Origin of the sequence: Agromyces chromiiresistens (genome assembly GCF_029167465.1) — a bacterium.
Lineage (GTDB): Bacteria > Actinomycetota > Actinomycetes > Actinomycetales > Microbacteriaceae > Agromyces > Agromyces chromiiresistens.
Window position 1 is genome coordinate 858,688 of record NZ_JARFNL010000001.1, and the last position, 57,255, is coordinate 915,942.

Here is a 57,255-nt window from a genome sequence, read left to right on the forward strand (position 1 = left end):
TGAGCCGCACCTCGTCGCGACGCTCGTGCACCGGCGCCTGGTGCCAGGCCGCGATGTACGGCGTCGGCGTCTCGTAGAGCCGGTCGACGCCGCGCAGGAGCCGCCGGTAGAGCACCGCGAGCTCGTCCCGCTCGTCGAGGTTCGTCGCCGCGAGGTCGGGCACGTGACGGTGGGGGAGCAGGTGCACCTCGATCGGCCAGCGGGCCGCGAACGGCACGAACGCGCTCCAGTGCTCGCCCTCGAGCACGATGCGCGGGCCGCCGCGTTCCCGCTCGAGCAGGTCGGCGAAGAGTCCGGGGCCGTAGCCGTCGATCGAGGCGAGCAGTCGCTCGGTGCGCGGCGTCACATAGGGGTAGGCGTAGATCTGACCGTGCGGATGCCCGAGCGTCACGCCGATCTCGCGGCCGCGATTCTCGAACGGGAAGACCTGCTGCACCCCGGGCAGCCCCGAGAGCTCGGCCGTGCGGTGCGCCCACGCCTCGATCACGGTTCGGGCGCGAGAGACCGGCTGCGTGCCGAACGAGCCCTCGTGCTCGGGGCTGAAGCAGACCACCTCGCACCGGCCGACCGAGGGCAGGCGGCGCTCGAGGCCGACGCGGCGGAGCCCGGCGAGCCCGCCTTCGGCGCCCTGAGCCGGCCGAATGGCGGGCCCGAACGACGGCGACCGGTTCTCGAACACCGCGACGTCGTACCGGCTCGGGATCTCGGACGGGTTGCCCGGCGACTGCGGCGCGAGCGGGTCGAGCTCGGCGGGCGGGAGCACGACCCGGTTCTGTCGGGCCGCGGCGATCGAGATCCACTCGCCGGTGAGCACGTCCTGCCGCATCTCGGCCGTCGCCGGGCGAGGGCCGAGCTCGCGCTCGTCGATCGACCGCTCGTCGGGCAGCGTCGTGTCGACGTCGTCGAAGTAGATCAGCTCGCGACCGTCGGCGAGTGTCGTGCGTCGTACGGCGATGCGGGGGTCGACGGCGTGCTGGTCGACGATGCGCGGGGCGCCGGTGGGCGTCGAGGATGCCTCGGCGGGGTCACGGGTCTCGGTCACGCCGCACACCCTACGCGACTTTCGTTTCGCAAACAAACCACTTTCGTATTGCAAAGTCAGGTGGGAAGCCGCATGATTCCCCTATGAGCGACCAACCACGGCTCGACGCCCAGGTCGACGCGCCCCGCCGCCGTGAGCTCGCGCGAGCCCTCGTCGCCGAGCGCGGGTTCGTGCGCGTCGCCGAGCTGAGCCGCGCCTTCGGCGTGACGACCGTCACCGCCCGTGCCGACCTCGACGCGCTCGAACGCCAGGGCATGATCCGCCGGGTGCACGGCGGCGCCGTGCCCGCCGGCGCTCCCGGCGTCGACCGGCCCGAACGCGAGCCGAGCTTCGAGGAGGCGCTCGAGGCGTCCGTCGAACCGAAGCGCCGCATCGGAGCGCACGTGGCCGGTCTCGTGCGCAGCGGGCAGAGCCTCATCCTCGACGTCGGCACCACGACCCTGCAGGTCGCGCGCGCGCTGAAGCAGCGCAGCGACCTCGACGACGTCGTCGTGTTCACGAACGGCCTCTCGATCGCCCTCGAGCTCGAGTCCGAGATCCCGAGGTTCCAGGTCGTCGTCACGGGAGGCACGCTGCGTCCGCGCCAGCACTCGCTCGTCGACCCGCTCGCCGGCTCGATGCTGCGCGACGTGCACGTCGACCTCGCCGTCATCGGCTGCAACGGGGTCGATCCGGTGCACGGCGTCACCAATGCGAACCTGCCCGAGGCGCAGGTGAAGGCGCTCATGCTGCAGCGGGCGGCGCGAGCCGTCGTCGTCGCCGACGGGTCGAAGGTCGGCGAGGTGCACCTCGGTCGCGTCGGCCCCGTCGACGCGTTCGACGAGCTCGTCACGGATGCCTCGGCGCCGCACCCGGTCGTCGCCGAACTGGAGGAGGCCGGACTCGCGGTCGTCACCGCGCACGCACCCGATGCAGACCATAGAGTTGGTCCATGACCCTTCCCACGGGCGAGCAGTTCGAGCTCGAGACGACGACGTCGAGCGGTGAGATCCGGGCCACCGTCACGGCCGTCGCCGCCGGGCTCCGCACCCTCAGCATCAACGGCATCGACCTCGTTCCCGCCTACGGCGAAGACCAGTCGCCGCCGATGGGCGCCGGCATCGTGCTCGCGCCGTGGCCGAACCGCATCCGCGACGGCCGGTGGAGCCACGACGGCGTCGACCACCAGCTCGCGATCACGGAGCCGGCCCGCGGCAACGCGATCCACGGGCTGCTGCGCTACACCGAGTACAGCGCCGTCGACCGAGAGCGCGACTCGGTGACGCTCGCCGCGCGCATCTACCCGCAGCTCGGCTACCCGTTCCTGCTCGGCACCGCCGTGCACTACGAGCTCGTCGCCGACGGCCTGCGCGTCACGCACTTCGTCGAGAACCTCGGCGCCGACACGGCCCCCGTCGCGCTCGGCACCCATCCGTACCTCAAGATCGGCGGCGTCCGCACCGAAGACCTGGTCCTGCGTCTCGACGCCGCGAGCCACATCGAGGTCGACGAGCGCCTGCTGCCGACCGGCGAGGTCCCGGTCGACGGCACCGAGTGGGACTTCCGCGAAGGACGTCGGGTCGGCGACGTGCAGCTCGACGACGCGTTCGGCGAGCTCGCGAGCGACGACGGCCAGGTGCTGCACACGCTCACCGCACCCGACGGGCGCAGCGTGTCGGTGTGGGCCGACGACGAGTTCGGCTACGTGCAGGTCTACACCTCGCGGGAGTACCCGGGCGAGGGCGGCGACGTCGCGATCGCGATCGAGCCGATGACCGCGCCGGCCGAGGCGTTCAACTCCGGCCGCGGCCTGCGGTGGCTCGGCCCGGGCGAGGAATGGCAGCTCAGCTGGGGCATCCGCTTCGAGGGCTTCTCAGCCGACTGACCTCACGCGGCGCACGCCCCCGAATCGACCGGGTCGTCGAGGGCGGATGCCTCCGCCGCGAGCGGCGCGAGCGTCGACACGGGAACCGCGAACCCCACCGTCGCGACGGTCTCGGACCGGGCGAACACGACGCCGGCGACCTCGCCGTCGACGTCGAGCACCGGCCCGCCCGAGTTGCCGGGATCGACGTCGGCCGACAGCGTCATGACGTCGCGCGTCGACGTCGCGCCGTCGGTCGAGATCGTGAGCGGTCCGCTCGCCGCGACGCGCGCCGGTCGGAGTTCCAGCGGCCCGCCGAACGGGTACCCCGCGACGGCGACCTCGTCGCCGAGGGCGGGTTCGTCGATGGGCAGCGCCGGGGCGTCGAGCCCGTCGACCGCGATGACCGCGAGATCGTGCTCGGGGTCGAACGCGACGACCCGGCCGGCGACGGCGGGGAGCCCCGGCGCTTCGACGATCGGTTCGTCGACGCCCGCGACGACGTGCGCGTTCGTCACGATGCGGTCGTCGGCGACGACGAACCCCGACCCCGACACGTTGCTGCCGCACCGGAACGCCGTGCCCGTGATGCGCACGACCGACCGCGACGCCTCGGCGATCGCGGGCGAGTCGACGCCGCCCTGCGGCGGCGGCTCGGTCGGCAGCGGCGTGTCGAGCACGTCGACGAGCCACGGCAGCCCCTCGCCGAGCGCCGCGGCACGGAGCTCGGCCATGGCCGACCTCGCCGGCGGCGGCGTCACCTGGTCGAGCGCCCGGACGACGGTCGATCCGGCCACGGCGGGCGAGAGCACCGGAACGCCCATCGCCGCGACGCCCGATGCGACGAGGGCGACGACGAACGCGGTCACGATGAGGTTGCCGACCAGACCCAGCGCCCGGTCGAGCACGCCGAGCTTCACCCGGTGCGCGCCGCGGCGGAGCGCACGGCCCACGATCGCGCCGAGCCAGGCGCCGAGCGACAGCAGCACGAGCGCCACGGCGATCGCGACCGGCGCGCGCAGCTCGGGCAGGGGCACGAGCCCGGCGAGCCAGGGCATCGCGAACCAGGCGGCGATGCCGCCCGCGATGAGCCCGATGAGGCCCGCGGCGGTGCGCAGCAGCCCCGCACGCCAGCCGTTCACGGCGGCTCCGATGAAGACGAGCACGAGCAGGATGTCGAGCACGAGGCTCCAGCTCACGGATCCTCCTCCCGTCGGGGCATGCTGGCGGTCGTTTGGAGTCCAGCCTGCGGCATCCGACTCGGAGCAACCTGAGGGTCGTCGGAACCCCACAACCGGCGCGGCGGGTGCCCGAGCCGTTCGGTAGCCTCTGATGGGCCCGTGCCGACGGCCGGGCACACCACGACCCCACACGACGAGGAGTGACGGATGCGCGTCGGCATGTTCCTGAACTACGCGGGCGGCTTCCGCGAAGCGGCCGACGAGGTCGCCGAGCTCGAGGCATCCGGCGTCGATCTCATCGCGGTGCCCGAGGCGTACTCGTTCGACGCGGTCAGCCAGCTCGGCTTCCTCGCCGCCCGCACCGAGCGGCTCACGCTCATGAGCGGCATCCTGCAGCTGTACACCCGCACGCCCACGCTCACCGCGATGACGGCCGCAGGGCTCGACTACGTGTCGGGCGGCCGGTTCGAGCTCGGCATCGGCGCCTCGGGACCGCAGGTCATCGAGGGCTTCCACGGCGTCAAGTACGACGCCCCGCTCGGGCGCACCCGCGAGATCATCGACGTCTGCCGCATGACGTGGCGGCGCGAGCCCGTCGTGCACGAGGGACGCAACTACACGATCCCGCTGCCCGCGGGCGAGGGGACCGGGCTCGGCAAGCCGCTGAAGCTCATCAACCACCCGGTGCGCGAGCGCATCCCGATCACCGTCGCCTCCCTCGGGCAGAAGTCGGTCGAGCAGACCGCCGAGATCGCCGACGGCTGGCTGCCGATGTTCTACCACCCCGAGCGCGCGGGCGACGTGTGGGGTGCCGCGCTCGCCGCGGGCACCGCGAAGCGCGATGCCGCGCTCGGCCAGCTCGACGTGTTCGCGAGCCCCGCGCTCGCCATCACGGAGGACCCCGAGCTCGAGGCCATGGCGCTCGCCGCGGCGAAGCCGCAGCTCGCCCTCTACGTCGGCGGCATGGGCGCCCGCGGCAAGAACTTCTACAACGACCTCGTCGCGAGCTACGGGTTCGAGGCGGAGGCCGCGCACATCCAGGACCTCTACCTCGACGGGCGCAAGCAGGAGGCGGTCCAGGCGGTGCCCGACGAACTCGTGCGGGCGATCTCGCTCATCGGCCCGGCCTCGGTCGTCGCCGAGCGCGTCGCGGCATTCGCCGCGAGCGGGGTCACGACCCTCGCCGTGACCCCGCTCGCGCGCACCTCCGCCGAGCGCGTGGCGCTCATGGCCGGGTTCAGGCGACTGGTCGGCTGAGCTCGCGGCGCCACGCCGCGTAGGCCCAGACGGCGAGGGCGAGCATCGGCCCCCAGAACCAGAACGGCAGCAGCAGGTCGAACACGATGGCCTCGCCGAGCGTCGGGCTTCCCGCCGCCACGATGAGCATCGGCACGGCCGAGATCGTGACGACGGTCGCCGCGGCGAGCCCCGGCACGACGGCGAGGCGCGCCGGAACCGTCCGGCCGCCGACCCGCGGCATCCACGCCGGGAAGACGAGCCCCCACGGCAGGATCAGGCCGAGGGTGAGCACCACCGCGGCGACGGCGCCCGCCCCGAGCATGAGCCCGGTCGTGAGCATCGCCGGCGAGAGCTCGTCGGCGGCGGGCGCGAAGAGCGGCCACGGCGTGAGCCAGCTCGCGCGGACCACGGCGTAGGGCAGCGGCCCGAGCGCGGCGAGCACCGTGAGCACTCGGCGGTGTCGCACGAGCCATCCCTCGAAGCGGCGCACCTCGCGCGTCGTGCGTCCGACCGAGACCGCGATCGCGACCCACGCCAGCACCGCGACGACCGAGATCGCCGAGACGGCGATGAGGCCAGCGTTCGCGACGAGCGCGGCGCCGAACTTGCCGAGGAACGTCGTGACGCCCTGCCAGGTGAGGCCGGCCCACGACACCGCGACGACGACGAGCGCGACGAGCAGCACGAGCAGGGGCACGCCGAGGCGCGGGGCGCGGACGACGAGGACGCACGTCGTCACGACGCCGGCGACGACCGAGCAGAAGCCGAAGACGTAGCCGGCGAAGGTGATCGTCCCGGCGTCTCCCAGCACGAGGGTCGCGGCGAGGGCGAGCAGTGCGGCGGCGACCGCGGCGACGAACGGGGCGCGCGGCTCGCGTGCGCCCCGGGCGAGCAGGGCGACGGCCACGACGATGCCGACGAGCCCGGTCGCGATCACGACGGCGGCGAACTGGGTCGGGTCGAGCACGGCGCTCGCGAGACTGCGCGACGACGCCGTGACGAACGGATCGGAATCGGGGACGAGCCACCATGCGGTGCCGAGCGCGGCGATCGCAGCCGATGCGAGCAACGCCGTCGCGGCGAGCCATCGCCTCGGGCGCGTTCGTGGGGGCACCGCGGTGGCGCCGGTGGATTCGCGGACGGAGGTCATCGTGTGCTCCTGTGCATCGTCGGAGGGGCGCCGCCGGGGCGCCCGCCGGGCGGATCCGCCGCCCCGGCTCCGCCAGCCTCGCGGCGGTCGCGGGCGGTTCGCCTCACCCGGTCGGGTGAGATGCGCCAGCAGCACGGCCGGTAGCGTGGGGCCGGTGATGGATGCCTCGGGGGAGTCGCGCGCACCGGGATACGCCGATCGGGTGACGGCGGCCGTGGCGGCCGGCGCGCTGCTGCCGTTCACGGTCGTCGAAGTGCTCGACGAGGCGGGCGGTCGCCACGCGGCCTGGGCGGCGGCCGTGCTCGGATGCTACGGGCTGCTGCATCTCCTCGTCGTCGTGCGGCGCCGGCTGCCGCGCACGGCGATCGCCGCGGCATCCGCACTCATGCTCGTGCTCGCCGCGCTGAGCGTGCCGGGCATGCCCGGGCTCGCGGTGCTGCAGGCGAGTTCGCTCGTCTACCTCGTCTTCGTCTTCGCCGCGGCCGCCGGCGACGACCTCGTCGCCGGCTGGGCGGCGCTCGGCTGCGGCCTCGCCGGCGCGGGCATCATGACCGGGCTCGTGATCGTCTCCGAGCGACCGAACGATGCGGCGATCGTCGCGAGCCCGGGCGCCGCGTTCGCGCTCGCCGGATCGCTCGCGGGCGGCATCGGCGTCGCGTGGGCGCTCGGCCGGTACCGGCGCGAGACCCTGCGCAAGCGGGCGGCCGAGCGCGTCGCCGTCGCGCGGGCCGCCGAGCTGCGGATCGAGACGGAGCTCCGGGCCGTCGCCGACGAGCGGCGTCGCATCGGCCGCGAGCTGCACGATGTCATCGCCCACTCGCTCGCGGTGATGGTCGCCCAGGCCGAGGCGACGAGGGTGCTCGTCGGGCGCGACGACGACCGGGCGAGGGTCGCCGTCGGGCACGTCGTCTCGACCGGCCGCGCGGCGATGCGGGACATGCGCGGGCTGCTCGGGGCGCTCGTCGAGCCCGGCGTTCGCGCCGGCATCCGTGACGAGGGCGGCGGGGGCGGCGAGTCGGCGCTCCGCGAGCCGAGCCCGGGGCTCGACGGCATCGCCGAGCTCGTCGAGCGCGCGCAATCACCCGGCCGCGCGGTCGAGCTCGTCGTGACCGGCACCGCGCGCGAGGTGCCGCCCGGACTCGCGCTGACCGCCTACCGGGTGGTGCAGGAGGCGCTCACGAACGTGCTGCGCCACGCATCGCCGCCGACGACGACCCGCGTCGGACTCGAGTGGGGGCGCGACCTCGTCGTGACCGTCGACGACGACGGGCAGCCGATCGGGCTGCCCATCCGCACGGGAGCGTCCGATGCGGGCGCCGGAGGTTCCGCCGCCGCGCGTGCGGCGAGCGGTCGAGGCATCCCGGGCATGCGCGAACGCGTCGCCCAGTTGGGCGGCAGCCTCGACGCCGGCCCCCGCCCCGACGGGCCGGGGTGGCGCGTCGTCGCCCGGCTTCCGCTCGTCGCGGCGCCCGTTCGAGCGGAGGGCGAGGAGTGACGGACGATCCGGCGGCCGCGCGCATCCGCGTGGCGCTCGCCGACGACCAGGAGCTCATCCGCTCGGCGCTCGCCGTCATGCTCGAGTCGCACGACGACCTCGAGCTCGTCGTCGAGGCCGCCGACGGTGCCGAACTCGTCGAGCACCTGCGCGCGCACCGTGCCGACGTCGTCGTGATGGACGTGCGGATGCCTCGGATGGACGGCATCGAGGCGACGCGGCGCGTGCGGGCGGAGCATTCCGCCGCGAGGGTGCTCGTGCTCACCACGTTCGACCTCGACGAGGTCGTGTTCGCCGCGATCCGGGCGGGCGCGAGCGGCTTCCTCACCAAGGACGCCTCGGCCGACGAGCTGGCGGCGGCGATCCGCGCCGTGCATGCGGGCGACGCGACCCTCGCGCCGCGCGCGACGGCGAGCCTCGTCGACTTCGTGGCGCGCGCGCCCGAGCCGGTCGACGCCGAGACGCTGCTGGAGCCGTTCACGGGGCGCGAGCGCGATGTGCTCGCGCTCCTCGTCACGGGCGCCTCGAACGACGAGATCGCCGAGCGGCTCTTCCTCACGGGCAACACCGTGAAGACGCACGTCAAGGCGATCCTCGCGAAGCTCGACCTGCCCGACCGCGTGCACGTCGTCATCTGGGCGTACGAGCGGGGGCTCGTGCCGCGGTGAGCGGCCTCCATTTCGGTGGTCGAAGATATGTTCGAAGCATGAAGCGCTCAACCGGCGAGCATCTCCCACCGCGATCGGCCCTCGATGGTGCCCCCGGGGAATTCCGACATCCCGACCCGCGGATTAAAAGTCCGCTGCTCTGCCTCTGAGCTACGGGGGCGACGCCGATGACGCAGGAGCGCTGCTCGGCTTGCCGACAGTCTAAGCCAATCGCCGATTTCAATCGGTTGCGATCGGCCCGCGATGGACTCCAGCCCATCTGCCGCGAGTGCAACACGCAGAAGGCTCGCGACTACGACGCGAGACACCGTGAGGCCCGCATTCGAGTGATCATGGCGCGCAAGGCAGTTCAGCGCCAGATCGCGCTCGCAGCGGTGGGCGACCACCTCCTCGACCACCCGTGCATCGATTGCGGTGAGGCCGACGTCCGGGTACTCGACTTCGATCACCGGGAGAACTGCGACGAGACCGCTGAGGTGATGAAGCTCGTTCAAGACGGGCACGGCCTGCTGCGCATCATGGCCGAGATCGACAAATGCGATGTCCGTTGCCGGAACTGTCATGCGAAGGTCACCTGCGAGCGCATGGGCGACGACTGGAGGTCAGGGCTCATGCGTCGTGCCGGAGACGACGGCCTGGCCTCGTAGCGCCGCGCACGGCGATGCGACCGGCCGCCGGCGCTCCCGGCGACCGGCCGCTCGCCATCTCGGCGACGGGGGTCGCGTCCGCCCGAACGGCCGAACGCTCGCCCTCGAGCGGCATCACGGTCAGCTCGCCGCCCGCCCGAGAATGCTTCGGGTGTGCATGACCCGCAGGCTAGTCCCGATCGCGACGGCATCGAAGCCCCCAGTGCGAGCGGCCCCCGCACAGGGGAGCACGGGGGAGCGCAGGGCACCCGGCCGGGGATGGCCGCACCCGACCGGAGTATCCTGTACCGAATGGCCGCCGACTTCCACCGCCCGACGAAACTCCCACCCGGAATGTTCGACGACTTCATCGGCGGGGCCGACCCGGCCCACCTCAACCGGGCGGCCCACGACACCGCGCAGGCCCTGCTCGCCCGGGTTCGCGCCGACCCCGACCCCGAGATCGTCGCCCGTCTCATCGCGTACACCGACCGCCACGGCATCGACGCGATCGCGGAGCTGTGGTCGGGTGCGTCGGCGAAGAGCCTGCCTGGCGCGCTCTGGCGCATCTACCTCCTGCGCACGCTCATCGGGCAGGACGCCGAGACGCTGAGCCTCGCCTACCGGCGCAGCACCGAGATGTCGCACACCATCGACCAGGTCGTCGCCGGTGCGGCGTCCCCGGCCGGCCCCGCCGAGATCCGCGAGCTGGCCGACCGGGTGCTGCACGGCGTGTTCACGGGCGACTTCGCGGTCGCGCTCGAGCGGGCGGCCGCGTTCGCGCGGGTCACGGCGACCGGTTTCACGAGCCTCGCCGACGACGCGGACGCCTCCGACTCGGTGCACCACGACCGCTCGGCCGCGCTCACGAGGCGGGCGCTGCGCCTCACCGAGCTCGGCGACGAGCTCACTGCCTGCGCGAAGCTCTGGCGGCGTGACGCACTCGACTGATTCGCCGGATGTGACCGTTCCGACCGAGCGTGGCCCCGCGAAGGGGCGCAGCCGGTCGGAACGGCCACGTCCGCGCTCCGCACATCGCATGGGGCGACCGGTGGCTCGCGTCGGGAATGAACCGCCCCTCGGTGTCGTTTAGACTGTCTGAGGCCGGCCGCAGTAACCCCGGGCTCCAAAATTCGCCGCTCCGAGCGGCCTCGCGCCGAGAGGCGTTCTGCGGCCGGCCTTTCACGTCTCCGCGGTCGCCCAAACGGTCGTGCGGGCCTCGAGATCGACGGTGCCGAACCCGCCGGCCGGCGAGAAGGTCGTCACCGTGCGCCCGGGCCGGACCCGCTCGTCCGTGCGCCAGAGCGCGGCGAGTTCCGCTTCGGCCGAGGCATCCCCGCCGTCGGCTGCGACGGTGAGCCGAGCGACGCGGTCGGCGAGGTCGAGGGCGTCGGCGGCGATCGGCGCGTCGGGGGCGTCCATCACGCCCCAGCCGTCCCAGAGCAACAGCTCGGTGCGCATGCGGTGGGCGAGGTCGCCGAGCACGTAGCCGTGCACGATCCAGGGCCCCGAGATCGGATGCCCCGGCGCCACCCCGTACCCGGCGAGGTCGATCTCGCCGGCGCGGTAGCCGAGCCAGGCCTCCGCGGCGGTCTCGAACGGCGAACCCGGTCCGGTCGGCAGGTCGTGCACGTCGAATCCGTGCGCCGCCGGGTCGAGCTCGGGATCGAAGCGCACCCAGCGGCCGTCGTGCCCGGCCTCGACGACGACGTGGTCGTGGCGGAACCCCGGCGTGAAGTAGCCCGCGAATCCGAGGCGGGTGCGTGCCGGGCGCCCGTGCTCGCGCAGGATCGACACCGCGAGCAGCGAATGGTCGCGGCAGCAGCCGCCGACTCGCCGGTCGGGCGCGCGCTCGGCGTCGAGCGGGCCGTCGGCGCGCTCCGTCGCGGCATCGAGGATCGACGCGATCCAGCGGCGGTCGATGTCGGCGAACTGTTCGGAGGTCACCGCGGGGTCGGCGCGGTAGTGGGTGATCGCGGCGGTCACCGCGCGGTGGATCGCGCCGGGCTCGGCGGCGACCCCCGCGACGAGCGCGCGATGGGCGCCCGGGTCGGAGAACGGCGAATGGCGGGCGTACTCGGCAGGGTTGGGGTGTCCGGTCATACCGGCATCGTCGAGTCGGTCCCAGGGGCCGGGTCAAGCCGGACACCGGGCCGCAGCGGCATCGCGACGCGCATCGCGATCTCGTCGGGGTCCTCGGGCCACGGCCCCGGGTACCACTCGCGCGGCGCCGCGGGCGCCGAGGCGTCCCGGCCGGCCGATGCCTCGGACGCGCCGGCGCCCGCCGCACCGCGCACCGCGTCGTAGAAGCGCAGCAGCTGCGGATAGACGACCTCGCGGGCGGTGACGTCGATGACCGCGTAGCGGGCTCCGGGCTCCATCCGCAGGGCGATGGTCCGCGTCGGGGCGGCCCGGCCGGTGAAGGGCACGGCGGTCTCGATGCGCCCGGGGAGGGCGTCGCCGACGGGGGAGTGGAAGAGCACCCAATGGCCGGGTCCCGCCGTGGCGCCCTCGCGCTCGAGGTGGCGCCCGATCTCGATCACGTCGGCGACGAAGCTCGGCACCAGTCGCGACTGCACGACCGTGCGGACGATGGTCGCGATCGACGTGTCGGGCATCGTCTCGAAGCGCACCCGTCCGCGCAACCCGTCGTCCGCCGTGCCGGCCCCCGCCACGGGGCCCGCGTCCGATGCGGCGAGCCGATCGACCGCCTGGCTGCGTTCCGCGAAGTCCTCGCGCTGCGCCGCCCACCAGCCGAGGAGCCGCTCGCGCGCCTCCGCGGGTGCCGCATCGAGCAGTCCGCCGATCTCGGCGAGCGGCAGGTCGATGCGGCGCAGCATCGCGATCGTGCGCGCGCGAGCCACCTGCTCGGGCGCGTATCGTCGGTAGCCCGTCCGCGGGTCGACGTCGGCCGGCACGAGCAGTCCGCTCGCGTCGTAGATCCTCAGCGCCTTGAGTGACAGCCCGGACGCCCGGCTCATCTCCCCGGTGCCGAGCGCGCGCATGCACCGTACGGTAGCGCATGGCGGCGAGGCATCCACGCCTACGATTGGTGCATGCCCGAGACCGTGACGTTCCTCATCGCGCCCCTCACCGCGGACGCACCCGCCGTCGACCTCGACTCGACGTTCCATGCGGTGGATGCCTCGGAGCCCGCATTGCGCGTCGGCGAACTGTCCACGCAGCGCGGCGACGGCATTTTCGAGACCCTCGCCGTCGTCGACGGTCATGCGCAGGAGGCGGAGGCGCACCTCGAGCGACTGCGCAACTCGGCGCAGATCTGCGAGCTCCCGGAGCCCAACCTCGCGCAATGGCGGGCGGCGATCGCCGCGGCGGTCTCGCAGCTGCCCGCGTCGGGCGAGTTCGCGCTGAAGCTCGTGCTCAGCCGGGGCGTCGAGCACGGCCCCGCGCCCACCGCGTGGCTTGCGGCCTCCCGCGCGGCCGATCGCACCGCCGAGCGCGAGCACGGGATCCGCATCGTCTCGCTCGACCGTGGCCTCGCGCACGACGCCGCGGCGAAGGCGCCGTGGCTGCTGCTCGGTGCGAAGACGCTGAGCTACGCGACGAACATGGCGGCGATCCGCGAGGCGAAGCGGCGGGGTGCCGACGACGCGCTCTTCGTCGCGAGCGACGGGTACGTCATGGAGGGGCCGACGTCGAGCGTCATCCTGCGCCACGGCGACGTCTACTCGACCCCAGAGCCGAGCGGCGCGATCCTGCGGGGCACGACGCAGCAGAGCCTCTTCGAGTTCCTCGAGCGCGACGGTCACGCGACGGAGTACCGGGACATCCCGGTCGCCGAGCTCGCGACCGCCGACGCGATCTGGCTGGTGTCGAGCGTGCGCCTCGCGGCGGGCGTGACCGCACTCGACGGAACGGCCGTGCCGTTCGACGCCGCCGAGACGCGACGGTTCAACGACTACCTGCTGAGCCCGCGCGACTGACGCCGGCCCGCCCCTCGAACGGGGAGTTGCGCTGCCGGCATCGGCCCTCGCGACCACTTTGTAAATGTTGCTAACATAACCCCACGCGACCGTGAAGCGAGCGGAGGGGCCGATGCCTGACACACCCGAGCACCCCCGGCCGCCCGCGCGGCACCGCTCGCCCGTCGACGCCTTCGAAGACACCCGCGCCGTCGTCGAACTGCTCGCCCGGCACCGGCTCGTCGCGGCTCCGCACGTCGCGGCTCGCCTCGGCCTCGCGCTCGGCGGCGACGCCGACGCGATCATCGAGGTCGCCGGGCTCCTGCGCGTCGCGCAGCGCCTCGGCCATGCCGTGCTGCCCGACCCGCTGCCGTCGGTGCCGGCCATCGAGGTCGCGATGGCACCGAGCGGGGCGCGGCTCGCAGCGTGGGAGCGGGAGCTGCTCGTCGTCGCGTCGGTGTGCGTCGACGACCGCATCGACGTGCTGCTCGCCGCATCGAACCGCCCCATGGCCGACCTCATCGACGGCGAGGTCAGCCGGCACCTGCTCCTCGTGGCCGGGCACTTCGCCTTCGCCGACCCGCGCATGCGCGTCTGGGTGCACGGTTCCGCGACGCTCGCCGAGCGGACGACCGCGCATGCGTCGCTCGCCCGGGCGTGCGCCCGGCTCGGCGATGCGCGACAGGCGACCTGGCATCGCTCGCTCGCGACGCTCGAGGGCTCGCGCGACCTCGTCGCGCCGCTCATCGAGATCGCGGAGTCCGCGGATGCGTCGGGCGAATCCGAGTGGGCCCATGCGGTCGCGCGAGAGGCCGCGAGCCACGCCTGCGGTGCCGAATCCGTGACCGCGTGGAGCATCGCGGGCCGCGCCGCACTGCACGGCGGGCACGTCGACGACGCGCGCGGCTGGCTCGACCGCGTCATCGAGCACGGCGACGAGCCCGCCCGCACGTCCGTGCTCGCCGACTACCTGACGGCCCGCGCGATCCTCGAGGGCGACGTCCCCGAGGTCGAGCTCGACCGCCGGCTCGCGGGGCTCGGCAACGAGATCGGGTCGGCGCTCGACGAGGCCGGCGGTGCGCTCGAACCGGGGGCGACGCCGACGGGACGCTCGACGGTCGATGCCGCGGCGCTCGACCCCGCGACGCGTCCGATGCGCCTGCAGCTCGCCCGGGCCGTCGCGACCGCCGCGGGGCTGCTCGCCGAGCGGGGGATGCTGCCGGCCGCCCGACGCCGACTCGCACAGGCTCGGGTCATCACCGAACGGTACGGCCTCGATCGGGCGCCGCTCGAGGCCGGCAGCGCCTGGTGCGCCCTCTTCGGCCTCGACGTCACCGGCGCTGCAGGCTCGACCGAGTCCGCCGACTCCGACGACGCCGTCGCGGTCTCGACCGGCGGCATCGCCCTCGTCGGGGGCGCGCGGGCGGTCGCAGCGGCCCTCGAGCGCGGTCTCGCCGGCGACCCGGCGGCCGCGGTGCGCTGGCTCGGCGCCGTGCGCGAGACGGCGGCGGACCCGGCGATCGCACGCGGTGACCGGTCGCCGCTCATGCGCGCCGCACGGGCGGTCGCGACGAGCCTGCTCGAACTCTGGGCGGGCGACGTGCGACGGGCCGCGCAGGTGCTCGCCCGCGGCGCGGCCGACCTGCCGATCGCGTCGCCGCTCGGCGGCATCGGCGCGGCCGTCGCACGGCGCATCGACATCATCACGACGGGCGAGGTCTCCGCGTTCGCCCGCGCGATCGAGGCCGCCCAACCCCCGTCGGCGGGAGCGGTGCGGTACGAGGAACTGATCGACCGCGCCGTCGCGGCCCACCTCGGCGGTGCGCGCACGGAGGCGGCCACGCTCGTCGCGCTCGCGACGGAGTTCGAGCGCGGCGGCGGACTGCACGTGCCCGGGCTCGACGCGGGCATCGACTGGTGCTCGACCGATGCCGGGCGGGCGGCGGGCGACCCGGCGGTGCGTCGGCCGCCCGACGCACTGCTCGCGAGCGCGCTGCGCCGGCGGATGCGCAGCACCGACCGCACGCGGTTCGAATCCGACTACCTCGCCGCGGTCGAGGGCGGGCGGGCGATCGCATCGGCCTACGAGCGGGCGCGCACCGAGCTCATGCTCGCGCGGGCCTGCGGCGAGGCGGGCGTGCCCGAGCGCGCCGAACGGCACCTGCTGGCGGCCGAGCACCTCTTCGGCGAGGCCGGCGCCGACGCCTGGCTCACGGCCGTCGCCCACGAACGTCGGGCGCTCGCTGCCGACGGGAGCCTCTCCCGCGCCGAGGGGCCCGTGCCGGCGGAGTCCGCGCCCGCGCTCACGACGAACCCGACGGGCGAACCCGCCGCGCGCGCGCGTCGCCCTCCAGAGGCATCCGCCGGCGTCCGCGACCGTGGCGCCACCTCTGGCGTCGTGGACGTGCCGGGCGATCCGCTCGCGGCGTGCCGGGCCGTGTGGACCGACGTGCTCACCGAGCGCGAACTCGAAGTCGCGATGCTCGTCGTGGAGGGTGCTTCGAACCGCGACGCGGCCGCCCGGCTCTACGTCTCGGTGCGCACCGTCGAGGTGCACGTCGGCCGGGTGTTCCAGAAGCTCGATGTGCACTCGCGGGTCGAGCTCGCGGTGCTCGCCCACCGCATGGCCCATGCGGCGCACGCCCTGCGCTGATCTCCGGCCGTCCGCGCCGCGAGCCGGTGCCGAATGCGACCCGCCGCTCGCCGCCGGCGACGTCTACGCAGTCCTACGTATGCGGGGTCGTACGGACGCGCTCGCGCCTCCGGCTCGAATAGCGTCGAGCCGCCGGGCGGCCTCCGCCGCGGCATCCCCAGTCAGTGAGGACTCGAATGCGCACACTCTCTTCTCGTGCCCGCTTCCGTGCGGGCGCGATCGTCTCGGGCCTGGCGCTCATCGGCACCCTCGGGTTCGCCGGCGCCACGGCCGCGACCGCCGCCACGACCGAGTGCGAACCCGCCTGGTCGTCGTCGGCGACGTACACGGGCGGCCAGCTCGTCTCGTACCAGAGCGTCAACTACAAGGCCAAGTGGTGGACGCAGAACAACGTCCCCGGTGCCGAGCAGTGGGGCCCGTGGGAGTCGCTGGGCGCGTGCGGCACGGTGAACCCGACGCCGACGCCGACGCCGACGCCGACGCCCACGCCGACGTCGACGCCCACGCCGACGCCCACGCCGACGCCGACGCCCACGCCGACCCCGACGCCCACGCCGACGCCGACCCCGGACCCCGGCGGCACCCCGTGGACGACGAACCCCGACGAGAAGTGCCGCCCCGACGGCCTCTACCAGACGCCCGGCGTCAACGTGCCCTACTGCACGATCTACGACGAGGCCGGCCGCGAGAAGCTGCCGAACGGCCTCGAGCATCGCGTCATCGGCTACTTCACGAACTGGCGCACGGGCCAGAACGGCCAGCCGCGCTACCTCGCGAGCGACATCCCGTGGAAGAAGCTCAGCCACATCAACTACGCCTTCGCCCACATCGACGGACAGGGCAAGGTCTCGGTCAACCAGGATGTCGCGGGCAACGCCTCGACGAAGATGACCTGGCCCGGCGTCGCCGGTGCCGAGATGGACCCGACGCTGCCGTACCAGGGGCACTTCAACCTGCTCACGAAGTACAAGCAGCAGAATCCGGGCGTGAAGGCGCTCGTCTCGGTCGGCGGCTGGGCCGAGACCGGCGGCCACTTCGACGCCGACGGCAACAGGGTCGCCGACGGCGGCTTCTACACGCTGACCGACTCGCAGGCGAAGATCGACGCGTTCGCCGACTCGGCGGTGCAGTTCATCCGCACCTACGGCTTCGACGGCGTCGACATCGACTACGAGTACGCCAACTCCAACGGCAAGGCCGGCAGCCCCGACGACTTCTCGTTCTCCGAGCCGCGTCGGGCGAAGCTCTGGGCCGGCTACGAGTCGCTCATGAAGACCCTCCGCGAGAAGCTCGACCGCGCCGGCGCCGCCGACGGCAAGCACTACCTGCTCACCGTTGCCGCACCCGCCTCGGGCTGGCTGCTGCGCGGCGCCGAGGTCTACCAGGTCACCCCGTACCTCGACTACGTCAACATCATGAGCTACGACCTGCACGGCTCGTGGAACGACTACGTCGGCGGCAACGGCCCGCTCTTCGACGACGGCAAGGACCCCGAGCTCGCCGCGGGCGGCGTGTACGGGGCGTACAACGGCATCGGCTACCTCAACACCGACTGGGCCTACCACTACTTCCGCGGTGCGATGCCGCCCGGCCGCATCAACGTCGGCGTGCCGTTCTACACCCGCGGCTGGGACGGCGTGCAGGGCGGGACGAACGGCCTCTACGGCAAGGCGCCGCTGCCCGACCAGACGAAGTGCCCCGCGGGCACCGGTCCGTCGCTCGGTGGCACGTCGAAGTGCGGCAACGGCGCGGTCGGCATCAACAACCTGTGGCACGACCTCGACAAGACCGGGGCCGAGGTGGGTGCCGGCGCCAATCCGATCTGGCACGTGCTCAACCTGCAGAAGGGCGTCGTGGGCGACTACACGGCGAGCTACGGCGCACCGACGTCGATCAGCGGTTCGTACACGCATCACTTCGACTCGGTCACGAAGACCGAGTGGTGGTGGAACGACACGACGAAGACCTTCCTCTCGGGCGACGCCGACCAGGCGATCGGCGCGAAGGCCGACTACATCGCGCAGCAGGGCATCGGCGGCGCGATGATCTGGGAGCTCGCGGGCGACTACTCGTACAACGCCCAGAAGGGCCAGTACGAGATGGGCTCGACCCTCGTGTCGCTGCTGCATGACCGGCTCGCGGCCTCGCAGCCGTACGACGCGGCGAAGGCCAACGTCGCGATGCCCGCGAAGTCGATCGACCTGCAGGTGAGGTTCTCCGAGTTCGCGCTCGGCGACAACAACTACCCGATCAACCCCAAGGTGACGTTCACGAACAACTCGACGACCGCGATCCCCGCCGGATCGAAGATCACGTTCGACACCGCGACGAGCGACACGGGCGCGATGGGCGAGCAGAACGGATGGGGCATCACGAAGGTCTCGAGCGATCACACCGGATCGAACGTCGGCGGCCTCAAGGGCGACTTCCACACGTACACGATCACGGTGCCATCGGGCGGCATCGCGGCGGGCGGCAGCGTCTCCACGAAGCTGAGCTGGCGCCTGCCGATGGCCGAGCTCTCGAACCTGCGGGTGAAGATCGGAACCGAGACCTACGCGGCGCTCTACGACCTGCCCCGCGGGGCGATGGTCGTCCAGCCGGGCGGCGGCTCGGGCTCCGGCGGCGGCACCGGCGGTACGTGCGACGCGTCCGCGTGGAGCGCGTCCGCGGTCTACACGGGCGGCCAGCAGGTCAGCTACGGGGGTGCCGAGTACACCGCGAAGTGGTGGACGCAGGGCGAGACGCCCGGCAGTGCGGCCGTCTGGGGCGACGCCGCCGCCTGCTGATCGAACAGGATGCCTCGGGCGGGGGTTCCGGCGACCGGAGCCCCCGCTCCGGCGTCCCGGCGCGCCCGGCGGCCCGCTGCGGGGGCTGTAGGTAGTTCCACGTACCCGTGGCCCCGCACGGCGCGGATCATGTGGATCGTGCGGACGCCGGGGCGAGGCATGCGTCCCTAGCGTGAGAGCGTCCAGGGGCGTGCACGATGCGCGTCCGGTTCCCCACACGACGAAGGACATCATGGAGAATCAGCAACGCACGCGACGGGGCCTGCGCACTGCGCTCGCCGCCGTCGCCACCGGCGCGATGGTCGCCGGCCTCGCCGCGTTCGGCGCGGCCGCACCGGCCGTCGCCGCAGAGCAGGCGCCGAGCGCCGTGAACGGCTACCGCAACGTCGGCTACTTCGCCCAGTGGGGCGTGTACGGCCGCGCGTTCCAGGCGAAGCAGCTCGAGGTGTCGGGCGCCGCCGACGATCTCACCCACATCAACTACGCGTTCGGCAACATCCACTACCAGGACCTCACCTGCTTCATCGCGAACAAGGCGCAGGGCACCGGGCCGACGGGATCCGACGGCGCGGGCGACGCGTGGGCCGACTTCGGCATGGGCTACACCGCGGCCAACTCGGTCGCCGGCGTCGCCGACACCTGGGACCAGAAGCTCGCGGGCTCCTTCAACCAGCTCAAGCAGCTGAAGCAGAAGCACCCGAAGCTCAAGGTCATGCTGTCGATCGGCGGCTGGACCTGGTCGAAGAACTTCTCCAAGGCGGCGGCCACCGACGCCTCGCGCAAGAAGTTCGTGAAGAGCTGCGTCGACCTCTACCTGCGCGGCAACCTGCCTGTCATCGACGGGCGCGGCGGCACCGGCGCGGCCGCGGGGGTGTTCGACGGCATCGACATCGACTGGGAGTGGCCCGGCTCGCAGAACGGCGAGGTCGGCAACTACGTCGACGAGGTCAACGACAAGGCGAACTTCACGCTGCTCCTCAAGGAGTTCCGCACCCAGATGGACGCCCTGACCGCGGAGAACGGGCACCCGTACCAGCTCTCCGCATTCCTGCCGGCGAACCCGGCCGACATCGCGGCGGGCGGCTGGAACAACCCCGAGAACTTCCGCTACCTCGACTACGGCAACATCCAGGGCTACGACCTGCACGGCGCTTGGGACCCGGCACTCACCGGCCACCAGGCGAACCTCTTCGACGATCCGGCCGACACCCGGCCGGCCTCGAAGAGGTTCAGCGTCGACAAGGCCGTGAAGGAGTACCTGAAGACGGGCATCTCGCCCAAGCAGCTCGGCATCGGCCTCGCCGCCTACGGCCGCGGCTGGCAGGGCGCGAGCTCGGCGAACGCATGGGGGCCGGCGACCGGTGCCGCCCCGGGCACCTGGGAGAAGGGCAACGAGGACTACGACAAGCTGAAGACCCTCGGCACCGACCACTACGACGCCGCGATCGGCGCGGCCTGGCGCTACGACGGCAACCAGTGGTGGAGCTACGACAACGCGCAGTCGACCGCGCGCAAGTCGCAGTACATCGTCGACCAGGGCCTCGGCGGGGGCATGTGGTGGGAGCTCGACGGCGACCGCCGGGGCGAACTGATCGGCACGCTCGCCGACCGGCTGCGCGCGGCGAAGTCCGGTCCGGCCACCGACCCGGTCGACACCACCGACCCGACGGATCCGACCGACCCGACGGATCCGACCGACCCGACCGACCCGACGGACCCGGGCGACTGCGCGTCGCCGGCCTGGAGCTCGACCGCGGTCTACACGGGCGGCCAGAAGGTCTCGTTCGGCGGCAAGGAGTACTCGGCCAAGTGGTGGACGCAGGGCGAGCAGCCCGGTACGTCCGCGGTCTGGGCGGAGGTCGGCTCGTGCACGACGGACCCGACGGATCCGACCGACCCGACGGATCCGACCGACCCGACCGACCCGACCGACCCCGGCACCTGTGCGGCCGCGGCGTGGAGCGCCTCGACCGCCTACACCGGCGGGCAGGTCGTGAGCTACCAGGGCAGCGAGTACCGGGCGAAGTGGTGGACGCAGAACAACGTCCCCGGCGCCGAGCAGTGGGGCCCCTGGGAGCTCGTGAAGGCCTGCTGATCCCGTCGTGAGACACGGATGCCTCGGAGCGAAGTCCGCTCCGAGGCATCCGTTTCGTCGCCGGCAGGACGATCAGCCGAAGCGTCCCGAGACGTAGTCCTCGGTCGCCTTGACCTGCGGGTTCGAGAAGATCGTCGTCGTGTCCGAGTACTCGATGAGCTTGCCCGGCTGGCCGGTGCCCGCGATGTTGAAGAACGCGGTCTTGTCGCTCACGCGCGAGGCCTGCTGCATGTTGTGCGTCACGATCACGATCGTGTACTGCTGCTTCAGCTCCTCGATGAGGTCCTCGATGGCGAGGGTCGAGATCGGGTCGAGTGCCGAGCAGGGCTCGTCCATCAGGATGACCTCGGGCGAGACGGCGATCGCGCGGGCGATGCAGAGGCGCTGCTGCTGGCCGCCCGAGAGACCCGACCCGGGCTTGTCGAGGCGGTCCTTGACCTCGTTCCAGAGGTTCGCGCCGAGCAGCGAACGCTCGACGAGTTCGTCGGCGTCGGGCTTCGAGATCCGCTTGTTGTTGAGGCGCACGCCGGCGAGCACGTTCTCCTTGATCGACATCGTCGGGAACGGGTTCGGACGCTGGAAGACCATGCCGACCTGTCGGCGCACGAGCACCGGGTCGACGCCAGGGCCGTAGAGGTCGTTGCCGTCGATGAGCACCTTGCCCTCGACGCGCGCGCCCGGGATCACCTCGTGCATGCGGTTGAGCGTGCGGAGGAAGGTCGACTTGCCGCAGCCGGAGGGGCCGATGAACGCGGTCACGGTGCGGGGTTCGATCTCGAGCGTGATGCCCTCGACGGCGCGGAAGTTGCCGTAGTAGACGTTGAGGTCCTCGACCTCGATGCGCTTGGACACGGGTGCTGCTTCTCTCTGTACGGGGTCGTTGCGGTCTGGGCGCTCAGCGGCGGCCGGTCTTGGGGGAGAACGCCTTCGCGATGATGCGGGCGACGACGTTGAGGAGGGCGACGATGAGGATGAGCGTCAGCGCACCGGCCCAGGCGCGGTCGATGTACGCCTGCGAGTCGGTGCCCTGGTTCATGTACTGGGTGTAGACGAACACCGGCAGCGTCATCATGCGGTCGGCGAACAGGTTGTAGTTCATGCTCGTCGTGAAGCCGGCGATGATGAGCAGCGGCGCGGTCTCGCCGATGACGCGGGCGACGGCGATCATGATGCCGGTGATGATGCCCGCGATCGAGGTGGGCAGCACGACCTTCAGGATCGTGAGCCACTTCGGCACGCCGAGCGCGTAGGACGCCTCACGGAGGTCGTTCGGCACGAGCTTCAGCATCTCCTCGCTCGAGCGCACGACGACCGGGATCATGAGCACGGAGAGGGCGACGGCGCCGCCGAAGCCCATGCGCACGCCGGGGTCGTCGGTCACGAGCGCGAAGAGCGCGAACGCGAACAGGCCGGCGACGATCGAGGGGATGCCCGTCATCACGTCGACGAAGAACGTGATGCCGTGCTTCAGCTTGCCGCGGCCGTACTCGACGAGGTAGATCGCGGTGAGCAGGCCGACGGGCACCGAGATGAGCGCGGCCATGCCCGTGATGAGGAGCGTGCCCATGATCGCGTGCAGCGCGCCGCCGCCGGCACCGACGACGTTGCGCATCGACTCCGTGAAGAACGCGGCGTCGAAGCGCGGCAGGCCGTTGACGATCGTCGTGAACGCGACCGAGATGAGCGGCAGCAGCGCGATCGTGAACGCCGTCGCGACGAGCGCGGTGACGAACCGGTCGGCGGCCTTGCGCGAGCCTTCCACGAGGCGCGAGATCAGCCAGATCGAGGCGGTGTAGAGCACGACGCCGCAGAAGACGGCGCCGGCGATGTTGAAGAGCTCGCCGCTCGAGACGGCGACGAGGCCGAACACGGCGCTCGACGCGGCGAGTGCGCCGACGAGCACGTAGATCGAGGCGTAGCGCGGCAGCTTGCCCGCGGTCAGCGAGTTGGAGATGCCGTTCTGCGTGACCGGCGCCTGCGGGGGAGTGGCGGTGAGGCTCATCAGTTGGCTCCCGAGAATTCCTTGCGGCGCTCGACGATGTAGCGGGCGACCATGTTGACGGCGAGCGTGATCGTGAAGAGCATGAGGCCCGTCGCGATGAGGATGTTGACCCCGATGTCGTGCGCCTCGGGGAAGTTGAGCGCGATGTTCGCGGCGATCGTGGTCGGGTTCTGCGACTGCAGCACGGCGAAGCTGATGATCGCCGACGGCGACAGCACCATCGCGACGACCATCGTCTCGCCGAGGGCGCGGCCGAGGCCGAGCATGGAGGCCGAGATGATGCCGGGGCGGCCGAACGGCAGCACCGCGAGCTTGATCATCTCCCAGCGGGTCGCGCCGAGGGCGAGCGCCGCCTCCTCGTGGAGCACGGGGGTCTGCAGGAAGATCTCGCGGCAGAGCGCGGTGACGATCGGCAGGATCATGACGGCGAGCACGACCGCGACGGTGAGGATCGTGCGCCCCGTGCCCGAGACCGGCCCGGCGAACAGCGGGAACCATCCGAACCACTCGGTGAGCGTGGTGTAGAACGGCTGCACCGCGGGGGCGAGCACCGTGATGCCCCAGAGGCCGAAGACGACCGACGGCACGGCGGCGAGCAGGTCGATGATGTAGCCGAGCCCCTGCGCGAGGCGCCGCGGCGCGTAGTGCGAGATGAACAGCGCGATGCCGATCGAGAGCGGCACGGCCATGATGAGCGCGAGCGCCGCCGCCCAGATCGTGCCGAACACGAGCGGCCACACGTACTGCCAGAAGTTCTCGGCGTCGCCCTTGAAGTCGTCGGCCACTGCGGTGAACGCGGGCAGCGACTGCGCGACGAGGAAGATCGCGACGGCCGCGAGGGTGACCAGGATGAGCACGCCCGCCACCAGCGTGGCGGTCGAGAAGATCCGATCGCCGGGGCGCTGCTTGGCGGTGATGGTGGATGCCTCGGGGGGCGTCATGGGGCGGGGTCTTCCTGGTTCGTGCGAATGGGGAGCGCGCGAGCCGGGCTCGCGCACCGAGCCCGCCCGGCCCGATCGGACACCGCTGCGGTGCGATCGGGACGGGCGGGCGCCGGACTACTTGACCGTCTCGAGGGCGGCCTGGACCTGCTCGCCGAGCTCGCTCGAGAGCGGCGCCGAACCGGCCTGCTCGGCGGAGAGGGACTGGCCCTCCTCGCTCGCGAGGTACGAGACGTAGCTCTTCACGAGCTCGCCTTGTGCCGCGTCGGCGTACTCCTGGCAGACGATCGCGTAGCTCACGAGCACGAGCGGGTAGTGGCTCGGGTCGGTCGTGGTGCGGTCGAGCGCGATCGCGAGGTCGTTGGCCTCGCGGCCCTCGACGAGCGGCGACTCCGCGACGACGGCCGCGGCGGCCTCCGGCGAGTAGCCGACGAACTCGTCGCCGACCTTGATCTTCGCGACACCGAGGTCGCCGGCGCGCGATGCGTCGGCATAGCCGATGGTGTTCACGCCGTTGGTGACGGCGTCGACGACGCCCGAGGTGCCCTGGGCGCCCTCACCGGTCTGGTACGGGAAGGTGTCGCTCGGCTCCTCGGCCCACACGTCTGCGGCCGTCTGGTTGAGGTAGTCGGCGAAGTTCTTCGTCGTGCCCGAGTCGTCCGAGCGGTGCACCGCGGTGATGGTCGCGTCGGGGAGGGCGGCACCCTCGTTGAGCGCGGCGATCGCCGGGTCGTTCCACTTGGTGATGTCGCCCTTGAAGATCTTCGCGAGGGTCGCCGGGTCGAGGTTGAGCTCCTCGACGCCCTCGACGTTGAAGATCACGGCGATGGGCGAGATGTAGACCGGCAGGTCGATCGCCTTGGTGTCGGGGGCGCACGCGGCGAACTCGCCCGCGAGCTCCTCGTCCTTCAGGTACGAGTCGCTGCCGGCGAAGTCGACGCCGCCCGCGATGAAGGCCTCCCGGCCCGCGCCCGAGCCCGAGGGGTCGTAGTTGATGGTGACGTCGGGGTTCGCGGTCTGGAACGCGGCGACCCACGCCTCCTGCGCCGAGCCCTGCGACGAGGCGCCGGCCGCGTCGATCGTGCCCGAGAGGGTCGAGGTCGACTCTTCGGGGGTGGCGCTGCCGCCGCCTTCGTTTGCTGCGCAGGAGCTGAGCGCGAGCGCCGCGGTGACGGCGACGACGGCGGGCACGCCGAAACGCTTGAAGTTCACGTGAAGTCCCTTCCGGGGTTCGATTGCAGGTCCGGGTCGGTGCCGACCCGCCTGCGACGCTAATCAGTGCGCCTTACGAGCTTCCGCCACGCCGGTGAACGGGAGGTGAACGGAATCGGGCGCGTGATTCCGCTGCGTTCAGGCGCGCGGCGCGTGCGTCTCGATCGAGATGATGCCGGAGCCCTGGTTCGTCGCCGACAGGTGCACGACGCTGAACGCGCCGGGCTCGAGTTCCGCGGCGTCGGTCGCGTACGTGCCGAGGGGCGTGCCGGTCGCGAGTGCGAGCTCGCGCATGATGTCGGGCAGCACCGGCCCGTGGCTGCAGATGACGGCCGACTTGCCTGCGCGCACGCGCTTGCCGACGACCCGGCGCACCTCGGCCTCGCCGGCCTCGAACGCCTCCTGGCTGATGCCGGCGTCTCGCTTGATCTCGATGCCGGTGGCCGCGGCGAGCGGCGTCACGGTGGTGACGCAGCGTACGGCCGGGCTCGACACGATCCGCTTCGGGCCCCAGGCGGTGAGGGTGTCGACGAGGCCCGCGGCCTGGTCGACGCCGCGGGCGGAGAGCGGCCGCGAGGCATCCGGTCCGTCGAAGCCGCCCCGCCCGACCGCCTTGCCGTGCCGGAGGACCGTGATGCTGAACGTCTCGGTGACGCCCTGTTCGACGAGCGCCGTGAAGTTGTCGAGGATCTCGACGTCGGGTTCGTAGGTGAGGTAGCCGCGGGCGCGCTTGGGGGTGACCCATTCGAGCGCGGCGACCTCGGCGTTCGGCTTGAAGGTCGAGCGCTGCACCGCCTTCTCGCCCACCTCGGCCGCCCAGTAGTGCACGATCTTCTCGCGGCCCGACGGCAGCGGGTAGCGCGAGACGCCGAGCGGCACGCCGAGGTCGACGGCGAGGCCGGTCTCCTCCTGGATCTCGCGCACGGCCGTCTGCGGCAGCGACTCGCCGGGGTCGACCTTGCCCTTCGGAATGGTCACGTCGCCGTACACGGTGCGGTGGATGACGAGCACGTGCAGCTTGCCGTCGATGTAGCGCCAGCAGACGGCGCCGGCGGCGTAGACGGCCGTCGTCACCGGCGCGACCCCGATCGGGTGCGCTGGCCCGATCGGGTGCGCTGGGCGATCTCGAGCATGAGGCCATTCTGCAGGTCGGTGAGCGGGCGGCCCTCCTCATCTACCGACCGGCGTGTCCAGACGCCGTCGCCGTCGAGGTGCCACGAACTCGTCGACTCGTCCATCGCCTGGTCGAAGATGCGCTCGATCTCGACGAGGTGCTGCGGGTCGGTGAGGCGCACGAGCGCCTCGACCCTGCGGTCGAGGTTGCGGTGCATCATGTCGGCGGAGCCGATGTAGACCTGCGGGTCGCCGTCGTTCGCGAACGAGAAGATGCGCGAGTGCTCGAGGTAGCGGCCGAGGATCGACCGGACGCGGATGTTCTCGCTGAGGCCGGGGATGCCCGGTCGCAGGCTGCAGATGCCGCGCACCCACACTTCGACGGGGACGCCGGCGTTCGAGGCCCGGTAGAGCGCGTCGATGATGGCCTCGTCGACCATCGAGTTGACCTTGATGCGGATGCCGCAGGGCCGGCCCTCCTCGGCCGCCCTGATCTCGCCCGCGATGAGCTTCAGGAGCCCCTTGCGCAGGTGGAGCGGCGCGACGAGGAGCCGCTTGAACTTCTTCTCGATCGCGTAGCCGCTCAGCTCGTTGAAGAGGCGCGTCAGGTCCTTGCCGACCTGGTCGTCGGCGGTGAGGAGGCCGAGGTCCTCGTAGATGCGGCTCGTCTTCGGGTTGTAGTTGCCCGTGCCGATGTGGCTGTAGTGCCGCAGCACGCCCTTCTCCTGGCGGATCACGAGCGCGAGCTTGCAGTGGGTCTTGAGGCCGACGAGGCCGTAGACGACGTGCACGCCGGCCTTCTCGAGCTTGCGCGCCCACGTGATGTTCGCCTGCTCGTCGAAGCGGGCCTTGATCTCGACGAGGGCGAGCACCTGCTTCCCAGACTCCGCGGCGTCGATGAGGGCCTCGACGATCGGGCTGTCGCCCGACGTGCGGTACAGGGTCTGCTTGATCGCGAGCACGTCGGGGTCGGCGGCGGCCTGCTCGAGGAAGGCCTGCACGCTCGTCGCGAACGACTCGTACGGGTGGTGCAGCAGCACGTCCTGGCGGGAGACGGCCTTGAACACGTCGGCGCGCAGGTTCGACTCGGTCGGCTGCAGCTGCACGGCCGTGGTCGGCACGTGCGTGGGGTAGTGCAGCTCGGGGCGGTCGAGCCGCGCGAGGTCGAAGAGCCCGCCGAGGTCGAGCGGCGCGGGCAGCCGGTACACCTCCTGCTCGGTGACGTCGAGCTCGCGCACGAGCAGGCCCAGCGTCACCTCGTCCATGTCGTCGGTGACCTCGAGGCGGATCGGCGGGCCGAATCGGCGTCGCAGCAACTCCTTCTCGAGCGCCTTGATGAGGTTCTCGGTCTCGTCCTCCTCGATCTCGACGTCCTCGTTGCGGGTGACGCGGAACACGTGGTGCTCCACGATCTCCATGCCGGGGAAGAGGTCGCCGAGGTGGTTCGCGATGAGGTCCTCGAGTGTGATGTAGCGCGCGTCCTCGACCGACTCGCCGGGCTCGACGCGGACGAACCGGGGCAGCATCTGCGGCACCTTCACGCGCGCGAACTCCTGCCGGCCGGTGCGGCTGTTGCGCACGCGCACCGAGAGGTTCAGCGAGAGGCCCGAGATGTAGGGGAACGGGTGCGCCGGATCGACCGCGAGCGGCATGAGCACGGGGAAGATCTGCGACGAGAAGTAGCCGCGCAGGTGCGCGCGCTCGTCGTCGCCGAGCTCGGCCCAGGTCACGATGCGGATGCCCACGTCGGCGAGGGCGGGCTTCACGAGCTCCTGGTAGGCGGCGGCGTGGCGCTCCTGCAGTTCGTGCGCCATGCGCGAGATGTCGCTCAGCACGTCGACCGGGGCGCGGCCGACGTTCGTCGGCACGGCGAGCCCGGTCATGATGCGGCGCTTGAGCCCGGCGACCCGCACCATGAAGAACTCGTCGAGGTTCGACGCGAAGATCGCGAGGAAGTTCGCCCGCTCGAGCACCGGGACGAGCGGGTCCTCGGCGAGTTCGAGCACGCGCTGGTTGAAGGCGAGCCAGCTCAGTTCGCGGTCGAGGTAGCGCTCGGCGGGCAGCTCGGGCGCGCCTTCGATGTCGAGCGGTTCGAAGTCGTCGTCGAAGTCGCTCGCCGTGCGATCCGACTTCCGGTCGTCCTCGAGGATGCTGTCCGGGCTCATCCACTCATCATGGCACGCACGCGGTTGCGGCCGATGAGGGCAGGGTTAACGGGCGGTGACGGGCGCGCTCTCGTCATCCTCTTCGTGCACGTTGAACCGGTAGCCCACGTTGCGCACGGTGCCGATGAGGCTGTCGAGGTCGCCGAGCTTCGCCCGAAGTCGCCGCACGTGCACGTCGACGGTGCGGGTGCCGCCGAAGTAGTCGTAGCCCCACACCTCGCTCAGCAGTTGCTCGCGCGTGAAGACCCGCGACGGGTGCGCCGCGAGGAAGCGCAGCAGCTCGAACTCCTTGTAGGTGAGGTCGAGCGGCTTGCCGTGCACCTTGGCCGAATAGCTGGCCTCGTCGATGACGACGCCCGAGGTCTGGATCCGCTCCGCGGGCTGCGACTGCAGCGCCCGACCGATGGCGAGCCGGATGCGCGCGTCGACCTCGGCCGGGCCGGCCCCCTCGAGTACGACGTCGTCGACGCCCCAGTCGGGGGAGACGGCGGTGAGCCCGCCCTCGGTGACGACGAGCACGAGCGGCGCCGAGAGCCCGGTGGTGCGCAGGATCTGCGCGAGCGCCTTGGCGCCGGCGAGGTTCGTGCGGGCGTCGAGCAGCACGAGCTCGGCGTCGGGCGCGTTGACGAGGCGCTCGGGCGAGGCGGGGATGACCCGCACCCGATGCGTCAGGAGTGCGAGCGCCGGGAGAACGTCGTCGGCCGCCGGCGTCAGAATGAGCAGCTGCGCCACGCCACACCCTCCAGTAGTAAGGTGCGGTCAATACTACGGGACGGCCGACGCCGTCCCGCGAACCGAACGGAGCGGCATGACCGACGAGACCGAGACGCGCACGGGATGGCCGGGAATCGTCCTGATCTGGGCGGTCGCCGTCGTCGGTTCCGCGATCGTCGCCGGGCTGGCGTTCGGCGGCGTCGACGACTGGTTCGAGGATGACTCGTGGCTCGGCGTGTTCGGCGCGCTCGGCGTCGTGCTCGCCGTCTCGGTGCTCGGCACGCTCGTGGTCCAGCTCGCGAGCCGCCGGCCGGCCGGATTCGTCGGTCGCGTCTCGGCGTCGATCGCGGGCGCGTTCGTGGTCGTCGCGGTCGCGGCGGCGATCGTCGCCCCCGTCGCCGCGGGCTAGACTCGAGGCATGTCTGAGCTGCTCGCCCTCGAACTCCTCTTCATCGGCCTGCTCGGCCTCGCGAGCCTCGCGATCGCGTGGATCAGCGGCGTCGTCGTCTACAAGCTCTTCAAGGGTCAGCGCTAGGCGCTGGTGAAGGCGTGGCGATGATCGAGCTGCCCGTCGACCTTCCCGCCGAGCTCGTCCCGCTCTCGTGGCTCCTCGGCGTGTGGGAGGGGTCGGGCGTCATCGACTACAAGGTCGGCGACGAGTCCGTCACGCACGAGTTCGGCCAGCGGGTGAGCTTCAGCCACGACGGGCTGCCGCACCTCAACTACACCTCGTACACGTGGCTCTTCCCCGACGACGAGGGCGGTGAGCCGACGCCGCTCGCCACCGAGACGGGGTACTGGCGGCTCGCACGTGCACAGGGCGAGGGCGACCCGGGCCCAGCGATGCTGCCGGCCGTCGGCGAGCCGCGCTACGGCGACGCCGAGGCGGTCGAGCGGCTGCGCAACGCCGAGGGCGGGTTCGACCTCGAAGTGTCGATCGTGCACCCCGGCGGGGTGAGCGAGCTCTACCTCGGCCAGGTGAAGGGCCCGCGCATCGACCTCGCGACCGACGCCGTCATGCGCTCGGCCGGTGCGAAGGACTACGCGGCCGCGACGCGGCTGTACGGCCTCGTCGAGGGGCACCTCCTGTGGGCCTGGGACATCGCGGCGCTCGGTCAGGACCTGCGCACGCATGCGTCGGCCCGCCTCGCGAAGGTCGACTGATGACCGGGTCGTCGTCGCCGTTCCTCGCCCTTCCCGGAGCCGTCGCCCTCGAGACGTCGCCCGGCGTCGCCGGCCACTACGGCGAGCCGATGATCGAGCAGCGTCGCCTCGAGCGCGGCGAGGCGATCGTCGATCTGTCCGACCGCGGTCTCGTCGTCGTCACCGGTCCCGACCGGCTGAGCTGGATGCACTCCATGGCGAGCCAGTCGTTCACCGGCCTCCGGCCGGGTGAAGGTATCGAGGCGCTGCTCCTCGACGCCTCCGGCCGTGTCGAGCACGCGGTGCACGCGGTCGACGACGGTGAGTCGGTGTGGCTCATCGTCGAGGGCGACGAAGCGGCTCCGCTCGCCGCCTGGCTCGACCGCATGCGGTTCATGCTCCGGGTCGAGGTCGCCGACCGAACGGCCGACCTGGCCGTGATCGCGGCGATGTCGGCCGACGCGCTCGATGCGGCGGTCGCGGCGTACGCGCCCGCCGGCGTCGCGCTCGACTGGGTCGACCCCTGGGCCGAACCCCGCCCGGGCGGCCACCAGTACGCCGCCGCAGCCGGGCACCCGGGCGCCGACTGGCGCTGGATCGAGCGCATCGTCGAACGCGAAGCGCTGGCCGACGCGGCCGCATCGGTCCGTTCGGGCCGCGTGGCCGCCGCCGGAGCGCTCGCCGCCGAGGCGCTGCGGATCGCCGCGTGGCGTCCGCGCCTCGCGACGGAGGTCGACGAGAAGACCATTCCGCACGAGGTCGACTGGCTGCGCAGCGCGGTCGACCTCGGCAAGGGCTGCTACAAGGGCCAGGAGACGGTCGCGAAGGTGCTCAACCTCGGCCGGCCGCCCCGGCGACTCGTGCTGCTGCACCTCGACGGCAGCGACACCGTGCTGCCGGTGCCGGGCGACGAGGTGGTCGGCGAGAAGGTGCGGCCCGAGCCCGCCGAGGGCGAGGCGCCCGAGCGCAAGGTCGTGGGCCACGTCACCTCGAGCGCGATGCACCACGAGCTCGGCCCCATCGCGCTCGCGCTCGTCAAGCGCGCGGTTCCCGCCGACCTGCCGCTCATCGTCGAGCGCCACGGCGTGGAGGTGGCGGCCGCCCAGGTCGAGATCGTGCCCGCCGATGCGGGCGCCGCCGTCGAGGTGCCGCGCCTGCCCCGCCTCGGCGTGCGCAAGCCCTGACACCGCCGACCGGCTGATCTGCCGGGTGCCGACGTCCGTCGCGCGCCGGCTCCTTCGCGCGCACGACGACGGCCCCGACGCCGGAGCGCCGGGGCCGTCGTCACAGGGCTACCTGCAGTTCGCCTTGGCGTACGCCGCGCGCGCCTCGGCCTCGTGCTCGCCGTCCTGATGGCGGGCGGTCACCTCAAGCGTGCCCTTCTTGAGTCGCGCCGTGCCCGTGTCGAACAGGTGGTACACCGCCGAGCCCGCCGCGACGTCGGCGATCTCGTGGTCGCCCCACGGCGTCGAGATCACGAGGTCGGCCGGCGTGTTGCCCGTGTTCGCCGCGTACACGGCGACCTGGGCGGTTCCGGCGAGGCACTGGCTGGCGGCGGTCGCCGTCACGCCCATCTCGACGGGGACGGGCTCGTCGATCGTGAGCGTGGCCGCCTGTTCCTCCTCGGCGTTGCCGGCGACGTCGACCGAGCGGTAGGCGACGGTGTGGTCGCCGGCACCGGTCACGACGATCGGGTCGGCGTACGCGCCCCATTCGCCGTCGTCGACCCGGAACTCCGTGCGCGCCGCGCCGGAGGTGTCGTCGGTCGCGGTCAGCGTGACGCGGGCGTCGCCGTCGCCGGCGTCGACCGTGGCGGTGGTGACCGGCGCCACCGTGTCGACCTGGACCGTCGCCGACCCCGCCTCCTCGACGTTTCCGGCCGTGTCGGTCGACCGGTAGGCGACGGTCGCCTCGCCCTCGACGATGACGGCGACCGGCTCGGTGTAGGCCGTCCACGCTCCGTCGCCGATCGCGTACTCGGTGGTGGCGACCCCCGATCCGCCGGCGTCGCTCGCCTCGAGCGAGAAGCTCGGCGCGGCCGTGTACCAGCCGGCCTCGCCGTCGGGCTCGGCGGGATCCCACGTGAGCGTCGTCGTCGGCGATGTCGTGTCCTCCGACTCGGCCTCGAGCGTGAACGAGTCGAACCCGACCACGACCGACTCCTCCTGCTGCGGACCGATCGCCATGAGGCCGAGGCCCCGCAGCGGCCGGTCGAAGGTGATGCCGGCGCCGATCGACGTCCAGTTGACGCCGCCGTCGCTCACCTCGGCCGTGTACAGGTCGCCCGTCTTGGTCACCCGGATGTACCAGTACCCGCTCTCGCTGGAGTCCGCGATGTTGAGGTTCCGGTTGCCGATGCCCACCGCGTCGGCCTCGCCCGCGAGCTCCGCCCGCAGGTCGAGCGCCGTACCCGGGTTGTTGTACGCCACGACGTCGGCCTTGACGTAGTTGTCGTCGTCGGCCCACATCATGAGCCCGGCCAGCTGCCAGCGGTGCTTCAGCGGCGCCGTGAACTTCGTCGTCGCCACCCAGTCGCCCTCAGGCGCCTCGGTGAGGACGAAGTTGCGCGGCGAGATCGGGTTCGTGCCGTTGACGTCGCCCGGCTGCGTCTCGATCCTGAGGTGACCGTCGGCGACCTCCAGGTGGTTCGAGTCGTAGCGCACGCTCTGCGACCAGCGGCAGCCGTCGAGCGTGGTCCCGTCGAACTCGTCGTTCGGCGTCACCGGATCACCGGGCTCCGGTTCCGGTGCGAAGCGGAACCAGTCGGCCGTCGCCACCGCCGGCGTGCTGCCGAGGTCGCCCGCGGACATCAGGCCGATCCTCGCGTTCGCCTTGAGCTGCAGGCTTCCGGCGAGCGGGGTCCACGTCGTGCCGTCGGCGGAGTACGCGCCCGTGAGGGTCGTGCCGTCGCTCGTCAGCTTGAGGTGGATCGTCGACGGGAAGTCGGCCGGCAGCGTGGGCGCCGCTGCGGTGGTCCGCGATCCGCCCGTCTCGCTCTGGAACTCGATGAACCGGTTTCCGTTCTGGTGGCGGACGAAGGCGAGCTTGTTGTATTCGTCGTCGCTCTGGTGCACCACGAGCCCGGCCCACTGCCAGTGCGAGGTGTGGGCGAGCGAGAGCTTCGTCGTCGCCTCCCAGGCACCGGTCGGCAGCGGCTTGCCCGCGAAGCTCACGGGGCCGGTCGACGTCTCGTTGATGTCGCCCGTCGTCACCGGCAGCTTCAGCGTGCCACCCGACTGGGTGATCGGAACCGGGCCCGTGCGCAAGGCCCACGAAGGCGCGACGGCCGGGCCGTCGAACTCGTCGGAGAGCGGCGCACCCGCGCACATGAGCGGTTCGAGCGGCAGTTCGGGCTCGGGCCCCTGCGGGTCGGTGTCGATCGCGAAGTCGGCGAAGTCGACCGTGCCGGCGCCGCTCGCGTGCGACACCGTGAACATGCCGACGTCCTGCGTGCTCGCCGCACCCGTGAGGGTCACGGCGCCGCCGACCTGGGTCCAGCTCGTGCCGTTCTTCGAGAAGTACGCCGTGTACGAGGCATCCGAGCGCTTGAGCTTCACCCAGACGGGGTAGCTGGTGGTGCCGCCCGCGACCGAGGTGTTGAGCTGCCCGTTGCCGTCGGGGTCGGCCAGGAACTCGACGCCGCCCGAGGGGCGGATGCCGACCATCGCGTAGCCGGGCGAGGTGCCCGGTTGCGTCAGGTCGTTGCGAACGATGACGCCGGCCTTCGCCGAGCCGTTCGTGTTCTGCTGGGCGTCGACCTTCACGACCGCCTCCCAGTCCTCGTCGCCGCCGGCGGGGGCGTACAGCGTCGAGTACTCGTCGATGCCCTGCCACGTGTCGGCTCCGGCGCCGGTGATGCGGAAGCGACCCTCGCCGAGGCGTTCGAACACGCCGTCGGCGTTCGTGAACGGCACGAGGTCGCCGAACAGCTCACCGACCTGGGCGACGACGACGCGCGAGGTGCGCGACTTGCCCGCCTCGTTGCTCGCGACCGCGGTGAGCTCGTAGAGCCCCTCCTCCGGTCTCGTCCACGCGGCGGTGAACGGCGCGGACTCGTCGGTGCCGATCGATTCGCCGTCGACGAAGAACTCGACGGCGGTGACGCCGCCGTCGGCGTTGTGCGGGTCGGTCGCCGCGGCCTCGATCGTCACGTCCTGGCCGGGCTCGAGCTCGACGCCCGGGGCGGGTGCGGTGATCGCGACGTCCGGCGCGGCGGTCGGCGAGGAGCCGCGGCCGATCGCCTCGATGAAGTTGAGCTTCGTCTCGCCGCCCCGGAACACGAGGTAGAGGTCGAGCGAGTCGCTCGGGAACGCGCTCACGTCGACGACGACGTCGGCGAACCGCGTCGATCCGGTCGCGGGCACGTCGGCGGTCGCGAGCAGCTCGCCGTCGGCCGCGCCCTTTCGCAGCTCGATCGAGCCTCCCTCGGCGTTCGCCGAGACCCGCAGCGCGAGCTCGTCGACGCGGTGGAAGCTCACCGGCTCGTAGTGCGCCCAGTCGCCGTCGTGCCCGACGACGACCTTGTCGGCCTCGCCGCCCTCCGTGTCGCGGCTCGGTGCCACGGTCACCCCGGGTGAGGCGCCGTCGAAGAACTCGGCCTGCTTGAGCTTGGGGAACACGAGCGTCGTCGCCGAACCCGTGAGCGGGTTCGCGCCGCCCTCGCCGCCGTGGTCGGTGTAGCGCGCGTCGATCGCGAAGAAGATGTCCTCGTCGGGCGCGTGGCCGCCGAGGCTCGTCTCCGTGGTCCCCGTGAGCCCGCTCAACGGGGTCAGCGGGTGGGCGTGGTCGTCGTGGCCGAGTGCCGGCTGGATGATGACCTCCGAGCCGTCGACGGTGCCGTCCTCGGGGTCGGTCACCTGGGCCGCCCACGCGAGCTCGTCGCCGAAGTCGAAGAACGCGCCGTCCGGCGGCAGCGAGATGCCGACGTCGGGCCTCGTGTTGCCGACGGTGATGGGCACGGTCGTGGTGCCGGTCTTGCCGTCGGGGTCGGTCACGGTCAACCGTGCGTCGAAGACGCCCGTCGCGGCGTACGAATGGCTCGCCGTCGCGGTGGTCGCGTCGGTCGTGCCGTCGCCGTCGAAGTCCCACTCGTACGCGAGCGCGGCGTCCTCGGGATCGGTCGAGGCCGTTCCGTCGAAGGCGACCTCGAGGGGCGCCGGGCCCGAGTCACGGTCGACCGCGATCTTCGCGATCGGCGACCGTGAACCCTGGATGTAGTCGATCCGGTGCAGGCCCGAGCTCGGGTTGTCGCGGCCGAAGCCGCCGCCCCAGTCGAGCACGTAGAGCGAACCGTCGGGACCGAACTTCGAGTCGATCGGCGCGAGGAACTGCTCCTGCGGCAGGAAGGCGTTCACCTTCTCAACCTGCGAGCCCGACTCTGCGGCCGGGTCCTTGAGCTGGATCGAGTACATCTTGTTGCGCGCCCACTCGTAGAAGAACGGCTTGCCGTCGTACGACGCGGGAAACTTCGTGTCGGACGCGAGGTCGGGGTCGTAGTCGTAGACCGGACCGCCCATGGGGGCGAGGCCGCCGCCCTGGGGGATCATCTCGGGCACCGACGAGCGCTTGTAGCCGTACCACATGTCGGCGGCGCGGGCCGCGGGCAGCTCGGTCAGGCCGGTGTTGCGCGGCGAGTCGTTGACCGGGGCGTCGCAGTCGAAGAAGTCGCCGACGGTCACCGGGCTCGTCGTGTAGTCGACGTCGCGGAACGGTTCGTTGTCGCCCATGCAGAGGGGCCAGCCGTAGTTGCCGGGGCTCTTGATGAGGTTCCATTCGGCGATGCCGGCGGGGCCGCGGGTTTCGGGCGCATCGGTGCCGTTGTCGGGGGAGTAGTCGGCGAGGCTGATCCAGCCGGTCGCCTGGTCGACCGAGAAGCGGAACGGGTTGCGGAACCCCATCGCGTAGATCTCGGGACGGGTCTTGTCGCCCGGGTCGTCGGCCTCGGGGAACAGGTTGCCCTCGGGCACCGTGTAGCCGGGGCCGTCGGCCTTCGGCGTGATGCGCAGCAGCTTGCCGCGCAGGTCATTGGTGTTCGCCGACGTCGCCCGCGCGTCGTGGAACGTGCCGTCGCGCGTCGACAGCGGCGCGTAGCCGCCGGAGGGCTCGGAGTGCGGGTTCACGTCGTCGCCGACGCTGAGGTAGAGGTTGCCGTCGGCGTCGAAGTCGAGCCCGCCGCCCGTGTGGCCGGGCTCGTCGGGCAGGCGCCGGGCCGGGACCTCGATGATGAGCTCCTCGCTGGCCGGGTCGATGACGCCGTTCTCCATCGTGAACCGGGAGACACGGCTGAAGAAGTTCGACGGGTCCGCGTTGTCGGCGGTGTCGGGCGATCGGTAGAGGTAGACACGACCGTTGTCGGTGAAGTCGGGGTCCAGGGCGATGCCGAGCAGGCCGTCCTCGCCGCCCGAGTACACGTCGAGTTCGAGGGCGGTCGTGACGTTGTTCGTCGCCGGGTCCCAGACCCGTACCTGGCCGCGTACGAGCTCCGTGTAGAAGACGCGGCCGTCGTCGGCGATGTCCATGGCGAACGGTGCCGAGGTGTTCTCGTCGAGGGCGACCTTCTCGAAGTCGTTCCAGACGGTGCCGCCGCAGTCACCTGGCTCGATGCCGGCGGCGTACTTCACGCCGCCGACGATGTGGGCCATGAAGTCGGGCTCGAGGTAGTGCGAGCCGAAGTGCCCCATCGCGGTCGCCCAGGCGCGTCCGCCGTCGTAGGGCTTGCACCACGAGATCGGGTGGTCGTAGCCCATCGCGTTGCCGCCGGCGTCGTAGGTCGACTCGTCCATCGAGGCGAGCACGTGCGCGGTGCCGCGCACGTTGTTCGAGAAGTTGTACCACTCGTCGGAGCGTTCCCATCGCGCGTCGTCGAAGTGGGCCGTCGACGGGTGCGCATGGTCCTCGATCCGCACCGTGCCCGGCTGGCCGGGGTCGGTGCCGGTGGCCGCGTGGCCCGGCATGAGCGAACCGACGAGCTGGTCCCACCAGGCGTAGTTGCCGCGCATGTCGGTCGCGTTGTGGATGGCGACGATGCCGCCGCCCGCCTCCTGGTAGCGCTCGAGGGCCGCCTTCTGGTCGGCGTTCCACGGGTCGCCGGACGCCTGGAACATGATGAGCGCGTCGAAGCCGGCGAGATCGGTGTCGTTGAAGATCGTGGAGTCCTCGGTGTGCGTCACCTCCATCCCCTCGGCCTCGAGCGCAGCCGTGATGAGCGGCGTGCCCTTGTCGATCGCGTCCGTGTGCCGGAACTGCGTCGTCTTGGTGAAGATCAGCACGTGGGCGCCGTCGTGGGCCTGTGCGGGTGCGGCGATCGCCGTGATCGCGCCTGCGGCGAGGATCACGGCGACGGTTCCGGCGAGGAGCCGGGAGAGGACGTGGTGCAACTTCGTCAGCATGAGACCTCCGTTGGTTTCAGATGCTGGACACGCGATATGGCGGATCGAGTGCGAGCCCGGTCCTGAACCTAGGGCGACTTATGTCGTGCGTCAAGCAAAAGTTGGTTGCGTATCGTCTTCTTACTCGAACACGGCGGTCTGTAATGATCGAACACGCGCAGAACTTGCGCCTCGGAAGGCACTCTGAAAGGGCCCCTGAACGGGCGTTTCGGGCCCGAACTCAGCGCGGTGCGACCGCTGCCCACGGCAGGGTGAGCTCGCCCAGCCGGCTCCGGCGCGGACCGCCGATCACGGGCCATCCCTCGTGCCGCAGGGTGGCGACCATCGCGATCCAACGTTGGGAGGGCCCGTAGACCGCGAGGGGGGCATGCATCCGCCACGCGGCGTCGAGTGCCGCGAGGAGCTCGTGCACCGGCTCGCCGGGGACGTTCCGATGGATGAGCGCCTTCGGCAGCCGCTCGGCCACGACCGAGGGGTTCTCGAGCCCCGAGCGGCGGAGGCTGATCGTGAAGGTGCGCGGCCCGTCGCCGCCGAGCCCGATCCAGCTCGCTACGCGGCCGAGCTCGTCGCACGTGCCCTCCACCACGAGTCCGCCGGGAGCGAGGCGCGCGGTCATGTGCGCCCAGGCGCCCGCGACGTCGGACTCGTCGTACTGCCGCAGGACGTTGAACGCACGGATCACGACGGGTCGGCGATCGCCCGGCGTCGGCACCTCGAACCCGCCGACCGCGAAGCCGACGTCGAGACCCGGGTCGAAGTGGGCGTCGCCTGCGCGCACCCGCTCGAGCTGCTCGCGGGCGACGCGCACCCGCTCGGGCTCGATCTCGAGGCCGAGCACGCGCACGTCGGGTCGCACGTGCACGAGGCGCGAGGCGAGCTCGAGCGTCGTCACGCCGCTCGCCCCGTAGCCGAGGTCGACGACGAACGGGTCGGTCGCGTGCACGAGGGCGGGGTGCGCCGCGATCCACCGGTCGACGCGGCGCAGCCGGTTCGCGTTCGTGGTGCCGCGGGTCACGGTGCCGACGCGCTGCCCGGGCCGCAGGCGCCGGGGGTGGGGCGAGGCGTCGGGCATGCCTCCAGTCTGTCAGGCACTCGGCGAGGCATCCGGTCATCGCGCTTCACGCGACGGGGCGCCGGATGCCTCGCCGGTAGGCTGTTCGCATGCCTCACACCCTCGTGCTGCTCCGCCACGGCAACAGCGAATGGAACCAGAAGAACCTGTTCACCGGTTGGGTCGACGTGCGACTCTCCGAGCTCGGCCGCACCGAGGCCGCGCGCGCCGGCGAACTCCTCGCGGAGCACGGCGTGCTGCCCGACGTGCTGCACACGTCGGTGCTCACGCGCGCGATCCAGACCGCGAACATCGCGCTCGACGTCGCCGACCGCGCGTGGATCGACGTCCGCCGCACGTGGCGCCTCAACGAGCGCCACTACGGCGCGCTGCAGGGGCTCGACAAGGCCGAGACGCTCGAGAAGTACGGCCCCGAGCAGTTCCAGCTCTGGCGCCGCTCGTTCGACGTGCCGCCGCCCGCGCTCGCCGACGACGCCCAGTGGTCGCAGGTCGGCGACCCGCGTTACGCGGCGCTGAGCGACGACGAGCTGCCCCGCACCGAGTGCCTGAAAGACGTGATCGCGCGCATGCTGCCGTACTGGGAGGTGGGCATCGTCCCCGACCTGGCCGCGGGAAGGACCGTGCTCGTCACCGCGCACGGCAACTCGCTCCGCGCCCTCGTGAAGCACCTCGACGGCATCAGCGACGACGACATCGCCGAGCTCAACATCCCCACCGGAATCCCGCTCGTGTACGAGCTCGACGACGAGTTCCGCCCGACGAAGCCGGCCGAGTACCTCGACCCCGAGGCCGCTGCAGCCGGCGCTGCCGCGGTCGCCGCGCAGGGCAAGAAGTAGGCGCGAGCCGCTGGGACATGACGAGGGGGATGCCGCCCGGCATCCCCCTCGTCAGGTCCGCGTCGCACTCAGAGTGCGGACTTCTCCGGGTCCCAGTCGCCCGTCGCGAGGTACTGCACCTTCTTCGCGATCGACACGGCGTGGTCGGCGAAGCGCTCGTGGTAGCGGCTCGCGAGGGTCGCGTCGACCGTGTCGACCGTCTCGCCCTTCCACTTCTCGCCGAGCACCTTGTCGAACACCGAGAGGTGCAGGGCGTCGACCTTGTCGTCCTCGTTGCGGATCTCCTCGGCGAGGTGCACGTCTTCGGTGCGCAGCAGCTCGACGAGCCGGCGGGCGATCTCGACATCGAGGCGGCCCATCTCGGCGAAGGTCGGGCGCAGCGACTTCGGCACGACCTTGTCGGGGAACCGGTAGCGGGCGAGCTGCGAGATGTGGGTCGACATGTCGCCCATGCGCTCGAGCGAGGCGCTGATGCGCAGTGCGCTCACGACGATGCGCAGGTCGCGCGCCACGGGCTGCTGGCGGGCCAGGATCGTGATCGCGAGCTCGTCGAGCTCGACGGCCGCCTGGTCGATCTTGTCGTCGTCGGCGATCACCTCCTCGGCCAGGCTGACGTCCGACTCGTTGAACGCCCGGGTCGCCTTGTCGATCGAAACGGCGACGAGGTCGGCGATCTCGACGAGTCGTTCCTGCACCTCGGCCAGCTCCTGCTGGAACACCTCACGCATGTTCGGGATACCTCTGTCTCTCATCGGCCGCGCGCACAGCACGAACCGGCCGGGTCGATTCCGGCTCCGCGCCATCTTCTCCGGCGCAGGTGAACAACAGGTGCCGGTTGGCTGAACACTCACCAACGTACCGCTCCACGGCGGGCGAGACGGCGAATCGGGCCGTTGCGGCGTCGTTAGTCTGGTGCCATGGATTCCACCTGGGCAGTGCTCACCGCGCTCGCCTTCGGCCTGTTCCTCGGGGCCGCCTTCATGGTCGTGCTGCACATGGCCGAGCGCCGTGGCTCGAGCGCCGCGAAGGTCGTGGCACCGACGATCCCCGACGGGGTCGACCAGGTGCTCGAGGTGCTGGAGTCCGCCGGGATCGTGCTCGACCCATCGAACAACGTGCTGCGCGCCTCGCCCGGGGCGCTCGCGATGGGGCTCGTGCGCCAGCGGGCGCTCGTGCATCCCGAACTCATCGAGCTCGTGGCCGCGGTCCGCCGCTCGGGCGAGCCGATCGCCGAGGAGCTCGCGGTCGCCAGGTCCGCACAGGGCGAAGCGACGATGCGCCTCCGGGTGCGGGTCGCCCGGCTCGGCGCCCGGTTCGTGCTGCTCCTCGCCGAGGACCGCACCGAGGCGCACCGGCTCGATGAGGTGCGGCGCGACTTCGTCGCCAACATCAGCCACGAGCTGAAGACGCCGATCGCCTCGGTGAGCCTGCTCGCGGAGGCGCTCGACCAGGCCGCCGACGAGCCCGACCAGGTGCGCCGCTTCGCGGGCCGCCTGTCGGTCGAGGCGACGCGGCTCGCGCACATCACGAGCGAGGTCATCGAGCTGTCCCGGCTTCAGGCGCGCGACGCGCTGCGCCCCGACTCCCTCGTCGACGTCGACGAGGTCGTGGCGTCGGCGGTCGACCAGAACCGGGTCGTCGCGGGCGGCAAGCGCGTCGAGATGGCGGTCAAGGCCGCGACCGGGGCGAAGGTCTACGGAGATCGGGCCCTCATGGTCGTCGCCGTGCACAACCTCGTCGCGAACGCGATCGCGTATTCGAACGAGGGCGGAAGGGTGGGGGTCGGCACGAAGATCGTCGACGGCTCCGTCGAGATCGCCGTCACCGACCAGGGCATCGGCATCGACGGCGACGAGCTCGAGCGCGTCTTCGAGCGGTTCTACCGGGTCGACCAGGCCCGCTCCCGCAACACGGGCGGTTCGGGCCTCGGCCTCAGCATCGTCAAGCACACCGTGCAGAACCACGGCGGCGACGTGCGCGTCTGGTCGCAGCCGGGGCGCGGGTCGACCTTCATGATCCGGCTTCCGCTCGCCGAGCTGCCGCCGGTCGACGAACCGGCCGGCGCCGATGCTGCGCGATCCGCGGAGCCTCCGGCGAGTGGCGCCGGCGCGCGCCGACACGCTGCGAAGGCCGCAGCATCCGACCGAGGAGAACACCAGTGACCCGCATCCTGCTCGTCGAAGACGAGATCGCCCTCTCAGACCCGCTGAGCTTCCTGCTCGAGCGCGAGGGCTACGAGATCGAGGTCGCCGCCGACGGTCCTTCGGCGATCGCGGCGTTCGACCGCGAAGGCGCCGACCTGGTGCTGCTCGACCTCATGCTGCCGGGCCTGCCGGGCACGGAGGTGTGCCGGGAGCTGCGCAACCGCTCGTCGGTGCCGATCATCATGCTGACCGCGAAGGACTCCGAGATCGACATCGTCGTGGGGCTCGAGCTCGGCGCCGACGACTACGTCACGAAGCCGTACAAGACGCGCGAGCTGCTCGCCCGCATCCGTGCCGTGCTCCGCCGACGCACCGAGATCGAGGACTTCGACGAGTCGGTGCTCGAGGGCGGGCGCGTGCGCATGGACGTCGACCGGCACACGGTCGAGGTCGACGGCGTCCAGGTGCCGATGCCCCTGAAGGAGTTCGAGCTGCTCGAGCTGCTGATGCGCAATCCCGGGCGGGTGCTCACGCGGGGCCAGCTCATCGACCGCGTGTGGGGGTCCGACTACTTCGGCGACACCAAGACGCTCGACGTGCACATCAAGCGAATCCGCTCGAAGATCGAGGTGCAGCCCTCCGAGCCCGTCCAGCTGGTGACGGTGCGGGGGCTCGGCTACCGCTTCGAGGGCTAGGCCGACCCGCATGGCCCGTGTGCCGCGGGCGTCGCGCCCTTGCACCGGGCGAGCGGCGTTTGCGACGATCGGGTGATGACCGCCAACGCCCCTGCCGACGGAACCGAACGCACGACCACGCCCGAACCGAGCGCAGGAGAGCGGCCCCGGCGCCACAACGTGCTCGGGTACCTCGGCATCGGCCTCGGGGTGCTCGCCCTGGTCGGCGTGGCCAGCCCGAGCATCCTGTTCGAGTTCGTCGGGGGAGTGCTGCTGATCGCCGCACTCGCGGTGTCGGTGATCGCGATCTTCCGTCCGCGCCCGAAGTGGCCCGCGTTCGTGGGCATCGGCATCTGCGTCATCGCGGCGGTCACCGCGACGGTGATGTTCCTCGTCGGATTCCTCGGCGGCGTCGCGAGCACCTTCCCCGGCTGACCCGCTCCGGGCGGCTCGCCCGGGTGCACGAAAGGCGGATGCCGAAGCATCCGCCCTTCGTCGTCGTCGGTGGGGTCAGCCCGCGGTCGGCGCCTCGGTCGCGACGTCCTCGACGGCGACCTCGGCCGGAAGCAGGCCTGCGTACTCGGGCAGGCGGCCGTCGAGCACGGGGACCTCCTTCTCGATGCCCTCGGCCGAGCCGTACTGGAAGTAGATCGGCAGCAGCGCGCCGGGCTTCGTGTCGATGCCCTCGAGGACCAGCGGCGGGACGACGTCGAGCTCGTCCTCGTCGGCGACGCCGAAGGCGACCGTGGCGCCCGCGTCGACCGGGATGGTCTGCGTCTCGCCGTCGGCGACCTGGACACCGAGTTCGACGTCGTCGGCGCCGTCGTTCACGATCGTCAGCACGAGGGTGCCGTCGACGCCGTCGTCGCTCACGACGAGCACGTTGCGGAGGTGGAGGTCGCCGACGTTGACCCCGACGCCGTCGCTCGCGTCGTACGGCTCGGTCGTCGCCTGATAGGTCAGCATCGAGCAGCCGCTCGCGCCGATCGCGATGCCGAGGGCCAGAGCAGCTGATGCCGCGAGACGCGCCTTCACAGAACCTCCAAGTGCGAGCGTGCGCACGCGCACCCAGGTGGCGCGCGCGATCGACTCCGAGCATATCGCACGGCAGGAGGCGGGCGTGGAAGGGGAGGCGAACCTTAGCACGATCACGAATGTGATATCCTGAAAGTTGCCGAAAGGACTTTTATTCATGCTTTTTGAGGTTGGCGAAACCGTCGTTTACCCCCACCACGGAGCCGCAACGATCACCGAGGTGAAGAAACGGATCATCAAGGGTGAAGAGAAGCTCTACCTCAAGCTGAACGTCACGCAGGGCGACCTCGTCATCGAGGTTCCGGCCGAGAACGTCGACCTCGTCGGCGTGCGCGACGTCATCGGCAAAGAGGGCCTCGACAAGGTCTTCGAGGTGCTTCGCGCGCCGTTCACCGAGGAGCCGACCAACTGGTCGCGCCGCTACAAGGCGAACCTCGAGAAGCTCGCCTCGGGCGACGTGATCAAGGTGTCCGAGGTCGTGCGCGACCTGTGGCGCCGCGATCAGGACCGCGGCCTCTCGGCCGGTGAGAAGCGCATGCTCGCGAAGGCCCGCCAGATCCTGATCTCCGAGCTCGCGCTCGCCGAGAAGACCGACGAAGAGGCGGCGTCGACCGTCCTCGACGAGGTCCTCGCCTCCTGACGTCACGGTCGGTCGAGTAGGCGCGCAGCGCCGTATCGAGGCCACCGGGGTCGCGGCTACGCTCATCCCATGAGCACCCCGCGCACCGCCGTCATCATCGTCGCCGCAGGAAGCGGCACGAGGTTGGGCCGTCCCGAGCCGAAGGCGTTCGTGCCGCTCGGCGACGGCACGGTGCTCTCGACCGCGATCGCCGGCGTGCTCGCCATGCGCGAGACGCCGGCGATCGTCGTCGTCGCCCCCGCCGACCGGGTCGACGAGGTGCGGGGCGGGCTCGCCCCGGTCGTCGCGGCCGCCGGCGCTCCGCTCGAGGTCGTCGCGGGCGGTGCGAGCCGGCAGGACTCCGTGGCCCGGGGCCTCGCGGTCGTCGCCGCTGGCGTCGACACGGTGCTCGTGCACGATGCCGCCCGGCCGCTCACGCCCGCACCGGTCTTCGACGAGGTCGCCGCCGCGGTGCGCGCCCGGGGTCACGGAATCGTGCCGGCACTCGAAGTCGTCGACACCATCAAGCGCGTCGCCGACGGGTCGGTGGTCGAGACGATCGACCGGTCCGAGCTCCGGGCGGTGCAGACCCCGCAGGGGTTCCCGCGCGGGGCGCTCGACCACGCCTACCGTACGGCCGACGCCGAACACACCGACGATGCGGCGCTCGTCGCAGCGACCGGGCTCGTCGTCGACACCGTGCCGGGCGACGTGCGCGCCTTCAAGATCACGGTGCCCGCAGACCTGCGCCGCGCCGAGCAGCTGCTCGCCGAGCCGCACCCGGCCGGCGCCGCCGCGGCGGCCGCCCGGGGCAGGAGCGCCGCGGTGCCGCGCATCGGCACCGGCACCGACGTGCACGCGTTCGGGCAGGACGACACGCCGCTGTGGCTCGCCGGGCTCGAGTGGCCGGGGGAGCGCGGGCTCTCGGGCCATTCCGACGGTGACGCCGCGGCCCACGCGATCTGCGACGCGCTGCTCGCGGCCGCGGGCCTCGGCGACGTCGGCAAGATCTTCGGCACGGCCGACGCGCGCTTCGCCGGCGCCCACGGCGAGGTCTTCCTCGCCGAGACGCGGCGCCTCGTCGAGGCATCCGGGTTCGTCATCGGCAACGTCACGGTGCAGGTCGTGGGCAACCGGCCGAAGCTCGCGCCGCGTCGCGCCGAGGCCGAGGCGCTGCTCTCCCGCGTGCTCGGCGCCCCGGTGAGCGTCGCCGCGACGACGAGCGACGCGCTCGGCTTCACCGGGCGCGGCGAGGGGGTCGCGGCGATCGCGACCGCGCTCATCGTGCCCGCCTGAGCCGCACGACGTTCGGGCCCCCCGCCGGTAGGCTTGGCGGGTGACCGTGCGACTCTACGACTCGAAGGCCCAGGCGCTGCGCGACTTCGTGCCCCTCCGCGAGGGGCGCGTCGGCATGTACGTCTGCGGTCCGACGGTGCAGTCGAGCCCGCACATCGGGCACCTCCGCAGTGCGCTCGTCTACGACATCATGCGGCGCTGGTTCGCCTATCGCGGCAACGAGGTCGTCTTCGTGCGCAACGTCACCGACATCGACGACAAGATCCTCGACGCCGCGCACCGCGAGCTGCAGGGCTCGGGCGAGGAGTGGTGGGCCCTCGCCTACCGCATCGAGCTCGAGTTCACGTCGGGCTACGCGCAGCTCGGCATCCTGCCGCCGACGTACGAGCCGCGGGCGACGGCGAGCGTGCAGCAGATGCAGGAGCTCATCGCCCGCCTCATCGAATCGGGGCACGCCTATCCGGCCGCCGACGACTCGGGCGATGTGTACTTCGACACCTCGAGCTGGCCCGCCTACGGCGAGCTCACGCGTCAGTCGCGCGACAAGATGGAGGCCGCGGCCGACGCCGACCCGCGCGGCAAGCGCGACCCCCGCGACTTCGCCCTGTGGAAGGGACGCAAGCCCGGCGAGCCCGAGTCCGCGGGCTGGCGCTCGCCCTGGGGCGTGGGCCGGCCCGGCTGGCACATCGAGTGCTCGGCGATGGCTGCGCGCTACCTCGGCGACGAGTTCGACGTGCACGGGGGCGGCCTCGACCTGCGCTTCCCGCACCACGAGAACGAGCTCGCCCAGTCGACCGCGGCTGGCCAGGCGTTCGCGCGCTACTGGGTGCACAACGGCCTCGTGAACATCGGCGGGCAGAAGATGTCGAAGTCGCTCGGCAACTCGGTCTACGCGGCCGAGCTCCTGAGCCTCGCCTCTCCGCTCGCCGTGCGGTACCTGCTGGGGCAGGCCCACTACCGTTCGACGCTCGACTACTCGCCGGGCTCGCTCACCGAGGCCGAGGCCGCCGTCGATCGCATCCGCACGTTCCTGCAGCGCGTCGAACGCCGACTCGCCGGCACCCGGTTCGTCGGCGTCGGCGCGCCCGAGGTCCCCGAAGCGTTCGCCGCGGCGATGGACGACGACCTGGGCGTTCCGCAGGCGCTCGCCGTGCTGCACGACACGGTGCGCGCCGGCAACCAGGCGCTCGACGACGAAGAACTGCACGACGCCGCCGTCGCCCACGGGCAGGTGGGCGCCATGGTCGAGGTGCTCGGCATCGATCCCCGCGACCCGCACTGGGCCACGGCCGACGCCGGCCCCGCGGCATCCGCCCTCGGTTCGCTCGTCGAACGCCTCATCGACGACCGCCGCGCAGCGCGCGACGCGAAGGACTGGGCGACCGCCGACCGCATCCGCACCGAGCTCGCCGAGGCGGGCATCACCATCGAAGACAGTCAGACCGGCACGCATTGGAGCTTGGGATCATGAAGGGCAGCAGCGGCAAGTCGCGCGCCGGAGCCGTACGCAAGGGCGGCAAGGGCGCGGCGGGCAAGCAGGTCGGCACCGGCGGGCACGGGCGCAAGGCGCTCGAGGGCAAGGGCCCGACCCCGAAGGCGGAGGATCGCGCCTGGCACCCCGCCGGCAAGCGCAAGGCGGCGCAGGAGCGCTACGCCGCGGCCGGCGGCAAGGGCAAGCCGGCCGGCAAGGTCGCAGGTCAGGGCCGGGGCGCGAGCGCGCCCCGCGGCGCCTCGGGCGCATCGCGCCGCGCCAAGTCCGGCGACGAGTCGGAGATCGTGACGGGCCGCAACTCGGTCGTCGAGGCGCTGCGCACCCGCATTCCCGCGACGACGCTGTACATCGCCGCCCGCGTCGAGATGGACGACCGGGTGAAAGAGGCCGTCAAGCTCGCCACGAACCGCGGCATCCCGATCCTCGAGGTCATGCGGCCCGAGCTCGACCGGCTCGCCGGCGACGGCGGCGTGCACCAGGGCCTCGCGCTCAAGGTGCCGCCCTACGAGTACGCCCACCCGATCGAACTGCTCGACGAGGTCATCGCCCGCGACGAGACGCCGCTGCTGGTCGCCCTGGACGGCGTCACCGACCCGCGCAACCTCGGCGCGATCCTGCGGTCGACGGGCGCGTTCGGCGGCCAGGGCGTCATCGTGCCGCAGCGCCGTTCGGTCGGCGTGAACTCGGCGGCGTGGAAGACCTCCGCGGGCGCCGCGGCTCGCGTGCCCGTCGCGATGGCCGCGAACCTCACGCAGACGCTCAAGAGCCTCAAGGAGCGCGGTGTCTTCGTGCTGGGCCTCGACGGCGACGGCGACGTGTCGCTGCCGGGCCTCAGCTGGGCCGATCGCCCGATCGTCATCGTGGTCGGCAGCGAGGGCAAGGGGCTCTCGCGCCTCGTCGCCGAGACGTGCGACGCGATCGTGTCGATCCCGATCAGCGCCTCGACCGAGTCGCTGAACGCGGGCATCGCCGCATCGGTCACGCTCTACGAGATCGCGAAGCTGCGCGCCGCCGAGTAACGAGCGCGCCGCCGCGCGACCGACCCGCGGGCGCCGACCCGCGGGCGCCGACCCGCGGGCGCCGACCCGCGGGCGCGACGCCCGTGCGTCAGACCTTCAGCCGCCAGTCGTCCTCGTCGTCGGGGTCGATCGCGCTGATCGCAGCCGTCTCGGTCGGCACGACGTCCATCGCCGCCGTGATCGATCCGGTCGGCGGGTCGATCACGGTCGCCTCGTCGCGGCGGTGCCGCAGCACCTCGTTGACGTACGAGGTCACGGCCTCGGCGAGGGGAATGTCGTGTCCGGCGCGCTGCGCCATGAACCAGCGGTGCTCGAGCAGCTGGTGGAACACCTCGGCCGGCTCCAGCTTGCGGCGCAGCTCGAGCGGGATGGCGCGGACCACCGGCTCGAACACCCGCATGAGCCACTCGTGCGCGACCATCTCCTCGTCGAGGTCGGCCTTGCCGTACGCCGCGCGGTACGAGTCGAGGTCGTTGAGCAGCCGCCGGGCCTGGTTCTCGCCCGCGTCGAGGCCGGTGAGGCGCAGCAGGCGCCGCTGGTGGTGGCCCGCGTCGACGACCTTCGGCTGGATGCGGACCGTCGTGCCCGAGGCATCCGTCTTGATCGCCAGCTCTTCGACGTCGAAGCCGAGCTCGTTGAGGCGGTTGACGCGTTCGGTGATGCGCCAGCGCTCGGCGCCGGGGAACGATTCAGGCCCGGTGAGCTCGCCCCAGAGCTTGCGGTAGGCGTCGACGATGCCGTTCGAGATGCGCACCGGGTCGAGCTCGTCGGCGACCTTGCCGCCGGCCTCGAGGTCGAGCAGCTCGCCGGCGATGTTCACGCGCGCGATCTCGAGGTCGTTCTCGCGCTGGCCGTTCGAGAGGCCGCCCTCGAAGAGCTTGCCGGTCTCGGCGTCGACGAGGTAGGCGGCGAACGCGCCGGCGTCACGGCGGAAGAGCGTGTTCGAGAGCGACACGTCGCCCCAGAAGAAGCCGACGATGTGGAGCCGCACGAGCAGCACCGCCAGGGCGTCGACGAGCCGGGTCGCGGTGTCGGGTCGCAGCGTCTGCGAGAACAGGGCCCGGTACGGCAGCGAGAACCGCAGGTGCCGCGTCACGAGCACGGGCTTGAGCTCCTCGGCCTCGTCGTCGGTGCGGTTCGTGATGACCGCGACCGGTTCGACGCAGGGGATCTCGAGCCGCTGCAGGGTGCGCAGCATCTCGTACTCGCCCCGCGCCATCTCGGCGGTCGTCTCCTTGATCGCGACGACGTGGCCGCCGAGGTGGGCGAAGCGCACGAGGTGCCGCGAGATGCCCTTCGGCAGCGCGGCGATCGCGTCGGACGGCCATGACTCGAGCGGGAGGTCCCACGGCAGATCGAGGAGCGCCGGGTCGGTCATGGCCGAGGTGATCGAGAGGGAACCGCTCATATGTCGATCCTTGCAGCCCTGCGGCGGTTGCAGAAACGGGATGCCTCGCGCGGGGCGCCGCCGGAGACGACGATGCCGGCCGGGCCGAGGGCCCGACCGGCATCGATCGTCGTGAGGCGCGTCAGCTGACGACGGCCTTGTTGCCGAGGCGGTCGCCCGACTCGGCGTCGAAGAGGTGCACGTGGTTCGGCGTCGCGGTGAGGTAGACCTTGTCGCCGGCGTTCGGGTGCAGGCGGCCGTCGACGCGCGCGACGATGTCGGTGCGCTTGCCCTCGACGGTCGAGTGCCCGTAGAGGTAGCCGTCGGCGCCGAGCTCCTCGACGAGGTCGACGTCGACCTCGAGGCCCTCGCCCGGGGTCGCCGACACGACGATGTCCTCGGGGCGCACGCCGATCGTGGCGACAGCCCCGTTGGCCTCGGCGAGCACGTCGCGGTCGACGGGAACGACAGCCGTGCCGAACTTGACGCCGGAGTCGACGAGGTCGGCGTGGAACAGGTTCATGGCGGGCGAGCCGATGAAGCCGGCGACGAACACGTTGTTCGGCTTCTCGTACAGGTCGCGCGGGGTGCCGACCTGCTGGAGCAGGCCGTCCTTCAGGACCGCGATGCGGTCGCCCATCGTGAGCGCCTCGGTCTGGTCGTGCGTGACGTAGACGGTCGTGACGCCGAGCCGGCGCTGGAGCGACGCGATCTGGGTGCGGGTCTGCACGCGGAGCTTGGCGTCGAGGTTCGAGAGCGGCTCGTCCATGAGGAAGACCTGGGGCTGGCGAACGATCGCGCGGCCCATCGCGACGCGCTGGCGCTGGCCGCCAGAGAGGGCCTTCGGCTTGCGGCTGAGGTAGGGCTCGAGGTCGAGCAGCTTCGCGGCCTCGAGGACCCGCGCAGCGCGCTCGTCCTTGCCGACGCCCGCGATCTTGAGCGCGAAGCCCATGTTCTCGGCGACCGTCATGTGCGGGTAGAGCGCGTAGTTCTGGAAGACCATCGCGATGTCGCGGTCTTTCGGGGGGACGTCGGTGACGTTGCGGTCGCCGATGAAGATGTTGCCGTCGTTGACCTCTTCGAGGCCGGCGAGCATGCGGAGCGACGTGGACTTGCCGCAGCCGGACGGGCCGACGAGCACGAGGAACTCGCCGTCGGCGATCTCGAGGTCGAGCTGGTCGACCGCGGGGCGGGTGCCGCCCGGGTAGAGGCGGGTGGCCTTGTCGAACGTGACTGACGCCATGTTGATTTCTCTCCTTCACCGGCAGGTACGTGCCGGACGATCCGTTGTGAATGGAAGCGCGTCGACGGTGACGCCTCCTCAGTATCGCACGCGCGGCAGAGGCTCCCGACCACGGAGGAATTCGCGGGGATGCCTCGCACGGACCTCTCGGGGCGGACCGCCAGACCGTCGTCGCGATGTCCAGCCGGGGTTCGGGTGATTCCCAGATGCCGTTCCTACTATCGTGTTCACGTGCGCCCCCCTGTTTCGGCGTGCCCACACAGCGACCGGAGTGACCATCGATGAGCAACGGCGGATCCAACCAGCCACGCCCCACCCGTAACCAGCAGCGGGAGGCCGCGCGCGAGAAGGCGCGCGAGCTCCGCGAGGCGCAGAAGAAGCGCGACCGCCGCAACAAGGTGCTGATCCAGGGCGGAATCATCGTGGCGGTCATCGCGATCGCGGCGCTCGTCGGCACGCTCATCTTCAACAGCGTGAAGCCGGCCGGCCCCGGCCCCGCCAACATGGCGAGCGACGGCATCGTGCTCACGGGGGCCGACGGCACGATCACGCCCGTCGACACCCCGGCGCTCGCAGCCGGTGCGACGCCCAAGCCGACCGAGCAGGACGACAGCGGCACGGTCGCGAACATCGTCGTCTACGTCGACTACCTGTGCCCCTTCTGCGGCCAGTTCGAGACGACGAACGGCGAAGCGATCAGCACGATGGTCGAGCAGGGGGCGGCGACGCTCGAGGTGCACCCGCTCGCGATCCTCACGAACCGATCGAACGGCACCCAGTACTCGCTGCGCGCCGCGAACGCGGCGGCGTGCGTCGCCGACACCTCGCCCGAGGCGTTCCTCGACTTCAACGCGCTGCTCTTCGAGAACCAGCCCGAGGAGGGCAGCGACGGCCTCACGAACGACCAGCTGAAGGAGTTCGTGTCGCAGTCGGGTGCCAAGTCGACGTCGACGATCGAGAAGTGCATCGACGAGACCCAGTTCAAGTCGTGGGTGCAGGAGGCGACGACCCGCGCGCTCACCCAGCCCGTGCCGAACTCGGAGCTCGAGTCGATCAAGGGCACCCCGACGGTGCTCGTGAACGGCAAGCAGTACCAGGGTTCGCTCACCGACCCGGCCGAGTTCCAGTCGTTCGTGCTGCAGGCCACCGGCGAGGCGTTCTCGGAGTCGAACTCGACCCCGTCGCCCACCCCGACGCCCACGCCCGCGGGCTGACCCATCGCGATCGCACGAAGGCCCGGCGCGCGTCGCCGGGCCTTCGTCGTCTCCGCGCACCGGCGGCCGGGCTCCGAGTAGGATTGTCGGGGCCCGCACCGGTCGGGCCATGCCGGCTTGGCGCAATTGGTAGCGCACCGTACTTGTAATACGGGGGTTGCGGGTTCAAGTCCCGCAGTCGGCTCTTGACCGAGCATCCCGCCGACGTGCACGAGCACCACCAGCACGCCGAACGCACCCGCATGCCGCGCTGGATCGCCATCGCGCTGGCGATCGTGTTCGGGGCGTGCACGGCCCTGCAGTCGCGGGTCAACGGCGCGCTCGCGGCCGACCTCGACGACGCGTTCACGGCCGCCGCGATCTCGTTCGGGTCGGGGCTCGTGATCCTCGCCGTCGCCCTCTGCGTGTGGCGTCCGGGTCGGGTCGGCCTCCGGCGGGTGATCGCCGCGCTCGGCGCAAGCCGGCTCGCCTGGTGGATGGTGCTCGGCGGGTTGAGCGGTGCGTGGTTCGTCACGACCCAGGGCCTGTCGGCGGGGCTCCTCGGCGTCGCGATGTTCACCGTCGCGATCGTCGCTGGCCAGACGATCGGCGGGATCGTGTTCGACCTCGCGGGCCTCGGCCCGGGCGGCAGGAGGCCGCTCTCGCCGACCCGGGTGCTCGGCGCGGTCCTCGCCCTCGCGGCGATCGCCTGGGCCGTCTCGGCGCAGCTCGCCCACGACGTGCCGTTCGTCGTCATGCTGCTGCCGTTCGCGGCCGGCCTCGCCGTCTCGTGGCAGCAGGCCGTCAACGGCCGCGTCAAGGCCGAGGCGTCGAGCGCGCTGACGGCGGCGTTCGTGAACTTCGCGGTCGGCACCGTCGCTCTCGTCGCGGCGGCGGTCGTGCACGGCGTCGCCGCAGGCTGGCCCGAACGCCTGCCGACCGAACCGTGGCTCTACGCCGGCGGGGCGATCGGCTGCATCTTCATCGCGGGCCAGGCGCTCGTCGTGCGCGTCGTCGGCGTGCTCCTGCTCGCGCTGTGCGGCGTCGCCGGACAGCTCGCGGGCGCGCTCGCGCTCGACCTCTTCCTGCCGACCGGACGCGCCGTGGACGCGGCGACGATCGGCGGCACCCTCCTCGCGCTCGCCGCGGTCGCGGTCGCATCGATCCGGTGGTCGCGCCACCGGCACCGCTCCGACGTCGTCGAGCGCCCCGACGCGGTCAGTCGATCGAGCTGAACTGCGGCGGCCTGACCGGGCCCCTCGGCGCCCGTTCGCCGTCGCGGCCGCCGACGTAGAGCCAGCCGAGCAGCTGCTCGTTGGGCGCGAGGCCGTGCATGTCGGCGACCGCAGGATGCCTCGTGTACGGCCCGGTGCGCCACATGACGCCCCAGCCGGCCTCGTCGAGCAGGAGGCTCAGCATGTGCGCGACGCCGGCCGCCGCGGCGTCCTGCTCCCAGTCGGCAGCCTTCGGGTGCCAGGTGCGGCGCACGACGAGCGCGATGAGGAGCGGGGCGCGCAACGGCTTGGCCGCGAGCTTGTCGGCGGCCGCGCCGTCGAGACCGGATGCCTCGACGAGTGCGGCACCGAGCCGCCTCCGCGCGTCGCCGCGCAGGGCGATCGTCCGCCACGGACGGAGGCCCGCGTGATCGGCGACCCGTTCCGCCGCCTCGAGCAGCACGAGCAGCTCGGCGTCGTCGGGCGCTGCCTCCGTCACCTTGGGTGCCGAGCGGCGCAGGAGCGCCGCCCGGCGTGCCGGATCCGTCGTCACTGCTCGGGCGTGAAGCCGAGCGCGAGCGAGTTCATGCAGTAGCGGTCGCCGGTCGGCGTGCCGAACCCGTCGGGGAAGACGTGCCCCAGGTGCGAGCCGCACGCCGCGCAGCGGACCTCGGTGCGCACCATGCCGAGGGTGCGGTCCTCGATGAGCTCGACCGCCTCGGGCCGCACCGACTCGTAGAAGCTCGGCCAGCCGCACCCCGAGTCGAACTTCGTGCCGCTCTTGAAGAGCTCGGCACCGCATGCGCCGCAGGTGTAGATGCCGGCGCGCTCCTCGTCGAGCAGTTCGCCCGACCACGGCCGCTCGGTCGCGGCCTCACGGAGCACCGAGTACCGTGCGGGGTCGAGCTCGGCGCGCCATTCCTCATCGCTCTTCTGCACCGGGTGTGACATGGGCGCTCCTCTCGTTCACGGGGTCGGTTCCATCGTCGCAGTTCTCAGGGGCGGCGACGACATCGGATGCAACGCCGCGAGCGGCCCGGCTGTTCCGCGGTGACACACGCCGCCATGCGGCGGCCTCTCGGCGAGCGTTGCCTAGGATGTGCTGCAGGCGGGCCGCCCGGCTCGCGCGACGGGAGGACCGGATGAGCGCCGAGCGCGTGCCGCACCGCCCCGACGACGCCCCGCTCGACGATCGCCAGTTGCGCGTGCTCGCCTTCGAGGCGCGCGCGTGGCAGCAGCCGGCCCGCAAGGCCGAGGCGATCCGCGACGAGTTCGGCATCTCGGCCGCCCGTTACTATCGGATCCTCGGCGAGCTCATCGATTCGCCGGCGGCGCTGCGCCACGACCCGATGCTCGTCAAGCGACTGCAACGCCTGCGGTCCGCACGCCGCGCGGCGAGATCGCAACGTTCGCTCTCCCTCGGCCGACCGCTCGACTGAGCCGGCCCCGACCCCGATCTGGACCCCATGGCGCAGAAGTTCCCCCGCGACCGCTTCGACTCGATCCCGCACGGCATCGACCGCGTCGGCGCGCATCGCGCTCCCGCCCGCCGCGGTGCGAAGTGGATCAGGTTCGGCTGGGCGGCGCTCGCGACCGTCGTGCTCGCCGGCATCGGCATCGCGGGGGTCATGATCTTCAACGACCGCCTCGACATCTCGGGCGGCGGGCCCGCTGCGACGGCGTCGGCGTCGCCCGCCGCCACGGCCCCGCCGACGATCGCACCGGTGCCGGTGACGGTGCTCAACGGCACCTCGACGGCGGGCCTCGCGGCGAAGGCGAGCGAGACGCTGACGGCCGGCGGGGTCACGGTGGGCGCCACCGCGAACGCCAGCGAGAACGACATCACGGAGACGGTCGTCTATTATGCGACACCCGACCTCGAGGGCGCGGCGCGCGGGGTCGCCGGACTCCTGCCGGAAGCCGACGTCCGGTTGTCGGAGAGCTTCGCCGAGACGGGCACGCCGCTCGTCCTCGTCCTGGGCTCCGACTACGCGGAGGCGTCCGCCGGCTGATCGCCCGCGAATCGTTGCCATTCTGCGACCATTCGTTGCATCGGACCCCTTGTGCGCGGGATGTCGGGTCTGTGAGTATCTGGAATTGGTCGCTCGCGCCCGCGCTGTGCAGGCGCCCCCTCGGGGCTCGTGCCAGTGCATCGACTGAGCCGGCCCGGTACAGGCGACAGGCACGTGCTGATCGACACACTGCAGTTATGGGAGCAACGCATGGCGAACGGAACCGTCAAGTGGTTCAACGCTGAAAAGGGATACGGTTTCATCACCGTCGACGACGGCAGCCAGGACGTCTTCGTCCACTACTCGGCCATCGACATGGCCGGGTACAAGGTGCTCGAAGAGGGCCAGCAGGTCGTCTTCGAGGTCGGCACCGGGTCGAAGGGGCCGCAGGCCGAGGCGGTGCGTCCCGCCTGAGCGTCATCCGAGCGTCCCGAACGCGTCGCCGATCGGCGGCGCGTTCGGTGTTCGTGGGGTTCGTCGCGCGACCCGGCGACGTGCGGCGGGCGCGGCGTGTCCCGGGCCGCATCCCGGCCGGCGAAGCCCGGCGATGGCTACGATGACGGCATGGTCAAGGGGGTCCGCCCGGGCGCGAGACGTGCGATCGCCGTCCTCGTGCTCGCCGCGGCGGTGCTCGTCACCGCGGCGTGCCAGTCGTCACCGCCCGAACCGACCGAGGCGCCGACGCCGTCGGCCGAACCGCGGCCGGTCGGGACGTCGCAGCCCGTCGCGGTCTCGTTCTCGCCGCTGCGCGGCACCACGACCGACCCCGCGGCGCCCGCGCACCCGTCGCTCGCGGTCAAGATCGACGACCACGAGGAGGCGCGGCCGCAGATCGCGCTCAACCGCACCGACCTCGTCTTCGAGGAGCTCGTCGAGGGCGGCATCACCCGCTACGTCGCGGTCTGGCACTCGGACGTGCCGGACAGCGTGGGACCGGTCCGGTCGATCCGGCCGATGGATCCCGACATCGTGACGCCGCTCGGCGGCATCATCGCGTACTCGGGCGGGCAGGACCAGTTCGTCGCGATGATGATGGCGACCCCGCTCAAGAACATCGTGTTCGACTACGACGACACCGGTCTCTTCCACCGCGCTGACGAGCGGCCGGGACCGCACGACGTGATCCTGCGCTCGAAGGAGGCGGTCGGGCGCAACGCGAAGCTCGATCCGCCGCCGGTGCAGTTCGCGTACGGCACGGCCGACCCGCTCGCCGACCCCGCCCTGAAGGCGGCACCGACCTCGAAGATCGCGCTCGTGTTCTCCGATGCCCGAAACCCCTCGTGGGACTGGGACGCGGGCACCTCGAGCTGGCTCCGCTCGCAGGAGGGGCGGGCCGACACGCAGGAGGGCGGCGAACGCGTCCGTGCGACGAATGTCGTCACGATGCGGGTCGGCATCGACTGGCGATACGGCGAGGTGCCGAAGACGGTGATGGTCGGCTCGGGGGAGGTGTGGGTCTCGAGCGCCGGGCGCACCGCCCACGGAACCTGGAAGAAGGACTCGCAGGCGGCGCCGATCGTGCTCACCGCCGACGACGGGTCGCCGCTTCGGCTCGCGCCGGGCAACACCTGGATCGAACTCGTGCCGAAGTCGGGTTCGGTGAAGTTCGCGCCCTGAACGGCGCCGGCCACGAGGCATCCGGGAGGTCTCGGACCGCCGCGCACGCAGCGGCGGGTGTTCGCCGCGAGCGTGCGGAAGGGTCCGGTGCTCGCTTGCACTCCCAGCACGAGAGTGCCAGAATCGTCTTAGCACTCACTCGTTTTGAGTGCTAAACCACGAATCTTTGAAGACGTCCGAGAAGGGACGAGAGACACACATGGCAAAGATCATTGCTTTCGACGAAGAGGCCCGTCGCGGCCTCGAGCGTGGCCTCAACACGCTCGCCGACGCGGTCAAGGTGACCCTCGGCCCGCGCGGCCGCAACGTCGTGCTCGAGAAGAAGTGGGGCGCCCCCACGATCACGAACGACGGCGTCTCGATCGCCAAGGAGATCGAACTCGACGACCCGTACGAGAAGATCGGCGCCGAGCTCGTCAAGGAGGTCGCGAAGAAGACCGACGACGTCGCCGGTGACGGCACCACGACCTCGGTCGTCCTCGCTCAGGCGCTCGTCCGCGAGGGCCTCCGCAACGTCGCCGCAGGCGCCGACCCCATCTCGCTGAAGCGCGGCATCGAGAAGGCCGTCCAGGCCGTCGAGGCCGAGCTCCTCGCGAACGCGAAGGACGTCGAGACGAAGGAAGAGATCGCCGCCACGGCCTCGATCTCGGCCGCCGACGAGCAGATCGGTGCGCTCATCGCCGAGGCGATCGACAAGGTCGGCAAGGAGGGCGTCGTCACCGTCGAGGAGTCGAACACCTTCGGCACCGAGCTCGAGCTGACCGAGGGCATGCGCTTCGACAAGGGCTACCTGTCGGCGTACTTCGTCACCGACCCCGAGCGTCAGGAGGCGGTCTTCGAAGACCCGTACATCCTGATCGTCAACAGCAAGGTCTCGAACATCAAGGACCTGCTGCCCATCGTCGACAAGGTGATCCAGACCGGCAAGCAGCTGCTCATCATCGCGGAGGACGTCGACGGCGAGGCGCTCGCGACCCTGATCGTGAACAAGATCCGCGGCATCTTCAAGTCGGTCGCCGT

The 57,255-nt window shown here is 71.7% G+C and carries 49 protein-coding genes and 2 tRNA genes (2 of these 51 cut by a window edge); 30 read left to right on the plus strand and 21 right to left on the minus strand.

Annotation, left to right across the window (positions count from 1 at the left end; genetic code table 11):
• Positions 1-985: the 5' portion of a galactose-1-phosphate uridylyltransferase gene (galT, locus tag PX701_RS03825; RefSeq protein ID WP_374201163.1), read on the minus strand. Its footprint begins 149 nt before the window's first position; only the first 985 of its 1,134 coding nucleotides appear in the window; the start codon lies at positions 983-985; its stop codon lies off the left edge, out of view.
• Between the two features lie 140 nt (positions 986-1,125).
• Between galT and PX701_RS03830 the strand changes: the two genes are divergently transcribed.
• Both PX701_RS03830 and PX701_RS03835 read left to right on the plus strand, forming a co-directional pair.
• On the plus strand, positions 1,126-1,977 hold the full coding sequence (locus PX701_RS03830; RefSeq protein WP_231430213.1) for a DeoR/GlpR family DNA-binding transcription regulator: 852 nt from the start codon (positions 1,126-1,128) through the stop codon (positions 1,975-1,977).
• The gene (locus PX701_RS03835; protein ID WP_275505520.1) at positions 1,974-2,906 is read left to right on the plus strand and encodes an aldose 1-epimerase family protein; all 933 of its coding nucleotides are present in this window, start codon (positions 1,974-1,976) and stop codon (positions 2,904-2,906) included. Before PX701_RS03830 ends, PX701_RS03835 begins: the two co-directional genes overlap by 4 nt.
• A 2-nt stretch (positions 2,907-2,908) precedes the next feature.
• Here PX701_RS03835 and PX701_RS03840 read toward each other — a convergent pair whose 3' ends face one another.
• On the minus strand, positions 2,909-4,084 hold the full coding sequence (locus PX701_RS03840; RefSeq protein WP_275505521.1) for a MarP family serine protease: 1,176 nt from the start codon (positions 4,082-4,084) through the stop codon (positions 2,909-2,911).
• 189 nt (positions 4,085-4,273) lie between these two features.
• Here PX701_RS03840 and PX701_RS03845 point away from each other — a divergent pair, with 189 nt between their 5' ends.
• Positions 4,274-5,323: an LLM class F420-dependent oxidoreductase gene (locus tag PX701_RS03845; protein WP_275505522.1), complete on the plus strand. Its 1,050-nt coding sequence runs from the start codon at positions 4,274-4,276 to the stop codon at positions 5,321-5,323.
• Here PX701_RS03845 and PX701_RS03850 read toward each other — a convergent pair.
• On the minus strand, positions 5,304-6,455 hold the full coding sequence (locus PX701_RS03850; RefSeq protein ID WP_275505523.1) for a hypothetical protein: 1,152 nt from the start codon (positions 6,453-6,455) through the stop codon (positions 5,304-5,306). The two genes, PX701_RS03845 and PX701_RS03850, sit on opposite strands and share 20 nt — an antisense overlap.
• 157 nt (positions 6,456-6,612) lie before the next feature.
• Between PX701_RS03850 and PX701_RS03855 the strand changes: the two genes are divergently transcribed.
• On the plus strand, positions 6,613-7,950 hold the full coding sequence (locus PX701_RS03855; RefSeq protein ID WP_275505590.1) for a sensor histidine kinase: 1,338 nt from the start codon (positions 6,613-6,615) through the stop codon (positions 7,948-7,950).
• Positions 7,947-8,618, plus strand: coding sequence for a response regulator transcription factor (locus PX701_RS03860; protein ID WP_275505524.1), 672 nt, complete (start codon positions 7,947-7,949; stop codon positions 8,616-8,618). Before PX701_RS03855 ends, PX701_RS03860 begins: the two co-directional genes overlap by 4 nt.
• A gap of 85 nt (positions 8,619-8,703) precedes the next feature.
• Here the strand turns inward: PX701_RS03860 and PX701_RS03865 are convergent.
• Positions 8,704-8,778: transfer RNA gene (locus PX701_RS03865), tRNA-Lys, on the minus strand.
• 7 nt (positions 8,779-8,785) lie between these two features.
• Between PX701_RS03865 and PX701_RS03870 the strand changes: the two genes are divergently transcribed.
• Together PX701_RS03870 and PX701_RS03875 are read left to right on the plus strand one after the other, a co-directional pair.
• Positions 8,786-9,265: a hypothetical protein gene (locus tag PX701_RS03870; protein WP_275505525.1), complete on the plus strand. Its 480-nt coding sequence runs from the start codon at positions 8,786-8,788 to the stop codon at positions 9,263-9,265.
• A gap of 291 nt (positions 9,266-9,556) precedes the next feature.
• The gene (locus PX701_RS03875; protein WP_275505526.1) at positions 9,557-10,195 is read left to right on the plus strand and encodes a DNA-directed RNA polymerase subunit beta; all 639 of its coding nucleotides are present in this window, start codon (positions 9,557-9,559) and stop codon (positions 10,193-10,195) included.
• Positions 10,196-10,426: 231 nt separating this feature from the next.
• Here the strand turns inward: PX701_RS03875 and PX701_RS03880 are convergent, their stop codons facing one another.
• Positions 10,427-11,347 carry a transglutaminase-like domain-containing protein gene (locus PX701_RS03880; protein ID WP_275505527.1) on the minus strand — a complete coding sequence of 307 codons (921 nt, stop codon included), beginning with the start codon at positions 11,345-11,347 and terminating at the stop codon, positions 10,427-10,429.
• Positions 11,344-12,249, minus strand: coding sequence for a MerR family transcriptional regulator (locus tag PX701_RS03885; RefSeq protein ID WP_275505528.1), 906 nt, complete (start codon positions 12,247-12,249; stop codon positions 11,344-11,346). Before PX701_RS03885 ends, PX701_RS03880 begins: the two co-directional genes overlap by 4 nt.
• A gap of 51 nt (positions 12,250-12,300) precedes the next feature.
• Here PX701_RS03885 and PX701_RS03890 point away from each other — a divergent pair, with 51 nt between their 5' ends.
• The 4 genes from PX701_RS03890 (at position 12,301) to PX701_RS03905 (ending at position 20,704) form a co-directional block, all read left to right on the plus strand.
• A complete protein-coding gene (locus PX701_RS03890; RefSeq protein ID WP_275505529.1) occupies positions 12,301-13,188 on the plus strand; it encodes an aminodeoxychorismate lyase in 888 nt (295 codons plus the stop codon).
• 112 nt (positions 13,189-13,300) lie between these two features.
• Positions 13,301-15,820 (plus strand): helix-turn-helix transcriptional regulator, encoded by a 2,520-nt coding sequence (locus PX701_RS03895; protein ID WP_275505530.1) that lies wholly within the window; start codon positions 13,301-13,303, stop codon positions 15,818-15,820.
• A gap of 176 nt (positions 15,821-15,996) precedes the next feature.
• Positions 15,997-18,609: a glycosyl hydrolase family 18 protein gene (locus PX701_RS03900; protein WP_275505531.1), complete on the plus strand. Its 2,613-nt coding sequence runs from the start codon at positions 15,997-15,999 to the stop codon at positions 18,607-18,609.
• A gap of 232 nt (positions 18,610-18,841) precedes the next feature.
• Positions 18,842-20,704, plus strand: a complete 1,863-nt coding sequence (locus tag PX701_RS03905) for a glycosyl hydrolase family 18 protein (protein WP_275505532.1) — start codon at positions 18,842-18,844, stop codon at positions 20,702-20,704.
• Positions 20,705-20,776: 72 nt separating this feature from the next.
• Here the strand turns inward: PX701_RS03905 and pstB are convergent, their stop codons facing one another.
• From pstB to PX701_RS03940, 7 genes are all read right to left on the minus strand, one after another.
• Complete coding sequence (gene pstB, locus PX701_RS03910) at positions 20,777-21,556, minus strand: phosphate ABC transporter ATP-binding protein PstB (RefSeq protein ID WP_231430226.1); 780 nt, start codon at positions 21,554-21,556, stop codon at positions 20,777-20,779.
• 43 nt (positions 21,557-21,599) lie between these two features.
• Entirely contained in the window at positions 21,600-22,706 is a 1,107-nt protein-coding gene (gene pstA / locus PX701_RS03915; RefSeq protein WP_231430227.1) for a phosphate ABC transporter permease PstA, read from the minus strand.
• A complete protein-coding gene (gene pstC, locus PX701_RS03920; RefSeq protein ID WP_231430228.1) occupies positions 22,706-23,647 on the minus strand; it encodes a phosphate ABC transporter permease subunit PstC in 942 nt (313 codons plus the stop codon). Before pstC ends, pstA begins: the two co-directional genes overlap by 1 nt.
• Positions 23,648-23,764: 117 nt before the next feature.
• Positions 23,765-24,859, minus strand: a complete 1,095-nt coding sequence (gene pstS / locus PX701_RS03925; RefSeq protein ID WP_275505533.1) for a phosphate ABC transporter substrate-binding protein PstS — start codon at positions 24,857-24,859, stop codon at positions 23,765-23,767.
• A 138-nt stretch (positions 24,860-24,997) separates the two neighbouring features.
• Positions 24,998-25,933 (minus strand): NUDIX hydrolase, encoded by a 936-nt coding sequence (locus tag PX701_RS03930; protein WP_231430230.1) that lies wholly within the window; start codon positions 25,931-25,933, stop codon positions 24,998-25,000.
• A complete protein-coding gene (locus PX701_RS03935) occupies positions 25,930-28,137 on the minus strand; it encodes an RNA degradosome polyphosphate kinase (protein WP_275505534.1) in 2,208 nt (735 codons plus the stop codon). The genes PX701_RS03930 and PX701_RS03935 overlap by 4 nt, the downstream gene beginning before the upstream one ends.
• A gap of 45 nt (positions 28,138-28,182) precedes the next feature.
• On the minus strand, positions 28,183-28,869 hold the full coding sequence (locus PX701_RS03940; protein WP_231430232.1) for a response regulator transcription factor: 687 nt from the start codon (positions 28,867-28,869) through the stop codon (positions 28,183-28,185).
• Positions 28,870-28,945: 76 nt separating this feature from the next.
• On the opposite strand from PX701_RS03940, the gene PX701_RS03945 reads away from it, so the two are divergent.
• The 3 genes from PX701_RS03945 (at position 28,946) to ygfZ (ending at position 31,178) form a co-directional block, all read left to right on the plus strand.
• Complete coding sequence (locus PX701_RS03945; RefSeq protein ID WP_231430233.1) at positions 28,946-29,260, plus strand: hypothetical protein; 315 nt, start codon at positions 28,946-28,948, stop codon at positions 29,258-29,260.
• A 146-nt stretch (positions 29,261-29,406) separates the two neighbouring features.
• Positions 29,407-30,015 (plus strand): nitrobindin family protein, encoded by a 609-nt coding sequence (locus PX701_RS03950; RefSeq protein ID WP_275505535.1) that lies wholly within the window; start codon positions 29,407-29,409, stop codon positions 30,013-30,015.
• Positions 30,015-31,178, plus strand: coding sequence for a CAF17-like 4Fe-4S cluster assembly/insertion protein YgfZ (ygfZ, locus tag PX701_RS03955; RefSeq protein WP_275505536.1), 1,164 nt, complete (start codon positions 30,015-30,017; stop codon positions 31,176-31,178). Before PX701_RS03950 ends, ygfZ begins: the two co-directional genes overlap by 1 nt.
• 108 nt (positions 31,179-31,286) lie before the next feature.
• Here ygfZ and PX701_RS03960 read toward each other — a convergent pair whose 3' ends face one another.
• Both PX701_RS03960 and PX701_RS03965 read right to left on the minus strand, forming a co-directional pair.
• Complete coding sequence (locus PX701_RS03960; RefSeq protein ID WP_275505537.1) at positions 31,287-37,382, minus strand: ThuA domain-containing protein; 6,096 nt, start codon at positions 37,380-37,382, stop codon at positions 31,287-31,289.
• A gap of 220 nt (positions 37,383-37,602) precedes the next feature.
• Complete coding sequence (locus PX701_RS03965; RefSeq protein WP_275505538.1) at positions 37,603-38,454, minus strand: class I SAM-dependent methyltransferase; 852 nt, start codon at positions 38,452-38,454, stop codon at positions 37,603-37,605.
• An 89-nt stretch (positions 38,455-38,543) separates the two neighbouring features.
• Between PX701_RS03965 and PX701_RS03970 the strand changes: the two genes are divergently transcribed.
• Positions 38,544-39,290 (plus strand): phosphoglyceromutase, encoded by a 747-nt coding sequence (locus tag PX701_RS03970; protein WP_231430238.1) that lies wholly within the window; start codon positions 38,544-38,546, stop codon positions 39,288-39,290.
• Positions 39,291-39,358: 68 nt separating this feature from the next.
• Here PX701_RS03970 and phoU read toward each other — a convergent pair whose 3' ends face one another.
• Positions 39,359-40,018 carry a phosphate signaling complex protein PhoU gene (phoU, locus tag PX701_RS03975; protein WP_231430239.1) on the minus strand — a complete coding sequence of 220 codons (660 nt, stop codon included), beginning with the start codon at positions 40,016-40,018 and terminating at the stop codon, positions 39,359-39,361.
• 189 nt (positions 40,019-40,207) lie between these two features.
• On the opposite strand from phoU, the gene PX701_RS03980 reads away from it, so the two are divergent.
• From PX701_RS03980 to PX701_RS03990, 3 genes are all read left to right on the plus strand, one after another.
• A complete protein-coding gene (locus tag PX701_RS03980) occupies positions 40,208-41,452 on the plus strand; it encodes a sensor histidine kinase (RefSeq protein WP_231430240.1) in 1,245 nt (414 codons plus the stop codon).
• A complete protein-coding gene (locus PX701_RS03985) occupies positions 41,449-42,129 on the plus strand; it encodes a response regulator transcription factor (RefSeq protein WP_275505541.1) in 681 nt (226 codons plus the stop codon). Before PX701_RS03980 ends, PX701_RS03985 begins: the two co-directional genes overlap by 4 nt.
• A 75-nt stretch (positions 42,130-42,204) precedes the next feature.
• Entirely contained in the window at positions 42,205-42,543 is a 339-nt protein-coding gene (locus PX701_RS03990) for a hypothetical protein (protein ID WP_275505542.1), read from the plus strand.
• A 75-nt stretch (positions 42,544-42,618) separates the two neighbouring features.
• Here PX701_RS03990 and PX701_RS03995 read toward each other — a convergent pair whose 3' ends face one another.
• Positions 42,619-43,143, minus strand: coding sequence for a hypothetical protein (locus PX701_RS03995; protein ID WP_231430243.1), 525 nt, complete (start codon positions 43,141-43,143; stop codon positions 42,619-42,621).
• Between the two features lie 157 nt (positions 43,144-43,300).
• On the opposite strand from PX701_RS03995, the gene PX701_RS04000 reads away from it, so the two are divergent.
• The 4 genes from PX701_RS04000 (at position 43,301) to rlmB (ending at position 47,569) form a co-directional block, all read left to right on the plus strand.
• Positions 43,301-43,783 carry a CarD family transcriptional regulator gene (locus PX701_RS04000; protein ID WP_022889889.1) on the plus strand — a complete coding sequence of 161 codons (483 nt, stop codon included), beginning with the start codon at positions 43,301-43,303 and terminating at the stop codon, positions 43,781-43,783.
• 69 nt (positions 43,784-43,852) lie between these two features.
• Positions 43,853-45,058, plus strand: a complete 1,206-nt coding sequence (ispD, locus tag PX701_RS04005) for a 2-C-methyl-D-erythritol 4-phosphate cytidylyltransferase (protein WP_275505543.1) — start codon at positions 43,853-43,855, stop codon at positions 45,056-45,058.
• Positions 45,059-45,098: 40 nt separating this feature from the next.
• Positions 45,099-46,529, plus strand: a complete 1,431-nt coding sequence (gene cysS / locus PX701_RS04010) for a cysteine--tRNA ligase (protein WP_231430245.1) — start codon at positions 45,099-45,101, stop codon at positions 46,527-46,529.
• Positions 46,526-47,569 (plus strand): 23S rRNA (guanosine(2251)-2'-O)-methyltransferase RlmB, encoded by a 1,044-nt coding sequence (gene rlmB / locus PX701_RS04015; protein WP_275505544.1) that lies wholly within the window; start codon positions 46,526-46,528, stop codon positions 47,567-47,569. The genes cysS and rlmB overlap by 4 nt, the downstream gene beginning before the upstream one ends.
• An 88-nt stretch (positions 47,570-47,657) precedes the next feature.
• Here rlmB and PX701_RS04020 read toward each other — a convergent pair whose 3' ends face one another.
• Positions 47,658-48,977: a DUF4032 domain-containing protein gene (locus PX701_RS04020; protein ID WP_231430247.1), complete on the minus strand. Its 1,320-nt coding sequence runs from the start codon at positions 48,975-48,977 to the stop codon at positions 47,658-47,660.
• 121 nt (positions 48,978-49,098) lie between these two features.
• Positions 49,099-50,199 (minus strand): ABC transporter ATP-binding protein, encoded by a 1,101-nt coding sequence (locus PX701_RS04025; RefSeq protein WP_231430248.1) that lies wholly within the window; start codon positions 50,197-50,199, stop codon positions 49,099-49,101.
• 281 nt (positions 50,200-50,480) lie between these two features.
• On the opposite strand from PX701_RS04025, the gene PX701_RS04030 reads away from it, so the two are divergent.
• The 3 genes from PX701_RS04030 (at position 50,481) to PX701_RS04040 (ending at position 52,627) form a co-directional block, all read left to right on the plus strand.
• Positions 50,481-51,413 carry a DsbA family protein gene (locus PX701_RS04030; protein WP_231430249.1) on the plus strand — a complete coding sequence of 311 codons (933 nt, stop codon included), beginning with the start codon at positions 50,481-50,483 and terminating at the stop codon, positions 51,411-51,413.
• 111 nt (positions 51,414-51,524) lie between these two features.
• A tRNA-Thr gene (locus PX701_RS04035) sits at positions 51,525-51,597 on the plus strand.
• Position 51,598: 1 nt separating this feature from the next.
• Positions 51,599-52,627 (plus strand): DMT family transporter, encoded by a 1,029-nt coding sequence (locus PX701_RS04040; RefSeq protein ID WP_275505545.1) that lies wholly within the window; start codon positions 51,599-51,601, stop codon positions 52,625-52,627.
• On the opposite strand, the gene PX701_RS04045 is transcribed toward PX701_RS04040, so the two are convergent.
• Entirely contained in the window at positions 52,611-53,159 is a 549-nt protein-coding gene (locus PX701_RS04045) for a nitroreductase family protein (protein ID WP_275505546.1), read from the minus strand. The two genes, PX701_RS04040 and PX701_RS04045, sit on opposite strands and share 17 nt — an antisense overlap.
• Positions 53,156-53,557 carry a peptide-methionine (R)-S-oxide reductase MsrB gene (msrB, locus tag PX701_RS04050; RefSeq protein ID WP_275505547.1) on the minus strand — a complete coding sequence of 134 codons (402 nt, stop codon included), beginning with the start codon at positions 53,555-53,557 and terminating at the stop codon, positions 53,156-53,158. The genes PX701_RS04045 and msrB overlap by 4 nt, the downstream gene beginning before the upstream one ends.
• 191 nt (positions 53,558-53,748) lie before the next feature.
• Between msrB and PX701_RS04055 the strand changes: the two genes are divergently transcribed.
• The 5 genes from PX701_RS04055 to groL form a co-directional block, all read left to right on the plus strand.
• The gene (locus PX701_RS04055) at positions 53,749-54,045 is read left to right on the plus strand and encodes a DUF3263 domain-containing protein (RefSeq protein WP_231430253.1); all 297 of its coding nucleotides are present in this window, start codon (positions 53,749-53,751) and stop codon (positions 54,043-54,045) included.
• 27 nt (positions 54,046-54,072) lie between these two features.
• On the plus strand, positions 54,073-54,618 hold the full coding sequence (locus tag PX701_RS04060) for a LytR C-terminal domain-containing protein (protein ID WP_231430254.1): 546 nt from the start codon (positions 54,073-54,075) through the stop codon (positions 54,616-54,618).
• A gap of 210 nt (positions 54,619-54,828) precedes the next feature.
• Entirely contained in the window at positions 54,829-55,032 is a 204-nt protein-coding gene (locus tag PX701_RS04065) for a cold-shock protein (RefSeq protein ID WP_231430255.1), read from the plus strand.
• 150 nt (positions 55,033-55,182) lie between these two features.
• Complete coding sequence (locus tag PX701_RS04070) at positions 55,183-56,235, plus strand: DUF3048 domain-containing protein (RefSeq protein WP_275505548.1); 1,053 nt, start codon at positions 55,183-55,185, stop codon at positions 56,233-56,235.
• A 199-nt stretch (positions 56,236-56,434) separates the two neighbouring features.
• Positions 56,435-57,255: the 5' portion of a chaperonin GroEL gene (gene groL / locus PX701_RS04075; RefSeq protein ID WP_231430257.1), read on the plus strand. The gene runs 799 nt beyond the window's last position; the window shows 821 of its 1,620 coding nt (coding positions 1-821); its start codon is at positions 56,435-56,437; its stop codon lies off the right edge, out of view.

Bases quoted from the DNA above. Each gene is read 5' to 3' on its own strand.
- PX701_RS03830 (WP_231430213.1), top strand. From the start codon at position 1,126: ATGAGCGACCAACCACGGCTCGACGCCCAGGTCGACGCGCCCCGCCGC.
- PX701_RS03835 (WP_275505520.1), top strand. From the start codon at position 1,974: ATGACCCTTCCCACGGGCGAGCAGTTCGAGCTCGAGACGACGACGTCG.
- PX701_RS03845 (WP_275505522.1), top strand. From the start codon at position 4,274: ATGCGCGTCGGCATGTTCCTGAACTACGCGGGCGGCTTCCGCGAAGCG.
- PX701_RS03850 (WP_275505523.1), bottom strand. From the start codon at position 6,455: ATGACCTCCGTCCGCGAATCCACCGGCGCCACCGCGGTGCCCCCACGA.
- PX701_RS03855 (WP_275505590.1), top strand. From the start codon at position 6,613: ATGGATGCCTCGGGGGAGTCGCGCGCACCGGGATACGCCGATCGGGTG.
- PX701_RS03870 (WP_275505525.1), top strand. From the start codon at position 8,786: ATGACGCAGGAGCGCTGCTCGGCTTGCCGACAGTCTAAGCCAATCGCC.
- PX701_RS03875 (WP_275505526.1), top strand. From the start codon at position 9,557: ATGGCCGCCGACTTCCACCGCCCGACGAAACTCCCACCCGGAATGTTC.
- PX701_RS03880 (WP_275505527.1), bottom strand. From the start codon at position 11,347: ATGACCGGACACCCCAACCCTGCCGAGTACGCCCGCCATTCGCCGTTC.
- PX701_RS03885 (WP_275505528.1), bottom strand. From the start codon at position 12,249: ATGCGCGCGCTCGGCACCGGGGAGATGAGCCGGGCGTCCGGGCTGTCA.
- PX701_RS03890 (WP_275505529.1), top strand. From the start codon at position 12,301: ATGCCCGAGACCGTGACGTTCCTCATCGCGCCCCTCACCGCGGACGCA.
- PX701_RS03895 (WP_275505530.1), top strand. From the start codon at position 13,301: ATGCCTGACACACCCGAGCACCCCCGGCCGCCCGCGCGGCACCGCTCG.
- PX701_RS03900 (WP_275505531.1), top strand. From the start codon at position 15,997: ATGCGCACACTCTCTTCTCGTGCCCGCTTCCGTGCGGGCGCGATCGTC.
- PX701_RS03905 (WP_275505532.1), top strand. From the start codon at position 18,842: ATGGAGAATCAGCAACGCACGCGACGGGGCCTGCGCACTGCGCTCGCC.
- pstA (WP_231430227.1), bottom strand. From the start codon at position 22,706: ATGAGCCTCACCGCCACTCCCCCGCAGGCGCCGGTCACGCAGAACGGC.
- pstC (WP_231430228.1), bottom strand. From the start codon at position 23,647: ATGACGCCCCCCGAGGCATCCACCATCACCGCCAAGCAGCGCCCCGGC.
- PX701_RS03935 (WP_275505534.1), bottom strand. From the start codon at position 28,137: ATGAGCCCGGACAGCATCCTCGAGGACGACCGGAAGTCGGATCGCACG.
- PX701_RS03945 (WP_231430233.1), top strand. From the start codon at position 28,946: ATGACCGACGAGACCGAGACGCGCACGGGATGGCCGGGAATCGTCCTG.
- PX701_RS03950 (WP_275505535.1), top strand. From the start codon at position 29,407: ATGATCGAGCTGCCCGTCGACCTTCCCGCCGAGCTCGTCCCGCTCTCG.
- ygfZ (WP_275505536.1), top strand. From the start codon at position 30,015: ATGACCGGGTCGTCGTCGCCGTTCCTCGCCCTTCCCGGAGCCGTCGCC.
- PX701_RS03960 (WP_275505537.1), bottom strand. From the start codon at position 37,382: ATGCTGACGAAGTTGCACCACGTCCTCTCCCGGCTCCTCGCCGGAACC.
- PX701_RS03965 (WP_275505538.1), bottom strand. From the start codon at position 38,454: ATGCCCGACGCCTCGCCCCACCCCCGGCGCCTGCGGCCCGGGCAGCGC.
- PX701_RS03970 (WP_231430238.1), top strand. From the start codon at position 38,544: ATGCCTCACACCCTCGTGCTGCTCCGCCACGGCAACAGCGAATGGAAC.
- phoU (WP_231430239.1), bottom strand. From the start codon at position 40,018: ATGCGTGAGGTGTTCCAGCAGGAGCTGGCCGAGGTGCAGGAACGACTC.
- PX701_RS03980 (WP_231430240.1), top strand. From the start codon at position 40,208: ATGGATTCCACCTGGGCAGTGCTCACCGCGCTCGCCTTCGGCCTGTTC.
- PX701_RS03990 (WP_275505542.1), top strand. From the start codon at position 42,205: ATGACCGCCAACGCCCCTGCCGACGGAACCGAACGCACGACCACGCCC.
- PX701_RS04000 (WP_022889889.1), top strand. From the start codon at position 43,301: ATGCTTTTTGAGGTTGGCGAAACCGTCGTTTACCCCCACCACGGAGCC.
- ispD (WP_275505543.1), top strand. From the start codon at position 43,853: ATGAGCACCCCGCGCACCGCCGTCATCATCGTCGCCGCAGGAAGCGGC.
- rlmB (WP_275505544.1), top strand. From the start codon at position 46,526: ATGAAGGGCAGCAGCGGCAAGTCGCGCGCCGGAGCCGTACGCAAGGGC.
- PX701_RS04020 (WP_231430247.1), bottom strand. From the start codon at position 48,977: ATGAGCGGTTCCCTCTCGATCACCTCGGCCATGACCGACCCGGCGCTC.
- PX701_RS04025 (WP_231430248.1), bottom strand. From the start codon at position 50,199: ATGGCGTCAGTCACGTTCGACAAGGCCACCCGCCTCTACCCGGGCGGC.
- PX701_RS04030 (WP_231430249.1), top strand. From the start codon at position 50,481: ATGAGCAACGGCGGATCCAACCAGCCACGCCCCACCCGTAACCAGCAG.
- msrB (WP_275505547.1), bottom strand. From the start codon at position 53,557: ATGTCACACCCGGTGCAGAAGAGCGATGAGGAATGGCGCGCCGAGCTC.
- PX701_RS04055 (WP_231430253.1), top strand. From the start codon at position 53,749: ATGAGCGCCGAGCGCGTGCCGCACCGCCCCGACGACGCCCCGCTCGAC.
- PX701_RS04060 (WP_231430254.1), top strand. From the start codon at position 54,073: ATGGCGCAGAAGTTCCCCCGCGACCGCTTCGACTCGATCCCGCACGGC.
- PX701_RS04065 (WP_231430255.1), top strand. From the start codon at position 54,829: ATGGCGAACGGAACCGTCAAGTGGTTCAACGCTGAAAAGGGATACGGT.
- PX701_RS04070 (WP_275505548.1), top strand. From the start codon at position 55,183: ATGGTCAAGGGGGTCCGCCCGGGCGCGAGACGTGCGATCGCCGTCCTC.